At 48.6% G+C, this 57,671-nt stretch carries 47 protein-coding genes and 6 tRNA genes (1 of these 53 running past the window's edge); 13 read left to right on the top strand and 40 right to left on the bottom strand.

The genetic code is table 11. The features are described from left to right. Positions 1 to 782 precede the first annotated feature (782 nt). The 16 genes from KDM87_RS13290 to KDM87_RS13215 form a co-directional block, all read right to left on the bottom strand. Positions 783 to 858: transfer RNA gene (locus KDM87_RS13290), tRNA-Glu, on the bottom strand. A 58-nt stretch (positions 859 to 916) separates the two neighbouring features. After that, positions 917 to 992, bottom strand: a tRNA-Glu gene (locus KDM87_RS13285). 69 nt (positions 993 to 1,061) lie between these two features. Continuing rightward, positions 1,062 to 1,137: transfer RNA gene (locus KDM87_RS13280), tRNA-Glu, on the bottom strand. Positions 1,138 to 1,184: 47 nt separating this feature from the next. Beyond that, a tRNA-Ala gene (locus KDM87_RS13275) sits at positions 1,185 to 1,260 on the bottom strand. Positions 1,261 to 1,332: 72 nt separating this feature from the next. After that, complete coding sequence (gltX, locus tag KDM87_RS13270; RefSeq protein ID WP_212679514.1) at positions 1,333 to 2,733, bottom strand: glutamate--tRNA ligase; 1,401 nt, start codon at positions 2,731 to 2,733, stop codon at positions 1,333 to 1,335. A 154-nt stretch (positions 2,734 to 2,887) separates the two neighbouring features. After that, on the bottom strand, positions 2,888 to 3,751 hold the full coding sequence (locus KDM87_RS13265; RefSeq protein WP_230407765.1) for a formate dehydrogenase accessory sulfurtransferase FdhD: 864 nt from the start codon (positions 3,749 to 3,751) through the stop codon (positions 2,888 to 2,890). A gap of 138 nt (positions 3,752 to 3,889) precedes the next feature. Then, positions 3,890 to 4,249, bottom strand: coding sequence for a hypothetical protein (locus KDM87_RS13260; protein ID WP_230407764.1), 360 nt, complete (start codon positions 4,247 to 4,249; stop codon positions 3,890 to 3,892). Between the two features lie 17 nt (positions 4,250 to 4,266). Next, entirely contained in the window at positions 4,267 to 5,406 is a 1,140-nt protein-coding gene (locus tag KDM87_RS13255; protein ID WP_212679513.1) for a formate dehydrogenase subunit gamma, read from the bottom strand. Between the two features lie 14 nt (positions 5,407 to 5,420). Beyond that, positions 5,421 to 5,654 (bottom strand): hypothetical protein, encoded by a 234-nt coding sequence (locus KDM87_RS13250; RefSeq protein WP_212679512.1) that lies wholly within the window; start codon positions 5,652 to 5,654, stop codon positions 5,421 to 5,423. Positions 5,655 to 5,657: 3 nt separating this feature from the next. After that, positions 5,658 to 6,293 (bottom strand): formate dehydrogenase FDH3 subunit beta, encoded by a 636-nt coding sequence (gene fdh3B / locus KDM87_RS13245; protein ID WP_190480087.1) that lies wholly within the window; start codon positions 6,291 to 6,293, stop codon positions 5,658 to 5,660. A 17-nt stretch (positions 6,294 to 6,310) separates the two neighbouring features. Continuing rightward, positions 6,311 to 9,271, bottom strand: a complete 2,961-nt coding sequence (locus KDM87_RS13240; protein ID WP_212679511.1) for a formate dehydrogenase subunit alpha — start codon at positions 9,269 to 9,271, stop codon at positions 6,311 to 6,313. Positions 9,272 to 9,286: 15 nt separating this feature from the next. Next, positions 9,287 to 9,478, bottom strand: coding sequence for a hypothetical protein (locus KDM87_RS13235; RefSeq protein ID WP_212679510.1), 192 nt, complete (start codon positions 9,476 to 9,478; stop codon positions 9,287 to 9,289). Positions 9,479 to 9,749: 271 nt separating this feature from the next. Then, positions 9,750 to 10,358, bottom strand: a complete 609-nt coding sequence (locus KDM87_RS13230) for a TorD/DmsD family molecular chaperone (protein WP_212679509.1) — start codon at positions 10,356 to 10,358, stop codon at positions 9,750 to 9,752. Positions 10,359 to 10,385: 27 nt separating this feature from the next. Continuing rightward, a complete protein-coding gene (locus tag KDM87_RS13225) occupies positions 10,386 to 12,458 on the bottom strand; it encodes a 4Fe-4S binding protein (protein ID WP_212679508.1) in 2,073 nt (690 codons plus the stop codon). Next, complete coding sequence (locus tag KDM87_RS13220; protein ID WP_212679507.1) at positions 12,433 to 13,089, bottom strand: DUF3306 domain-containing protein; 657 nt, start codon at positions 13,087 to 13,089, stop codon at positions 12,433 to 12,435. The genes KDM87_RS13225 and KDM87_RS13220 overlap by 26 nt, the downstream gene beginning before the upstream one ends. A 1-nt stretch (position 13,090) precedes the next feature. Beyond that, complete coding sequence (locus tag KDM87_RS13215; RefSeq protein WP_212679506.1) at positions 13,091 to 13,618, bottom strand: DUF3305 domain-containing protein; 528 nt, start codon at positions 13,616 to 13,618, stop codon at positions 13,091 to 13,093. A gap of 59 nt (positions 13,619 to 13,677) precedes the next feature. Here KDM87_RS13215 and KDM87_RS13210 point away from each other — a divergent pair, with 59 nt between their 5' ends. The 3 genes from KDM87_RS13210 (at position 13,678) to KDM87_RS13200 (ending at position 14,875) form a co-directional block, all read left to right on the top strand. Continuing rightward, a complete protein-coding gene (locus tag KDM87_RS13210; protein WP_212679505.1) occupies positions 13,678 to 14,562 on the top strand; it encodes an RluA family pseudouridine synthase in 885 nt (294 codons plus the stop codon). Positions 14,563 to 14,634: 72 nt separating this feature from the next. Continuing rightward, positions 14,635 to 14,711, top strand: a tRNA-Pro gene (locus KDM87_RS13205). 87 nt (positions 14,712 to 14,798) lie between these two features. Then, positions 14,799 to 14,875, top strand: a tRNA-Pro gene (locus tag KDM87_RS13200). A 124-nt stretch (positions 14,876 to 14,999) separates the two neighbouring features. Here the strand turns inward: KDM87_RS13200 and ribD are convergent. Together ribD and apbC are read right to left on the bottom strand one after the other, a co-directional pair. Then, the gene (gene ribD, locus KDM87_RS13195; protein ID WP_212679504.1) at positions 15,000 to 16,112 is read right to left on the bottom strand and encodes a bifunctional diaminohydroxyphosphoribosylaminopyrimidine deaminase/5-amino-6-(5-phosphoribosylamino)uracil reductase RibD; all 1,113 of its coding nucleotides are present in this window, start codon (positions 16,110 to 16,112) and stop codon (positions 15,000 to 15,002) included. 18 nt (positions 16,113 to 16,130) lie between these two features. Further along, complete coding sequence (gene apbC / locus KDM87_RS13190; RefSeq protein WP_212679503.1) at positions 16,131 to 17,219, bottom strand: iron-sulfur cluster carrier protein ApbC; 1,089 nt, start codon at positions 17,217 to 17,219, stop codon at positions 16,131 to 16,133. A 245-nt stretch (positions 17,220 to 17,464) separates the two neighbouring features. Here apbC and KDM87_RS13185 point away from each other — a divergent pair, with 245 nt between their 5' ends. After that, positions 17,465 to 17,902 carry a thiol-disulfide oxidoreductase DCC family protein gene (locus KDM87_RS13185; protein ID WP_212679502.1) on the top strand — a complete coding sequence of 146 codons (438 nt, stop codon included), beginning with the start codon at positions 17,465 to 17,467 and terminating at the stop codon, positions 17,900 to 17,902. Positions 17,903 to 17,958: 56 nt separating this feature from the next. Here KDM87_RS13185 and KDM87_RS13180 read toward each other — a convergent pair whose 3' ends face one another. Together KDM87_RS13180 and KDM87_RS13175 are read right to left on the bottom strand one after the other, a co-directional pair. Then, positions 17,959 to 18,930: a glycosyltransferase family 2 protein gene (locus KDM87_RS13180; protein ID WP_212679501.1), complete on the bottom strand. Its 972-nt coding sequence runs from the start codon at positions 18,928 to 18,930 to the stop codon at positions 17,959 to 17,961. 67 nt (positions 18,931 to 18,997) lie between these two features. Continuing rightward, positions 18,998 to 20,239: a flippase gene (locus KDM87_RS13175; RefSeq protein ID WP_212679500.1), complete on the bottom strand. Its 1,242-nt coding sequence runs from the start codon at positions 20,237 to 20,239 to the stop codon at positions 18,998 to 19,000. A gap of 257 nt (positions 20,240 to 20,496) precedes the next feature. Here KDM87_RS13175 and KDM87_RS13170 point away from each other — a divergent pair, with 257 nt between their 5' ends. The 4 genes from KDM87_RS13170 (at position 20,497) to KDM87_RS13155 (ending at position 26,226) form a co-directional block, all read left to right on the top strand. Next, positions 20,497 to 21,537: a M29 family metallopeptidase gene (locus tag KDM87_RS13170; protein ID WP_212679499.1), complete on the top strand. Its 1,041-nt coding sequence runs from the start codon at positions 20,497 to 20,499 to the stop codon at positions 21,535 to 21,537. 202 nt (positions 21,538 to 21,739) lie between these two features. Beyond that, entirely contained in the window at positions 21,740 to 23,791 is a 2,052-nt protein-coding gene (metG, locus tag KDM87_RS13165) for a methionine--tRNA ligase (RefSeq protein ID WP_212679498.1), read from the top strand. 13 nt (positions 23,792 to 23,804) lie between these two features. Further along, on the top strand, positions 23,805 to 24,284 hold the full coding sequence (locus KDM87_RS13160) for a GNAT family N-acetyltransferase (RefSeq protein WP_212679497.1): 480 nt from the start codon (positions 23,805 to 23,807) through the stop codon (positions 24,282 to 24,284). A 100-nt stretch (positions 24,285 to 24,384) separates the two neighbouring features. Then, positions 24,385 to 26,226, top strand: coding sequence for an aminopeptidase P family protein (locus KDM87_RS13155; protein WP_212679496.1), 1,842 nt, complete (start codon positions 24,385 to 24,387; stop codon positions 26,224 to 26,226). Between the two features lie 62 nt (positions 26,227 to 26,288). On the opposite strand, the gene KDM87_RS13150 is transcribed toward KDM87_RS13155, so the two are convergent. Continuing rightward, complete coding sequence (locus tag KDM87_RS13150) at positions 26,289 to 27,209, bottom strand: LysR family transcriptional regulator (protein WP_212679495.1); 921 nt, start codon at positions 27,207 to 27,209, stop codon at positions 26,289 to 26,291. A gap of 101 nt (positions 27,210 to 27,310) precedes the next feature. Here KDM87_RS13150 and KDM87_RS13145 point away from each other — a divergent pair, with 101 nt between their 5' ends. Further along, complete coding sequence (locus KDM87_RS13145) at positions 27,311 to 28,390, top strand: YeiH family protein (RefSeq protein ID WP_212679494.1); 1,080 nt, start codon at positions 27,311 to 27,313, stop codon at positions 28,388 to 28,390. A 15-nt stretch (positions 28,391 to 28,405) separates the two neighbouring features. Here KDM87_RS13145 and KDM87_RS13140 read toward each other — a convergent pair whose 3' ends face one another. From KDM87_RS13140 to pstS, 9 genes are all read right to left on the bottom strand, one after another. Beyond that, complete coding sequence (locus KDM87_RS13140; protein WP_212679493.1) at positions 28,406 to 31,924, bottom strand: PAS domain S-box protein; 3,519 nt, start codon at positions 31,922 to 31,924, stop codon at positions 28,406 to 28,408. A 153-nt stretch (positions 31,925 to 32,077) separates the two neighbouring features. Then, a complete protein-coding gene (locus KDM87_RS13135) occupies positions 32,078 to 33,124 on the bottom strand; it encodes a two-component system response regulator (RefSeq protein ID WP_329604938.1) in 1,047 nt (348 codons plus the stop codon). Positions 33,125 to 33,287: 163 nt separating this feature from the next. After that, positions 33,288 to 34,583, bottom strand: a complete 1,296-nt coding sequence (phoR, locus tag KDM87_RS13130; protein ID WP_212679492.1) for a phosphate regulon sensor histidine kinase PhoR — start codon at positions 34,581 to 34,583, stop codon at positions 33,288 to 33,290. A gap of 204 nt (positions 34,584 to 34,787) precedes the next feature. Then, on the bottom strand, positions 34,788 to 35,474 hold the full coding sequence (gene phoB, locus KDM87_RS13125) for a phosphate regulon transcriptional regulator PhoB (RefSeq protein WP_212679491.1): 687 nt from the start codon (positions 35,472 to 35,474) through the stop codon (positions 34,788 to 34,790). A gap of 17 nt (positions 35,475 to 35,491) precedes the next feature. Further along, a complete protein-coding gene (gene phoU, locus KDM87_RS13120) occupies positions 35,492 to 36,202 on the bottom strand; it encodes a phosphate signaling complex protein PhoU (RefSeq protein ID WP_186885227.1) in 711 nt (236 codons plus the stop codon). Between the two features lie 38 nt (positions 36,203 to 36,240). Then, a complete protein-coding gene (pstB, locus tag KDM87_RS13115) occupies positions 36,241 to 37,020 on the bottom strand; it encodes a phosphate ABC transporter ATP-binding protein PstB (protein ID WP_212679490.1) in 780 nt (259 codons plus the stop codon). 13 nt (positions 37,021 to 37,033) lie between these two features. Further along, positions 37,034 to 37,906, bottom strand: a complete 873-nt coding sequence (pstA, locus tag KDM87_RS13110) for a phosphate ABC transporter permease PstA (protein ID WP_186885225.1) — start codon at positions 37,904 to 37,906, stop codon at positions 37,034 to 37,036. Beyond that, positions 37,906 to 38,925 carry a phosphate ABC transporter permease subunit PstC gene (gene pstC / locus KDM87_RS13105; RefSeq protein WP_212679562.1) on the bottom strand — a complete coding sequence of 340 codons (1,020 nt, stop codon included), beginning with the start codon at positions 38,923 to 38,925 and terminating at the stop codon, positions 37,906 to 37,908. The genes pstA and pstC overlap by 1 nt, the downstream gene beginning before the upstream one ends. 155 nt (positions 38,926 to 39,080) lie before the next feature. Beyond that, complete coding sequence (gene pstS, locus KDM87_RS13100) at positions 39,081 to 40,124, bottom strand: phosphate ABC transporter substrate-binding protein PstS (protein WP_212679489.1); 1,044 nt, start codon at positions 40,122 to 40,124, stop codon at positions 39,081 to 39,083. 199 nt (positions 40,125 to 40,323) lie between these two features. On the opposite strand from pstS, the gene ppk1 reads away from it, so the two are divergent. Further along, positions 40,324 to 42,534: a polyphosphate kinase 1 gene (gene ppk1 / locus KDM87_RS13095; RefSeq protein WP_230407763.1), complete on the top strand. Its 2,211-nt coding sequence runs from the start codon at positions 40,324 to 40,326 to the stop codon at positions 42,532 to 42,534. Beyond that, a complete protein-coding gene (locus tag KDM87_RS13090) occupies positions 42,534 to 43,013 on the top strand; it encodes a SixA phosphatase family protein (RefSeq protein WP_212679488.1) in 480 nt (159 codons plus the stop codon). The genes ppk1 and KDM87_RS13090 overlap by 1 nt, the downstream gene beginning before the upstream one ends. A 101-nt stretch (positions 43,014 to 43,114) precedes the next feature. Here the strand turns inward: KDM87_RS13090 and KDM87_RS13085 are convergent, their stop codons facing one another. The 6 genes from KDM87_RS13085 to KDM87_RS13060 all read right to left on the bottom strand — a co-directional run bounded on the left by KDM87_RS13085 (position 43,115) and on the right by KDM87_RS13060 (position 48,841). After that, the gene (locus KDM87_RS13085; RefSeq protein ID WP_230407784.1) at positions 43,115 to 43,963 is read right to left on the bottom strand and encodes a UDP-2,3-diacylglucosamine diphosphatase; all 849 of its coding nucleotides are present in this window, start codon (positions 43,961 to 43,963) and stop codon (positions 43,115 to 43,117) included. Between the two features lie 26 nt (positions 43,964 to 43,989). Continuing rightward, positions 43,990 to 44,751 carry a GNAT family N-acetyltransferase gene (locus tag KDM87_RS13080; RefSeq protein ID WP_212679486.1) on the bottom strand — a complete coding sequence of 254 codons (762 nt, stop codon included), beginning with the start codon at positions 44,749 to 44,751 and terminating at the stop codon, positions 43,990 to 43,992. Between the two features lie 193 nt (positions 44,752 to 44,944). Continuing rightward, the gene (locus tag KDM87_RS13075) at positions 44,945 to 45,373 is read right to left on the bottom strand and encodes a hypothetical protein (protein WP_212679485.1); all 429 of its coding nucleotides are present in this window, start codon (positions 45,371 to 45,373) and stop codon (positions 44,945 to 44,947) included. A gap of 253 nt (positions 45,374 to 45,626) precedes the next feature. Beyond that, positions 45,627 to 46,493 carry a hypothetical protein gene (locus KDM87_RS13070; protein WP_212679484.1) on the bottom strand — a complete coding sequence of 289 codons (867 nt, stop codon included), beginning with the start codon at positions 46,491 to 46,493 and terminating at the stop codon, positions 45,627 to 45,629. A 129-nt stretch (positions 46,494 to 46,622) separates the two neighbouring features. Continuing rightward, complete coding sequence (locus KDM87_RS13065) at positions 46,623 to 47,942, bottom strand: cytochrome c (protein WP_230407762.1); 1,320 nt, start codon at positions 47,940 to 47,942, stop codon at positions 46,623 to 46,625. A gap of 182 nt (positions 47,943 to 48,124) precedes the next feature. Then, positions 48,125 to 48,841 (bottom strand): c-type cytochrome, encoded by a 717-nt coding sequence (locus KDM87_RS13060; RefSeq protein ID WP_212679483.1) that lies wholly within the window; start codon positions 48,839 to 48,841, stop codon positions 48,125 to 48,127. A 483-nt stretch (positions 48,842 to 49,324) separates the two neighbouring features. Here KDM87_RS13060 and rpoD point away from each other — a divergent pair, with 483 nt between their 5' ends. Next, on the top strand, positions 49,325 to 52,207 hold the full coding sequence (gene rpoD / locus KDM87_RS13055) for an RNA polymerase sigma factor RpoD (protein WP_456243430.1): 2,883 nt from the start codon (positions 49,325 to 49,327) through the stop codon (positions 52,205 to 52,207). A gap of 72 nt (positions 52,208 to 52,279) precedes the next feature. On the opposite strand, the gene KDM87_RS13050 is transcribed toward rpoD, so the two are convergent. Both KDM87_RS13050 and pnuC read right to left on the bottom strand, forming a co-directional pair. Continuing rightward, entirely contained in the window at positions 52,280 to 52,816 is a 537-nt protein-coding gene (locus KDM87_RS13050) for an AAA family ATPase (RefSeq protein WP_212679482.1), read from the bottom strand. Next, the gene (gene pnuC / locus KDM87_RS13045) at positions 52,804 to 53,394 is read right to left on the bottom strand and encodes a nicotinamide riboside transporter PnuC (protein WP_212679481.1); all 591 of its coding nucleotides are present in this window, start codon (positions 53,392 to 53,394) and stop codon (positions 52,804 to 52,806) included. The genes KDM87_RS13050 and pnuC overlap by 13 nt, the downstream gene beginning before the upstream one ends. A gap of 175 nt (positions 53,395 to 53,569) precedes the next feature. Here pnuC and KDM87_RS17780 point away from each other — a divergent pair, with 175 nt between their 5' ends. Next, positions 53,570 to 54,058, top strand: a complete 489-nt coding sequence (locus KDM87_RS17780) for a pilin (protein ID WP_329604937.1) — start codon at positions 53,570 to 53,572, stop codon at positions 54,056 to 54,058. Positions 54,059 to 54,121: 63 nt separating this feature from the next. Here KDM87_RS17780 and KDM87_RS13035 read toward each other — a convergent pair whose 3' ends face one another. Together KDM87_RS13035 and KDM87_RS13030 are read right to left on the bottom strand one after the other, a co-directional pair. Further along, the gene (locus tag KDM87_RS13035) at positions 54,122 to 56,356 is read right to left on the bottom strand and encodes a TonB-dependent receptor plug domain-containing protein (RefSeq protein ID WP_212679480.1); all 2,235 of its coding nucleotides are present in this window, start codon (positions 56,354 to 56,356) and stop codon (positions 54,122 to 54,124) included. A 139-nt stretch (positions 56,357 to 56,495) separates the two neighbouring features. Next, positions 56,496 to 57,671, bottom strand: the 3' portion of a protein-coding gene (locus KDM87_RS13030) for a PAS domain-containing sensor histidine kinase (RefSeq protein WP_212679479.1). 771 nt of this gene lie beyond the right edge of the window; the window shows 1,176 of its 1,947 coding nt (coding positions 772-1,947); its start codon lies off the right edge, out of view — the gene reads right to left on this strand; it ends in the stop codon at positions 56,496 to 56,498.

The raw sequence follows: 57,671 nt of genomic DNA, 5'->3' as shown, positions 1-57,671 counted from the left end.
GATAATCATAGACGATCAGACCACAAATCAGAACACGAATTATCATTACCTAGCATTGATTTATAAAAAACACCGGGGATTTGCCATCTAGCCAGATGCACCAGGTTTATCTGCGCTGAGTTTTCAAATAAAAAGACTTAAGCTGACTTATATATCGTAGAGATTTAAATTGCAAAAAGACCCAGCAATATTACTGCTGGATCTTTTTTATTTAGTCGTCTGAACATCTTTGAGCAGACATCATGCCAATTCTAAAACGCTCAAAATGGGACCACCTTGGGCTAATAAGCAGCCCGTCCGCCTCAGAAAAAGCAACGTCATCATCAAACGGCGTCATGCCTTTCGCATAAAATATGGCAGCACTCTGGGTGGCGCCCTCGTGAATCAGCGATTTGTGCTCAACCAGCTCTTCTGGGATTAGCGAGCGATAGTCGTGCACGCTCAATATTCTCGTTGAATTAACAGAGATGGCGTGTGACGACTTTTTTGCTACGTTTAAATCGCGCGTATGCTAACTTCAATGTAGATTTTTCTTGAAGTGACAATGCGCATCGGAGGGGATGGGACGACTGCAACGGAACCAGCCGTTTGTTGTCGATTGTTGATGATTAGGCTAAGTCACAGCGAGGCATCGATGAAGTGTTGAAACTTCGTATAGCCGCACTTTTTATTCGAGCATAAAAAAACCGAGGTACACGAACGATGGATCTCGTCGATGTACCTCGGTTTATTTTTTATAGAAGCAATTAATTCCGCATTAAAATTAATCACTCATATCAACCTGGCGTCCCCAAGGGGATTCGAACCCCTGTACTCACCGTGAAAGGGTGATGTCCTAGGCCTCTAGACGATGGGGACATATTCTGTCCTTGTTACTGACCTGCACTTACCTGACAACAGCAAGTGGATTTAAAGCTGGCGTCCCCAAGGGGATTCGAACCCCTGTACTCACCGTGAAAGGGTGATGTCCTAGGCCTCTAGACGATGGGGACATATTCTGTCCTTGTTACTGACCTTGTACTGCTTTACTTGCTGCCCACAATAAACACGATTAAATTTATTGGCGTCCCCAAGGGGATTCGAACCCCTGTACTCACCGTGAAAGGGTGATGTCCTAGGCCTCTAGACGATGGGGACAGCAAGTATCTTCTGTTTCGCATACTGCCTGGTGGCAGTGCACTTTTTGGTGGAGGTAAGCGGGATCGAACCGCTGACCTCTTGCATGCCATGCAAGCGCTCTCCCAGCTGAGCTATACCCCCGACACAGAATAGAAGCGAGATTATAGGGGATGAACGCTTTATTGTAAAGCCCTCACCCACTCTCACTATCGATTAATCAGCAGCGATCACAGCAAGACGCTGCAAAACAACTTCGCGACCAAACAATTCGACAACGGCATCAATTGATGGCGTCTGCAACTGCCCGGTTAACAGCAAACGTAATGGCATCGCGAGTTGCGGCATCTTCAGCGCATGATCTGCCAGCACCTGTTTCAGCGCAGCAGACAACGCGGCTTTATTCCATTCGACTGTTTTGCAAGCTTCCGCGTATTGGCGCAATGCTGGCGTTACTGCAGTAGTCACATGCTGTGTCAACAAAGCAGCATCCGCCGCTGGCTGGCGATAAAACAGCATCGCTGCCTGCCCCAGCTCTACCGTGGTATTCGCGCGCTCTTTCAGCAAGGCGATCACGGCCGTTAAGGCTGGTGCATTAGCAAACACGGCGCCATCTTTTTCCATCTGCGGACGAATTAAATCAGCAAGACGCTGATTATCAGCGGCTTTGATGTAGTGGTTATTAATCCAGGCCAGTTTTTCAGGATTAAACTGCGCCGCCGAACCGGATAAATGGGTCAGATCAAACCAGCTGCACATTTGCTCCATAGAGAACAATTCGTCATCGCCGTGACTCCAGCCCAGGCGCGCCAGATAGTTCAGCATGGCCTCTGGAAGGTAACCCTTGTCGAAGTAATCCATCACGCTGACGGCATCGCGGCGCTTGGACAACTTTTGTCCATCCGTGCCCAGAATCATAGGAACATGCCCGTATTGCGGCAGCGTCGCACCGAGCGCATTCAGAATATTGATCTGACGCGGTGTGTTATTCACATGGTCATCGCCACGAATGACGTGGGTAATCTGCATATCCCAGTCATCCACTGCGACGCAGAAATTATAAGTTGGCGTGCCATCTGGACGTGCAATGACCAGATCGTCCAGCTCTTTATTGCTGATCGTGATCGTTCCCTTGACGACGTCATTCCAGCTGACTTCGCCATCCAGCGGATTTTTAAAACGGATCACTGGCTTACGGTCTGCCGGTATCGCTGGCAGCGTTTTACCGGCTTCCGGACGCCATGTACCGTCGTAACGCGGCTTATCGCCAGCTGCACGCTGACGCTCACGCATCGCCTCGACTTCTTCGGGTGAGGAATAGCAATAATAGGCTGTGCCATTGGCCAGCATTTCCGCCAGGACTGAACGATAGCGTTCCATGCGCTGCATCTGATAAAACGGACCTTCATCATGCTGCAGACCAAGCCAGTTCATGCCGTCCAGAATCGCCTGCACCGCTTCTGGCGTGGAGCGTTCAAGATCGGTATCTTCAATGCGCAAGACAAAAGTGCCGCCATGATGGCGCGCAAACGCCCAGCTGAACAAAGCGGTACGGGCACCGCCAACGTGAAGATAGCCAGTCGGGCTGGGAGCAAAACGGGTACGGACGACAGTCATGAGATGAATTGCACCACGTGCAGCGCCTGCCTGTGGCAGAAGCCGCACCAGTATGCGGGTAAAGTTAAAAGCAGCATTTTACCGTTTTCAGCGCAGCGAGGATACCGGCTGCGGCCATGCAGCGGTTCAAAAAATGAACCGAAGGTGTGAGGGCTCAGGCAGAAACTGAAGCGGGCGTTGTTTCAGCAAACAACTCTGGCTCGAACTCAAGACGCTGCGGATGCGTCAGCAAGAGAAAATGTCGTCCTGTGCAACGGGAAAACAGGCTCATGCCTATCTGCGATGCAACCTGGTGCCCCATCTCAGTGGTTCCGGAACGCGACAATAAAATGGGGATACCCATCTGCGCTCCTTTAATCACCATTTCAGATGTCAGGCGACCTGTGCTGTAAAAAATTTTGTCGCCGCCATCAACCCGATCCAGCCACATTTTTCCAGCGATCGCATCAACGGCATTGTGACGACCAACGTCTTCGACAAAATATAAAAGTTCGCCCTGATTTGAAAATAAGGCGCAACCATGCACCGAGCCGGCTTTTTTATACACCGACTGCTGAGTGCGGATCGTATCGATAATTTTGTATAGTGCCGACTGGCGGATACGGGCATCATCCGGTAACACAATCTGGTCAACCTCATCCATCAGGCCGCCAAACACCGTACCCTGACCACAACCCGTCGTCACGACACGTTTCGAGGTGCGCTCTTCAATATCGGTGACGCCGGTATGCGTGGTGACAGCCGCAGCAGACACTTCCCAATCCACCTGTACTGACGCGATATCGGTGATCTGGCGCAGCAGACGTTGATTGCGCAGGTAGCCCAGCACCAACGCTTCCGGATTGCCGCCCATGGTCATCAGCGTCACCAGTTCACGCTTATCAAGATAAACGGTTAATGGGCGTTCAGCGGGAATGGAGATCAGATTAACGCGACCACGCTCATCGGTGACCTGCACTTCTTTGGTCAGCGCGACTGAGGATCTGGACAGCTCTGGCATATACGGAGAGTCAGGCATGATGTTTTCCGGCCAGGAGGGCATAAATCGATGAAAATATACTCCCCCGGAGTATATTTGGCAGCCCAATATCTATAAGGAGATTAAGGGTAAAACGCCATTTTAAGGGGGGAGTATGTGTATTTTACGGGACAGAACTTACTTCTTGATTGCTACCGGCATCTTGCTTGCGGGTGCTGTCGCAGCAACCGCGGACGCAGCGACAGGAGCAGCGGCGACTTCCGGCACATACGGACCAGGATCAGTGCACGCAGGTGTTGCCACCACCGCTTTGGCGTCTTTTCCCTTCAGATAAGCCGCTGCCACTTTGTCTTGCGATTTGCATAGCTGATACGCAGCTACTTTATCTGACCAGGCTGTTTTTGCCTTGGCTTCAGCCGCCTTCGCTTTTGCTTCCGGTGTCGGTTCCGGCAATTTAGCGAAGCTGGCCGTTGCAAATAAGCTGCTCAACAACGCTACGCACACCGATGTCACCGACAATAAATTCTTAGATTTCATTTTCTTCTCCCACTCAACTAGGCGTTGACCACGGCTACTTTGGATTCCGCTGTCGCCGTCGCACTGCGCACACGCGGAATTTTTCCTTGCTCGATATCGGCATACCAGAGATCGTGATGCTCTTTCGCCCAGACGTCATCGACATAGCCGGTACGCATGGATTCATACGCACCTTCCATCCCTATCGTACCGAGATAGATGTGACCAATCACCATACCGGCTGCCAGCATCGCCGCAGCGATGTGCACAACGCTGGCAATCTGCATGTAAGCGCGGCTATATTCAAATCCTGGCACCAGTTTATCGAGCACAAAGCCAGATGCACTGACAATCAGACCGAGGCCAACCACGCCGCCCCAGAAAATAATTTTTTCACCGGCGTTGAAACGATGCGAACTCACATGGGCGCCGCTGAGCAAACCGCCCAGTTTCGCCATCCATTTAATATCCGATGCCGACGGTAAATTATCGCGGGCAAATTTAATAAAAAACAGAATGATGGACACCGTGAATATCGGGCCGACAAAGTTATGAATGTTCTTGCATAAAAATGCCAGCCAGCCGAACAGCGTCAAGCCAAAGAATGGCAACAATATGTGCTTACCAAACAGCATCACAATACCGGAGCTTGCCAGAGCAACGAAGCTCAACGCCATACTCCAGTGCAGCGTACGCTCAGTCGGTGTGAAACGCTCAATCAGGCGACCGGTGCGCGGGCCATCGAGACGAATCTGACCGCGAGTCAGATACATCGCAGCCACTGCGACTAACGCCGCCAGCAAAATGCCACCGCCGATCATCGTCAGCGGGCCATTTCTATATTGACGCCATGCCTCACCTGCTGTCGTCGCCCGTGCCTGACCGGGAAATTGCGTTTTCCCCTGTATCAGCACGCCAGCTTCCAGCGCTGGCAAGCTCGAATAATGTTTGGTGCCATCCGCCACCAGACGATATGTCGGCGCGAGATTGCCGGGTTGTGTTTGCGTGCGCTCTGCCTGATTTTGTTTCAGGATATCGACCGACTCAACACCTGGCAGTTTTTCTGCCGGTGCCGTCGCTGCCGCCGCATTTGCCGGTGCTGCAGCTTGCCCGGCATTCTGTGCAGATGCCAGTGTTGCTGTCAGTGCCAAGGTCAGCGAAAGAATCAAAGATCTCATGTCAACTCCTTGGTTTAATTGGTTTTGACATACTCGTTCTGGTATTGATTACGGGCACGGATCTGGTTTTCCCACGCCGTTTTATCGCCGGGAGTCCACTCTTTCACAACGAACTCGTTGTGCGCCCCCTTCCATGCCTTTTCATCGACCAGACCACGCTTGGTTGTAGTTGCCTGATCACGTTCGCCACAGGCGGACAAACTCATCAGCGCAAGCAAACCTGAAATTATCATCACTGTTTTTTTCATGATTTATTTCTCCGTGGCCGGCTGCAACTCAGGTTTCGCCTCTGGATTATTGCCCTTGCCATAAGCGGTGCCCCAACCCCAGACTTCACTGCCCTTACCACGCTTAACCACGCGGTTACGGAAGATGTCTGCGATCACATCGCCGTCGCCACCGAGCAGCGCCTTGGTCGAACACATCTCCGCGCATAAAGGCAACTTACCTTCAGCCAGGCGATTACGACCATATTTTTCAAACTCTTTTTCCGAACCATCTTCTTCTGGTCCGCCGGAGCAGAAAGTACATTTGTCCATTTTTCCGCGCAAACCAAAAGTTCCGTTTGATGGGAACTGCGGCGCACCGAACGGGCAGGCATAAGAACAATAGCCGCAACCAATGCAGATGTCTTTATTGTGTAAAACCACGCCTTCATCGGTGCGGTAAAAACAATCAACCGGACACACCGCCATACAAGGTGCGTCAGAGCAGTGCATACATGCGACGGAAATCGATTTTTCCTGTCCAATAACGCCATCGTTGACGGTCACCACGCGGCGGCGATTAACACCCCACGGTACTTCATGTTCGTTCTTACATGCTGTCACGCAGCTATTGCATTCGATACAGCGCTCTGCATCACAGATAAATTTCATTCTTGCCATTTTTTTCTCCTGTGAAATTACGCTGCAAACCGTTCGATATTACAAATCGTGGTCTTGGTTTCTTGCATCATCGTGACCGAATCGTAACCATAAGTCGTTGCAGTGTTCACTGCCTCACCGCGCACGATCGGCATCGCACCTTCCGGATAAAATTCTTTCATATCCTTGCCCTGCCACCAGCCTGAGAAGTGGAAAGGAATAAACGCCGTATCTTCAGCCACACGTGGCGTTACCAACGCTCTGACTTTGATGCGCGCACCGGTTGGCGTCGAAACAATCACATATTCGCCATTACGGATACCGCGGTCAGCCGCTGCTTTTGGATTGAGTTCAACAAAGTTTTCTTGTTGCAATTCAGCGAGCCACGGATTGGAACGTGTTTCCTCACCACCACCTTCGTATTCCACCAGACGTCCGGAGGTAAGGATGATAGGGAATTTTTCGTACAGTTTTGCTTCGACGTTTTTCTGCTGCACAGACTTGTACAGCGTCGGCATACGCCAGAACGCTTTCTTGTCATCGTGAGTCGGATATTTCGCAACCAGATCAGGACGCGTACCAAACAAAGGTTCGCGGTGCTGAGGCACAGGATCAGGGAAATTCCAGACGATCGCCCGTGCCTTCGCATTACCGAAAGGATGGCAGCCATGCACTTTCATGACCACGCGCTGAATACCGCCGGACAAGTCAGTTTTCCAGTTTTTGCCTTCTGCTGCTTTCTTTTCTGCCTCGGTCAGATCATCCCACCAGCCCAGTTTTTTCAGCAGGACGTGATCAAATTCCGGATAACCAGTAGTAATCTCAGCACCGAGAGAATGAGAGCCATCTTCTGCCAGCAAACTGACGCCTTCGCGCTCAACACCGAAGTTCGCACGGAAATTACCGCCACCATCCATGACGTGCTTGGAGGTATCGTACAAATTAGGAGAGCCCGGATGCTTGAGTTCTGGCGTGCCATAACAAGGCCACGGCAGACCGAAGTAATCACCCGTCATATCGTAACCACTGACCGGGTCTTTACCGCCTTTGCATTTGAGCGTTTTCACGTCAAACAAATGCATATTGCGCATATGCGCTTTTAAACGCTCAGGAGACTGACCGGTATAACCTATCGTCCAGGTTCCGCGATTGATCTCTTGCAGCATGGATTCTGGTTCTGGCTCCATCATGCCGCCTTTACCCGGCACCATTTTCAGCTTCGCCACCAGCTCTTTTGCAAACCCGAGTTTTTCTGCCAGTTGATACATGATCATGTGGTCAGTGCGGGACTCGAACAGTGGTTCAATGACTTTTTCGCGCCATTGAATCGAACGGTTCGATGCAGTGACCGAGCCCGATGTTTCAAACTGCGTTGCTGCCGGTAACAGATATACCTGACGCTTAGGATTGAGTTGCTGATCTTCCGTCTTCATCGCCGCCATCGCAGCCGTAGCCGATGGATAAGGATCAATCACGACCAGCATATCGAGCTTATCGAATGCCTTTTTCATTTCCAGGCCGCGCGTCTGAGAGTTCGGAGCGTGACCCCAGAATACCATCGCCTTGACGTTGTTCTCCTGATCGATCAGTTCATTCTTTTCAAGAACCGCATCAATCCAGCGCGATACCGTCGTGCCCGACTTTTCCATCATCGCCTGAGAAGCGAACTGCTTCTTGACCCATTCGTAATCGACGCCCCAGACGTTACACCAGTGTTTCCAGGCACCCGTTGCCAGACCGAAATAGCCCGGCAGTGAATCAGGGTTCGGGCCGACGTCTGTCGCGCCCTGCACGTTATCGTGACCACGGAAAATATTTGTACCGCCACCGGATTTACCGATGTTACCGAGCACCAGTTGCAACAGACAAGAAGCGCGTACGATCGCATTACCTATCGTATGCTGAGTCTGTCCCATACACCAGACCACTGTCGATGGGCGATTCATGGCCATCGTTTCAGCTGCCTTATAAACCTGATCTTCAGGTACGCCGCAAGCCTCTTCTACTTTTTCCGGCGTCCATTTCAGCGCTTCTTCTTTAATTTTCTCCATCCCGTAAACACGGTCATGAATGTACTGCTTATCTTCCCAGCCATTTTTGAAGATGTGATACATCATGCCGTATAAAAATGGAATATCTGAGCCGGAGCGAATACGGATATATTGATTCGATTTTGCCGCTGTACGTGTGTAACGCGGATCGACTACGATGACTTTGCAGCCGTTCTCTTTCGCATGCAGCAAATGCAGCATCGACACCGGATGCGCTTCCGCCGCGTTCGACCCGATATACAGCGCCGCTTTCGCATTCTGCATATCATTGTAACTATTGGTCATAGCACCATAGCCCCAGGTATTCGAAACACCTGCAACAGTGGTGGAGTGACAGATACGTGCCTGATGATCGGTATTATTTGTGCCGTAAAAAGACACAAACTTACGCAACAACATTGCCTGCTCGTTATTGTGTTTCGATGAACCGACAAAGAACGTCGAATCAGGACCAGACGTCTTTTTAATATCAAGCAACTTGTCAGCAATTTCAGTCAATGCCTGATCCCAACTGATACGCTGATACTTGCCGTTAACCAGCTTCATCGGGTATTTCAGACGATATTCACCATGACCATGCTCACGCAAGGCAGCACCTTTCGCGCAATGCGCGCCAAGGTTAATAGGTGAATCAAAGACCGGATTTTGTCTGACCCAGACGCCATTCTCAACAACCGCATCGACGGCACAGCCAACGGAACAGTGCGTGCAAACTGTGCGGCGCACTTCAATTTTTCCACCAGATGCAGCACCAGATACGGAAGCTTTTGCTTTTTTTATCAGCCCTAATTGCGATGCCGCAATACCAGCACCAACGCCAATACCAGAACGCTTCAAAAAGCCACGTCTATCCATGGTCGGCAGTGCACGTGCGAGCGACTCCGCAAGTCCGGATGAAAAACGTGTTTGTGCGCGCGACGCAGCGTCACCTTTACGAGTTAACAACATATCTTCACCTCAGAATTAAATAGTGGTGGTACGGTAGTATTTCTTCACGTGCTCGGTCAGGCGATAGCCTGTGCCTTCAGGCTCTGCTGGAGCTGCCAGCGTTTCGATTTTTTCCTGTACCACTGGCGCCGCTTTCAGCGCAAATAAGCCTGCGGCGGCCACACCTAAACCACCCAGCAAGCTACGGCGTTTAATTTTTTGATCCATGTTCGTCTCCGATGTCGACAACTAAACCTGGAGACTGATTGAAAGGCGATCAAGAATTGATCGCTGAAACCGGCATGATAAAAACACTCATACCTGTTTCGCAGCTTATTTCCTCTCTGAAAAGGAAGAAATCAAGTGCGCGCGTCTCCGAACTTCTAGCAGTCTACTCTATTCAAAAAAAAGATTCCTGACAGGAAAATCAATATTTAATACTATTTAACAATTGCAGAACAAAAACTTTTGATTACATCAAAAAAATAAGTAGTAACCCTTATTCCATGTCAAAAGATTGCATTTCCACGTCAAAGAAAATTTTTGCTAACTGCGCCAGGCTGGCATAAAAAGTAGCCTGCGGATGCGTAATAATTGCATCGCACATTGTTCCCACCCAGCTTTGCATATGTGTTGCAAAAAACTGTTTTTGTGTCGCCAGATTGGCTTGCAAAATGTCGTCTGACGCAATCAGGTAACGCATCACCTCGCACAGTGAGGCAATATGATCTTCAGACTCGACAATATGCTCGGCACGCTCCAGACCCAGATTTTGCAAATCGGTCCGCAACGCTGCCAACGGCTTTTCCATCAAAAAACCACTGAGGTAATACGAACCGTACAGCAACACTTCAGGCTTTCCTGTGCCGACAAAAAGCTGTTCATATTCATCCCTAACCAATTCTGCTTCGGACTTTCTTGCTGTCTCTATGAAATGCGTCCAGGCTTCACCCAACACACCCTCACCATTGGTTTCAGCACTACTCAGTACCAAGAGTAAATCCTTTGATGGCGGTACATATAACAAAGTGGCAAGTAGGCCGTACAAATCCGCCCGCGCCGTTTCCTCACCCTGATCGGCAGTTTCAAATTTAATCTGTGTTTCCATTTTCTGTATTTCCGGTAATGTCTGAGCTTAGTGCGGGCGCTTTAAATCTGCAGAACTCATCATGTCGACCACGCGACAATCCGGGCACATACGAATGCGATCAAGATGTCCCGCAAATGCGCTATGCGCCCCAAGTTTCTGCACCATGGTTTCTATCATCTGCGCTGTCGCAAATGGCTTGCTGCAGCGTATGCAGTGAAATGGCTGCGCTTCGTTTAACACACGAACCTGTTTGGCAGCATCGCTCAGCAATAACCTTGGGGTCAGTGTAATTGCATTCTCCGGGCAAGTATCCTCACACAAACCACACTGCACACAATTGCGCTCGATAAAACGGATCTGCGGAGAATTAGCGTTATCCATCAACGCCGAGCTCGGGCAAGCGCCCACGCATGACATGCACAAAGTACAGGCGTCCTTATTGATCGCGACTGATCCATACAAAGATCCGCCCGGCAAAGCCACTTCGCTCACCGCTTCCGGCGCATGTCTGAGCAGATGATCGAGCGCAAAGTCCATACTGACCCGCTTATCCTGTGCGACATTAAACAATGCTGGCGGTGGCACTTGCGCTGGCTTTAGTGCATACAAAAACGACGACAATTCTGAGGAAGAACTTGTTTCCAACAAATGAATATGCTGCCCCTGATAACCGAGCCCGGACAAAATCGCCTGTGAAATCTGTATCTGTTTTTGCAGAGCAAGGCGATATTCCGGCGCCTCTTCATCCGTCATCAGAATCACGACGGAAGTGGCACCATAACAAATCGCTGACAACCAGATTTCAATGCCCGTCGATGCCGTATGATGCAGCGCCATCGGAATCACACGGGCTGGCAAGCCGCGCCCACCCGCCTGCGCAGACTGGCCTGCCTGCTGAATTAAATCAGCACCAGCTTCTTTGCTATGAAAAAGGATTGCCGGTGCATGACCACCCGCTTTGGCATACGCTGCCAGCATGGTCTTGATATGCAAGCCAGTATCGGGTGCACGCATATAGGCGTAGCTCATTGCACCGGTAGGGCAAACCGTGGTGCAGGCACCGCATCCGGCACACAAATTAGGATTGACGGCTACCTTGTCACCCGCAGCCGATATTGCATCCGTAGAGCAAACATCCAGACAGGCATTACATCCCAGCTTGCCACTGCGGCTATGCGCGCAGAGTTTTTCTTTATAGACAAAAAACTTTGGCTTCTCAAACTCACCGATCAACTGCGACAATTTCAACACTGCATCAAACTGTGCTGCCACGTCATTACCCGGGGAAAAATACCCTTGCGGCTTATCCGACATAGACAACAAGGGTTGGCGCGATAAATCCAGCACCAGATCACATGCGGTATCCCTGGCAACCGCCATACGTTCAAAATCAATCGCGCCAATGACACCGCAAGCTTTGACGCAATCGCGATGATTGCCGCACTTATCCAGATCGATCTGGTAACTGAAGTCAATCGCTTCTTCCGGACAAACCTCAATACACGCGTTACAACGGGTGCAGGTTTCCAGGTCAATCGGATTGCTTTGCTGCCAGCTCACTTCAAAGTGCCCGAGAAAGCCACGCAACTTGATCGCACTGCCGAACCAGACCGGGAACGTCCGGTCTGCCAGTCGCTCACCATGTGCCGCGCCCTCTGAAAGTAACACACTCACCGCCATTTGCGCAGACAAGCGATGCGCCCACGGCAAAGCAACATCTGCTGAACCAATAATCAACAGATTGCCCTGCGACTCATAATTGACTGTAGGTACGGGTTCGGGGGCTGGCAAACTGGCCGCGGCCAACAAGGCAGCCATTTTCGGCAGACTTTGCTTACTTTCCGCAGACCATCCGGCGCTTTCACGCAAATTGACAAATTTTATCGGCGCAACGCTGTTTTGCGCCAACTCAGAAAACAAAGCACGCTCCTGAGTACAGCCGACGATCACATCATCGACACCGTCCACTGCGCTTAAAAAATTCCCAACTTCCCGGCGGCATAACATGTCACTGACTTGTACATGTTCCGCACCGATTGCCTGTGCCAATTGCGCCGCAGCGGTAGCGTTTAAAGGCAGGGTTTTATTACAACTACAAATTTTTATTTGCGGATTCATTCTGATCGCTCTCATCATTTTTTATTGCATTATTGTGCGGCATGAATTCGGTACTCTGCGCCTCCAGCGGTGTCTGCTCTGACAAAGGCAACTCAGCCAATGCAGGCTGAGTTGCAAGATCTGTCGCCAAAATATTGCTTCCTGCTCCGCGCTCAGCGCTCACGACTTCGTCCATCACCGGATCAGGATCGAGCAAACGCTGCAGACCTTGTTCCAGATGTGCCAGCGGATTCAGCAGGGTCTTGGCATGCAACAAAGACTCCAGCATTCCAGGCGGCAACGGGTCGGCTTTACCGTAATCGTCAATGTAAATATCGAGCCCATCCATGACATTAAAGTGCGGATTGGAAAACAGTTTTTTCATCGCTGAACGACGCACAGACTCGTCAACGTCTTTCGCCATAAAGCGTGAAAAATCGGATTCATCACGCAACGTCGCCACGTCAGCCATATCAGGCACCTTATCCGGCGCTCTTTCTGCGACTTGCTCCGGTGTTTTTCCTGCATCGCTTGCGTCGGCAGCGGTCGTGGCAGTCCATTGTTCTGGGGGCGCATCAGATGTGACAGCCGGTAGCATTTCCTTTTCAGTACTGCGCTTACTCCAGCGGCTGAAAAAATCGCTGGCTGCCATATCAGTGAGTCTTTCTGTTCACAGATGCTTCAGCTATCGCCATTTTCTGCACACCTTCGCCACCCTCGAAGGATGGACGTTTGCGAGGCTTCTTGCCTTCGTAGCGGAAATACTGCTGCGTGTATTCAGCAAGCCAGGCGGCAACATCTGTTGATAAAGGCAGAATGTCGACTTGTTCACCGCCATCGATCTGGCGTGCTGCCTCATCATAGGAAAGTGAAACCGATTTAGGTACAGCCAACTCAACGCCATCAACCTCTTCCATGCGCCACATGACGAACCAGCAGGGCGTCTCAGAGCTGAGATTCAGAAAATAACCGGGTGTTTCGTCAACATGCAAGGTCGCAGAAAAGCCGGGAAACAGCCAACGCTGCTCACCGTCACCACTCATCAACTGATGTATTTTGGCATCAGGGGTATCCGCCAGAATTTCCAGTGGTTTCCATTGAAATGGCTGCCACCGATTATTCATCGGCACACGCTGCATGATCACACTCAGCGTAAAAGGTAGCTCGGTATTTTTTTCCATCGTGCTGGTATTATAGAGAAACAGAGTTAAGTTTCGAGAACAAGAATCCACCACCTCCCATGCAAGCTCCCCTCCCCGTGCGCGATGGCATCGCGCCAAGTTATTTATGGTTACCCGAAGGCCAGTGGAGCAATATGATCAGCTTCCTGACCTCGCATTTCCCGGATGTCGGAGAAGCGACCTGGCTTTCTCGCATGGAAAGAAATGAAGTAGTAGATGCGCATGGTAACCCATTACAAAAGAACAGTTTAGCCAAGCGTGGAATGTGTATTTTTTACTATCGCGAAATCGACAGCGAAACCATTATTCCATTTGAAGCGCACATCCTGCATCAGGATGATCACTTACTGGTCGTCGACAAACCGCATTTTTTACCGGTTACTCCCGGTGGGCGCTTTTTGCGGGAAACACTGCTGGTGCGGCTGAAAAAGAAAACAGGCTTACAGCATCTGACCCCCATTCACCGGCTCGACCGGGAAACCGCTGGCATCATCCTGTTTTCTCATAACCCGGAAACGCGGGGACATTATCAGTCACTATTTCAGAAACGCAGCATCACAAAGACCTACCATGCGCTGGCGCAAGCTTTACCTGCCCTGACATTTCCTCTGATCCACCGAAGTTGCATGAAAGAGGGTGAACGCTTTTTCACGATGCGTGAAAGCGAAGGCGAAATCAACTCGGAAACCTTGATCGACATTGAGGAGCAGCGCGGCGACATCAACCTTTACCGGCTGATGCCGGTCACCGGAAAGAAACACCAGCTAAGGGTCCATATGGCGAGCCTGGGGGCACCGATCTGCAATGACAGTTTTTATCCGGTAGCACAAGCTTGCAAAGGCGACGACTTCAGCGCACCTTTGCAATTACTGGCAAAGAGCATCGCTTTTGATGATCCACTGACCGGCGAACGCCGGGAATTCTCAAGCCATCGCGAACTTTAAGTATGCAACGAATAGTCGCTCAGGGACAAATCTATTGACATCAAAGCGTCATAAGGCTAATATGTCGGTCTTCGGAGTGTGGCGCAGTCCGGTAGCGCACCTGGTTTGGGACCAGGGGGTCCAAGGTTCGAATCCTTGTACTCCGACCAGAATTTTAAAAATCAACTTTTTGATTTTTCATCTTGATGTGACAGAAAGTCAGAGTCAGCAAAAAGATAAATACAGTTTAGTTTTTTCGGAGTGTGGCGCAGTCCGGTAGCGCACCTGGTTTGGGACCAGGGGGTCCAAGGTTCGAATCCTTGTACTCCGACCAGTTTAAAAGGATCGTTGATTTTCAACGATCCTTTTTTCTTTTTGCATCGGCTTACTCTCGCTTATAACGACCGACATTAATGACCGGGCGCACCGGCCCAATATTTCATTTGCAAGCAAACGCGTTATTTGCGGAATCTGGCCAACAACCTAACATCGCCACCAACTTTCGCAACATCATGAAACATCAGTTGCGATGCCTGATCAACATGTGTCAATACTGGCAGAGCAAACATTCCAGCGCCCTCACCGAGTAATTTAGGTGCCAGATAGACCAGTAACTCATCAACGCACCCAGCCGCAATCAACGCGCCGTTGAGTGTCGCACCAGCCTCCACGTGCAATTCATTGATTTGTCGTCGCCCCAACTCAAGCATCAATGAGGACAGACTAATCCGCCCGCTAGAATCAGGCAAACAAAGCACCTCAGCTCCCAATGCCTCCAGCGCCAGACGCTTTGGCAGTTCGTCGACTGCACAAATTACCAGCGCACTACCACCCTGCAATATTTTTGCAGATACGGGGATTCTTAAATGCGAATCCAGCACGATGCGTAAGGGCTGACGCGGCGTATCAATGCCGCGCACATTCAACAAGGGGTCATCTGCCAACACCGTACCTATACCCGTCAGTATCGCATCTGCCCGAGCACGCCAGACATGGCCATCTTGCCTGGCTTGCGCTCCGGTAATCCACTGACTCTGACCGTTTGGCAATGCAGTTTTCCCATCAAGGCTGGCTGCCGCCTTCATGCGCACCCACGGCTTGCCAGTTTCCACGCGCGTAAAAAAACCAATATTCATCTCGCGGGCACGATTTGCTAAGTCAGCATGGGTCGCGCACTCTACGTCAATGCCGGCAGCCTGCAATATCGCCAGCCCGCGTCCAGCCACTTGCGGATTGGCGTCACCAATCGCGGCAACGACCCTCGCCAGTCCTGCATCGACCAGTGCGTTTGCACATGGCGGTGTACGCCCAAAGTGACTGCAAGGTTCCAGCGTGACATACGCGGTTGCACCGCGAACATCCATCCCATTGGCAGCCGCATCGCGCAAGGCCTGCACTTCTGCATGCGCCTGCCCCACTGGTTGCGTCCAGCCACGTCCGATCGCGACACCGTCGCGCACAATAACGCAGCCAACTTTAGGATTCGGCGAAGTCTCTATCGTGGCACGTGAAGCAAGATCCAGTGCCACTTCCAGCCAATGCCTATCAGTTTGTTTATCTACGTAAGACATCCATATCCACCAATGTAATCAGGTGTGCTGAATGCTGATATTCGGAAATTTACTGGTCATGTCTTTTGCCTTTTCAGCGACTTTCACTGCCAGCTTGCGGGCTATTTCTTTGTAAATCTGCGCGATTTTTCCATCCGGATCAGCAACCACGGTTGGCTTGCCAGAATCAGCCTGTTCGCGTATCGCCATCGTCAATGGCAAACCGCCCAGAAAATCGACGCCGTAATCCGCACACATTTTTTGCCCGCCACCTTCACCAAAAATCGCTTCAGCATGTCCACAATTAGAGCAGATATGCGTACTCATATTTTCGATAATACCCAGAATAGGAATGCCGACTTTTTCAAACATCTTCAAACCTTTACGCGCATCGAGCAACGCAATGTCCTGCGGTGTCGTCACAATCACAGCACCGGTCACCGGTACTTTCTGCGACAAGGTCAGTTGCACGTCACCAGTACCTGGTGGCATATCGACAATCAGATAATCCAGATCACGCCAGTTGGTCTGTTCCAGCAATTGCTGCAAGGCCTGCGTGACGATAGGGCCACGCCAGACCATAGGCTCGTCCGGATCGATCATAAAACCGATGGATGACACTTGCAGCCCGTGATTTTCAAGCGGCTCCATCGTTTTGCCGTCCACAGTCTCAGGGCGACCATTAATCCCCATCATCATCGGTTGCGACGGCCCGTAAATGTCCGCATCCAGAATACCGACCGCTGCACCTTCTGCAGCCAGCGCCAATGCGAGGTTGACTGCCGTTGTCGATTTGCCGACACCGCCTTTTCCCGACGCTACCGCAATAATATTTTTCACATTTGGCATCAGTTTGATGCCGCGCTGAACCGCATGCGCAACAATTTTCGATGTCACGTTAACGCTGACATTACCGACACCTGGCAACGCGCGCACAGCAGCAATAACACTCTTACGGATCAGGTCAAACTGACTTTTTGCCGGATAACCCAACTCCACATCCAGACTCACATCGTCACCATCGAGCTTGATGTTTTTCGCGGACTTGCTCTTGATCAGATCAAGCTGAGTATTAGGATCAATAACTTTTAATAAAGCATTTTTAATATCGTCAACGGTCAGTGTCATGTAATTCTCCATTCAATGTCCGCAAGTCTAGCGCAAAACGTGAAAAGACTGCGGATAGCCCTGCGCAAAGACTGAGTTTAAACCCGCAAGTCAAATGCAAATATGTTTATAAAAATCTGGAAAAAACTCAACAAAAAGGAAAAGTGGCAACCGATATTGCGGACGAAAACCTATGCCTGCAGACATCGCAAATCACAGGTATGCTAAGCGCATTCCACGCGCCACTTTGTTTTCAAAAGAAACTGATGAACAATTATCCGCTGACCTTGTTGTACGATGAATCCTGCCCGTTGTGCAAACTTGAAATCGATAATCTGAAGGCACGTAACGATAAGAATTTATTGCGATTTATCGACATCTCTGGCGAACAATTTGACACCAGCCCTTACGGCATACCGCAGGCAGAACTGATGCGCGTCATCCACGCAATCAAACCAGATAACAGCGTCGTGACGGGCGTCGCCGTTTTCCGACTGGCTTATGAAGCCATAGGACTGGGCTGGATCACAGCACCAACCGGATGGCCGCTGCTGAAGCCCTTGTTTGACTGGCTTTATATTCGCGTCGCTGACAACCGCTATCGCCTGTCAAGCCGCGTTACCGGATACTTATTCGAAGTAGCAGCAAAACGCGCAGAAAAACGCAGCAGTAAATGCAAAGATGATCAGTGTTCTGTGAAATAGCGTAAGCGCTGGCAACGCAAATCCAAGATTGGGAACACTGGTTTGCATCTACCTCATTACCGAGGTGAGCGACTGAGAACCGGCGAGAATACTGCAACCGCGTATAGCAATACGCCCCCCCAGAACGTCGGACCAACAATTGTTTGCTGCATCAGCCCACGAACACGCTGCCAGCGTGACAGATAATCAAACCCGGTCAGATAGATCAGCGTCGATGAAAATTTTGCAGGAACAACTGGAAATTGCGCGCTGAACAGTTTTGCCTGGCGTATCGCGTCCTGTAAATTTTTACGTGCCAGCTGTAATTTTCTGCGCGGAGAAAACAGCTTTTCCCAAAAACTGCTAACGCTGGCGCCGACCTGATTGTTATCATGCTGGCGATAAAACATGGTCGCCTGACCAACATGGCCGATATGCCCGAAAACACCGGCCACCAGCATCAACCACCAGTCATGCATCACAGCGCCATCAGGCACCGGCGACGCCATTTCCAACAAACGACGATTCAACATCATGGTGCATCCGGGCGCAACGTTATACAGAAACATGGACTCTGGTCGGACGTAGCCGACCGGATCAATTTTCTGATATGCAAAAAAAGAGGAAGAAATCACATTGAGCTGATGATCCGTAACCGCCAGATCGGTGAACACCAGCAGCGGCACTTCCGCCCCGAACTCACGTTCCAGCTCCTGCATTTTCTGCAAACTCAGGGCGATTTTATTGTTTTGCCAGACATCATCCTGATCAGCCAGCATGACGTAACTGGCCTCGGTCTGCTCCAGCGCATGATTAAAATTGTGAATAACACCGCGTTTCTGATTGATGTGCAATTGCACCTGAGGATGTGTGCAGCAGATATTTTTCACAATCTCTGCGGTCGCATCTGTTGAAACATTATCGGAGACAATCAGCTTACCGAGCGAAGCACCAACAGCAGACATGTCATTGGCAAAAATCGAATCAATCTGGGCGGAGATGTATTTTTCTCCGTTATATGAAGCTAAAGCAATATCTATCGTCGGCATGGGGTGGCGCAGGAAAAAGTGAGGTCAACAAGTAGAGGTACAGACTACGGTGAAGGAATACTTAAAATCACCATAAAACAATACCCTTTTTTCTTGCTGCTATAATCATTGCGACGGTAATCAGCATTTCCGTTAAATACAGACTGATGATCAAACCTGTCGATTGATAACGATACGTCAGATAGCAGGCATACAGTGCATGCAGCGGTCCGGCGACCAGATAGATTTTACTCAAAATTCTGCTCTCACCAACAGCGAGAAAACGCCATTGCGAAATGATCGTCGCAAAACCAATCACCAGCGGCAGGAAAGCCAGCGCTTTCAGATACATCGCTGCCGGCGCAAAACTTGCGCCAAGGTAGCGGAATGCAATGACATCAGCAAAACAAAACAGGACGAGACCTCCCGCTAACTGCACACCTAACAGCAGGTAGGAACCACGCCGGATCAGCGAGCGTGACTCATTTCTTTTATCAGACTCCTGATGTAACGCAGCGATACGGGGAAATAAGGCAGCAGCTATAGGCTGAATAAAACCTTGTGCGGCGACGCGGATTTTATCGGTCGCAGCAAAATACGCGACCTGATCGGCACCCGCAAATAGCTTCAATAAAATGATATTGATCGTCGTGTAAAAACTGGTGGAAATATTCGACAAAAAGACTGGCCATCCCTCTTTTAGCATCCCCCAGATGCTGCTCACACTGATACTGGCACGCACCAGTATCTTAGTTTGCCTTGCGTAGTAAAAGGACATCGCAGCAGCAACAACTCCCGGGATGTTTTGCAGCACCGCCGCCATCACCAGATCATCTGTCGTTTTAACCAGAACAAAAACCAGCGGCAAAGGCAGCAGGCGCGAGGCGGCTGTAATCAGCGCGAGTGCCCGCATTCTCTCTAAACCCTGAAATAACCAGGTCGGAAAAAGTGCATTGCCCAAAACGCCAATAAAGCATGCAAGAAACAACACAGCGTGCTGCTGCACATCAGCAAAAACGGCAATCAGCAACAGACAAGCCAAGCCACCTGCAGCAGACAAAATCAGTTTCACTGCCAGCGTATTGGCAACAACACCAGAAACAGAGTACTTATTACCACTATTGATCGCGATCAGTCTGGTTGCTGTAATCCCGAAACCATAATCGGTAATCAAAATAAAATACTGTATCACCGCCTGGGCAAATCCCAGAGCCGCAAAGTCCGGCACACTCAACACCCGCGTCAGATAAGGGAGCGTCACCAGTGGTGCCAGATAAATCAGGCCCTGTACAAAAACGAGGTAAAGAATATTTTTTGTTATCGATGTCATTATTAAGCTTAGCGTCACCGGGCTATCACCGATCTCTCGGTATATGAGAGACGTGATCATACCTTGTCACAGTGCCTGCAATATTGCTCACGGAAAAAAAACTGCCATTTTTTTCTGTCACTGAAAAACTTTACGTCGATTTGTCCCAAAACAAAGGAAAAAACGGCTCACGCTCGGGCAGCTTGTTAAAATACGGTCTTCCTTCGCACTTATTCCACCAGGCGCATGAATACGTACCTGGCAGTCGCTACCAACCTATGTCTATACCTTCCGCCCCATCACCTAATTTGACTATCGCCGTCGATACCGCTGCCAGCCATTTAAAAAATATACTGTTCACTGCATTTGAGCATAGCGCTGAAAAAATGGCCGTCATCGTCTATGACCAGAACTCACCGCTCGCAACGATACTGGCAACGGCTTACCGCACTTGCCTGCCAACGGCCACCTTCATCAACTTTGATGCAGTTGCACCGGCATTCATTTTACAAACACTGGAGCAATTGCAAGCATCAGATCTGGTCATACTGATCCAATCGACGAATTTCCGGCTTGAAGCTTATCGCTTGCGTGTGGAGTTGTTTAAAAAAGGACTGAAAGTCATAGAACACCCGCATCTTGGTCGTATGGATGGCATGGAAGTCGATTACTACATTGACTCTCTGGCCTACGATGCCGGGTATTACCGGGTTGTCGGGCCCGCGCTCAAAGAAAAAATTGATAAAGCCAGCAGCGGCGTTGTCGACAGTGGTGGCGAGCAACTTATTTTTGGTGGTAAGTTCGAATCCGCCAAAATGAATATCGGCGACTACCGTGAAATGAAAAACGTCGGCGGTCAGTTTCCTATCGGTGAAGTATTTACTGAATCCGTTGATCTCGAAGCGGTGAACGGACGTGTGCGGATTTTTGTGTTTGGCGACACCACGTTTACGGTCAACCGTCCGGAAAAGCCGATTACGCTGATTGTCAGTAAAGGCCAGGTCGTCGACACGCTCGATTCCACCCCGGAATTTGACCGTGTATTAGCCAATATCCGGGCCGACGATGGCGTAATCTGGGTCAGAGAGTTAGGTCTGGGAATGAATCCGGCATTTTCCAAAGACCGTACCGTGCGTGACATTGGCACCTATGAGCGTATGTGCGGCATTCATTTGTCATTAGGATCAAAACACGGCAGTTATGCGAAACCGCATATCAAGCGCGGCGAAGGTCGGCATCATGTTGACGTCTTTGCCGTCACTGAATCAGTCAGGCTCGATGATGAGGAAGTCTATCGCGATGGTGCATGGGTTGTCTGACGCAGGCTATACTCGATTGACAACAAAAATCCGGCCAGCGCAGGGGCAGTTATCTGAATGAGGGCGACGTAACTGGGCAAGGCAAGGTAAAAGACCGCGAAAATGCCTGTTCGCTCAGCACTCATTCTGGCAAACACACTTTCAGCCTGAGTTTCGCTGGTAGAATAATGCCCTTGTCCGTAAATAAAAAAGTGCATCAACCATGACTCGCAAGCTCTTCGTTACCACCGCCCTTCCTTACGCAAATGCGCCATTCCACCTCGGTCATATCATGGAATACATCCAGGCTGATATCTGGGTAAGGCATCAGCGAATGTCGGGTAACGAAGTGCATTTCGTCGGTGCTGACGATGCGCACGGTGCACCGATCATGATTGCAGCAGAAAAAGCTGGCATTTCTCCACAAGAGTTTGTTGGAAAAATTGCGGCTGGTCGCAAGCAATATCTGGATGGTTTTCACATTCAGTTTGATAACTGGCACTCGACCGATGGCCCTGAAAATCATGCCTTGTCGCAGGATATTTATCGCAAACTCAAGGCAGCCGGTTTCATCACCAGCAAAACCATCGAGCAATTCTATGATCCGGTCAAAAACATGTTCCTGCCGGATCGCTACATCAAAGGCGAATGTCCTAAGTGTGGCGCCAAAGATCAGTACGGCGATTCCTGCGAAGTCTGCAGTGCTGTTTATGCGCCGACCGAGCTGAAAAACCCGTATTCGACACTCACTGGTGCGACGCCAGTAATGAAATCGTCCGAACATTTCTTCTTCCAGTTATCGAACCAAAAATGTGTCGATTTTCTGCGTGGCTGGGCTTTGCAAGACAATCGCCTGCAATCGGAGGTCGCCAATAAATGTAAAGAATGGCTGGAAGGCGACGGTGGTTTAGGTGATTGGGATATCAGCCGTGATGCGCCCTATTTTGGCATTGAAATTCCGGATCAGCCGGGCAAATATTTCTATGTCTGGCTGGATGCACCTGTCGGTTATCTGGCATCGCTGAAAAATTATTTCAATAAAACCGGCCGTGATTTCGATGCGTTCATGGCCGACCCGACCACCGAACAAATTCATTTCATTGGCAAAGACATTACTTATTTCCACACCCTGTTCTGGCCTGCGATGCTGAAATTTTCTGGCTACAAAACGCCGGATAATGTGTATGCCCACGGTTTCGTCACGGTTTCCGGCGAAAAAATGTCGAAGTCACGCGGCACAGGTATTTCGCCTTTGCGCTACCTCGAAATCGGCATGAATCCTGAATGGCTGCGTTACTACTTCGCCGCCAAACTGAATGCCAAGGTAGAAGATCTGGATTTGAATCCGGATGATTTCGTGGCGCGCGTGAATTCTGATCTGATCGGTAAATACATCAATATCGCCAGCCGCGCTGCAGGCTTTATCACCAAGCGTTTTGATGGTGTTGTCACCAGCGACTGGGCAACAGCAGATGATGCGTTTATTCGCCATCTGCGCGATGCTGCACCGGAAATCAAGGCGCTGTTTGAATCGCGCGAATATGGTAAGGCGCTGCGTGCTGCGATGGAACAAGCCGATCTGGTCAACGCGTATGTCGATGCGAACAAGCCGTGGGAACTGGCAAAAAAACCAGAGAACGATGCAAAATTACAGGAAGTCTGCAGCCGCTTGCTGGAGGCTTTCCGCATTCTGACGATCTTCCTGAAACCGGTTCTGCCACAACTGGCGACACAGGTAGAGACGCAATTGAATATCGCTCCGCTGCAATGGGCGGACGTGAATACCCCGATTCCGCATCTGCATAAAATTCATCCGTATGCGCATCTGATGCAACGTGTGGACATTAAAATTTTTGATCAGTTATTTGATGCGCCGGTTGTCGATGCAGCGCCTGCTGCAGAAGAAAAAACCAGCGACATCGAAGCAATTGCCGAAGAAATCAAAATTGATGACTTCGCCAAAGTTGATCTGCGTATCGCTAAAATCGTCAATTGCGAGCACGTCGATGGCTCTGATAAATTACTGCGTCTGACGCTGGATGTCGGCGAAGGCCGCACCCGTAATGTGTTTTCCGGCATCAAATCAGCTTATCAGCCAGAACAACTGATAGGAAAATTCACTGTCATGGTGGCCAATCTTGCGCCTAGAAAAATGAAATTCGGGATGTCTGAAGGCATGGTACTGGCGGCCTCTGCGGCCGACGAAAAAGCCAATCCAGGTCTGTACATTCTTGAAGCTTGGCCAGGTGCTCAACCAGGCATGCGGGTCCGTTAATTTTTCTGCCAGCATGAATATTGCCCTACGCGAAGCAGTTCCGGAAGATGCGCAACTGATTGCGCATCTGACCCGCAGTTGCTGGGCAAATAAAGTCGCAGCCAGCTCCGCCGGACATCATGAAAATGCAGAAGATGTTATTGCCGACTTATGCCATGGCGGCGGCTTTTTGCTGTTAATTGATCACATACCAGTTGGCTCCGTGCGCTGGAGCGCTCTCGACACAGATACCAATGTGTGGGAAATCCGGCGTATGGGGATACTTCCGGCGTTTCGCAATCAATCGCTGTCGCAACATCTATTGGAAGCGGTCATTCATGCCGCGCAGAATGCCGGCATCACGGAACTCCGGCTAGGGGTCAGAACCGATCAGCCCCGCTTGTTAGATTTATACACCGCGTACGAATTTGAACTGGCACCGGAGCTCGACTACGCCCACGCTAATCCCCACGAACCAGCACCTTATGTCATGCGTCGCTTTCTGAAGAGCTGATCTGTCAGTTGATCTTCTTCTGATCGCATTGCACGATGCAGGCAAAGAACTTTTACCAACATCTGATGTCTTGATACTCTCCCTATCCGGAAATAACTTCATGAACAGCATAATCGGCACAAGCAACACCAACGCAGCGTCCGCAATGATTTCCCCTATTCCAGCCCGGCTGCAACAACTTCGTACAGCCATGAAAGCGCATGATCTCGACGCCTACATCATTCCTTCCGCTGATCCGCACTTATCTGAATATTTGCCTGAACACTGGCAAGGGCGCACTTATCTGTCAGGCTTTACTGGCTCCGTCGGCACACTGGTGGTGACGGCTGATTTCGCTGGTTTGTGGGTGGATAGTCGCTACTGGAGTCAGGCTGAAAAAGAACTGGCGCCAACAGGCATACAGATGATGAAAATCGCTTCTGCTGCCGCGACCTTACATATCGACTGGCTGGCACAACATCTGGCGAGCGGGAAAACCGTCGGTGCCGATGGCTTTGTACTCGGTCTGGCCACCGCCCGCGCGCTGACTTCTGCGCTTCAAGCAAAATCTATCAAGCTCGATACCAGCAAAGATCTGCTGCAAGATATCTGGCCCGATCGTCCTGATTTGCCACTCTCTCAGGTCTACGAACACAAAGCACCATTTACCGTCATCAGCCGTAAAGATAAGTTGACGCTGGTACGCGAACAAATGCGATCAAAGGCTGCTGACTGGCATTTTGTCTCCACGGTTGATGATATTGCCTGGATATTCAATTTGCGTGGCGCTGATGTCAGTTACAACCCGGTGTTTGTCGCACATGCGCTGATCAGTGCAGACAAAGCGACGCTGTTTGTTTCCAAAGGAAAAATTAACCCTGATCTCGCTGCTATTCTGGCGCTGGATAACATAGAAGTTGCGGATTACTCAGATGCACAAAGTTCCCTGCGTCATTTACCGGCAACAGACAGCATATTGATAGACCCTCGCCGCATTACTTACGGCTTTCGTGATGCGATTCCTGCTTCAGTGCGCGTCGTCGAGGCGATCAATCCATCCGTGTTTGCCAAGTCACGAAAAACAGCGGAAGAAGCCCAATTCGTGCGGGAAGCGATGGAACAGGACGGTGCTGCCTTGTGTGAATTTTTCAGTTCGCTCGAAGCCAGCCTGGGCAAACAAACGATCACAGAAATCACGATTGATGAGCAAATCTGCGCAGCACGTGCTCGTCAACCACATTTCATCTCGCCCAGCTTTGGCACGATTGCCGGATTTAATGGCAATGGCGCGATGCCACATTATCGCGCCACACCTGAATCACACGCCATCATTGAAGGCGATGGCCTGCTACTGATAGACTCTGGCGGGCAATATCTGAACGGCACCACGGATATCACCCGGGTAATGCCGATAGGAACAGTGTCAGAAGCGCAAAAACGTGATTTCACACTGGTGCTCAAAGGCATGATCAATCTGTCGCAGATGCAGTTCCCGCGTGGTACGCCATCACCTATGCTGGACACCGTGGCGCGTGCACCGATATGGCGGGAAGGCATCAATTATGGTCATGGAACCGGTCACGGTGTTGGTTACTTCCTGAATGTGCATGAAGGCCCTCAGTCGATCTCTGGCGCACTCGCGGAAGCCCATACTGCAATGGAAGCAGGCATGATTACGTCTAATGAACCTGGCATCTATCGTCCCAATCAATGGGGTGTGCGTATCGAAAATCTGTTACTGACCGTGCCTGCAGTGACAACAGAGTTCGGTGACTATCTGAAATTTGAAACACTGACTTTGTGCCCTATCGATACGCGCTGTATTCTGGTTAGTTTGTTACGTGATGACGAAATCGACTGGCTGAATACCTACCATGCGACAGTTCTTACGAGACTGGCACCAAGAGTCACAGGCGCAGCGCTGAGCTGGTTGCAGGAACGCACAAAAGCCATCAGCAAATAACAAAACCGCCATCAGCACGAATGATTAAACGAAGCCACATCGAATTATGATGTGGCTTCATTTTATTCGGGCCGCCATCCGCGACAAAACTGCAAAAAATCCTGTATATGCCGGGACAATAATTTATGCGGGCTATATATCAGATAAAAATGACGCTTCAGTGGCGGAAGTTTTGTTTCCAGTTCATGCAATTTCCCCAGCGCCAGCAAATCCGCAACAACCACACGTGACAGACAAGCGATACCAAGACCGGCAGCGGCAGCATGCATAATCGCTTCAGAGGTTCCGAATTCGCCCGCCAGTGTTAAGTTTTTCAGATGCGGCAACAACACCTGCTCGACATTTTCCCGCGTACCGGAGCCGCGCTCCCGCAACAACCAGGATGCAGAACGCAACTCTCTGGCGCTGATGCTGCCATTCTTTTGTGCTGCATACGGATGCTCCGGCGAACAGACAACGACCATTTCGTCCTCAAACCACGGTTCGACCAATAAATCTGTTCGATGGCAAGGCCCCTCAATGAAACCAAAATCGACTTCGTAGTTCGCGACAGCGCTGACGATGTCCGCTGTATTCGCAATCGTCATCTGCGGATGAGACATGGTGTGCTGAGCAAATGCGGTCTGTGTATCTGCTGAGGGTCTGGCAGCCAGCAACGCTGGCAGGCAATAACTGCCTATGGTTGTACTGGCACCGATCCGTATGCACGACCAATTGGCATCCCCCGATGAGAACTGCAGTTCTATCGAATTTGCGGCATCGATTATCAGACGCGCCTGCGGCATTAATAAACGGCCATTGTCGTTTAACAGCAAACGCTTACCGACACGATCAAATAACTGCGTGCTGAGCAGATGCTCCAGCTCATTCAGTGCGGCACTGGCAGCCGATTGTGAGAGTGCAACGACATTTGCCGCAGCCATCGTGCTGCCTTGCTCTGTCACTGAAACGAATACTTGCAATTGACGCAGGCTGATCTTCATAAATTAACCTATTTTTTAGTTTAATTATACAAAATTAATTCGTTTTATTGGTTTAATAAAAATCGATATTCTGCGTGCATCCCCCCCAAAAAAAACAGATCATGATGACTCACACTGATTCAAGCAATGCACACACAGAAAATACCCTGCATCGATATGTTCCCGGCTTACTGTTGTGCGCAACGCTGGCGACAATCGCGATGTTGCTCAGCAAGTTCGCCTGGATGCAAAACCATGGATTAAGTAATCTGACTACCGCAATATTGCTGGGTATGATCGCAGGCAATAGCCATGCCGTATTTCAGCATCGAGGTCTTGAGCGTGGCATGCTGATTTCCAAACAAACATTGTTGCGCGCCGGGATTATTCTGTACGGCTTACGCCTGAGTTTCAGGGACATTCAACAACTTGGCGGTACCGCATTCGCTATTGACGCAATCGTTCTTGGTACAACGTTTGCCATTGCTTTATTTCTCGGAAAAAAAGTCTTTGCGCTGGAAGACAAATTAACGGTCTTGATTGGGGCAGGTAGTTCGGTCTGCGGTGCGGCCGCAATCATGGCAACAAGCCCGGTGATTAAAGGAAAATCAGATGATGCCAGTATTGCGATCTCTGGCGTGATGATATTCGGCACCCTCAGCATGTTGATGTATCCACTTGTTTTTGAATGGAACAGGCATGTCCAGTTTATTCCGCTTTCTACATCTGGCTTTGGTATTTACGTAGGTTCAACCATGCATGAAGTTGCGCAAGTGATTGTTGCCGGCAAGGCTGTGAGTGACTCGGCGGGTGATGCTGCTGTCATCACAAAAATGCTCAGGGTCATGATGCTGGCACCATTTCTACTTCTGCTGCCATTCGTATTACGCTTACTTAAAAAACACAATACGAAGGCAACGTCACAAACTGATAGCAGCGAAAGCAGAATCGAAATTCCCTGGTTTGCGTTCATGTTTATCGCCGTCGCGGCAATCAACTCTGTATTGGTGATTCCAACTGAAATCAGAGCCGTGCTGACGAACGCAGATAATTTTATTCTCTGTATGTCTATGGTTGCTTTGGGCTTAAGCACAAAAATCAGTACCTTGCGACAAGCTGGAATAAAACCAGTATTGCTCGCTATGAGCTTGTGGCTGTGGCTGATCTTTGGTGGAGCTGCGATCAACTATGTGTGTAAATAATGTTCCGCTTTTGCTTCAGTTAGTCGCCAAAAACTTTTTCAAGGCAGCATTCATCTGATCCAGTTGAGTAAACAATTCCACTTGCTTTGCCGCTGCCAGACTCAAATCATTCGTCTTACCTAAATGCTCTAATTCCCTCGCCAGCGACTCGGCCGGCACCGCGCAAAAATTCCCGACCAGCCCTTTCATGGTGTGTGCTGAGCGGTACAGCAATTCGCTGTCTTGTCGCGCCACCGCATCGGCAATTTCTGCCTTGTACTGGTCGCAAGCTTCAAGAAAAGAATTGCCGATGATGTTAACGATCTCTGTGTCGGCATTCAGTAAAGCTGCCTCATAATCAAATGATGTATTTTCTGTCGGCATATCTGTCTTTGAAGGTGGGTTATTCATGTCAGTCTTCGTGCTTTGCTGTGCCCGCTTTGCGATCCCGTTAGTATTCTGCGCCAATTTTTTCAGCAATTCTCTTAATAATTCCGCCTTGATGGGTTTGGATAAATAATAATCCATCCCCGCTTCATGACATCTTTCCCAGTCGCCTGGCATGGCGTTGGCCGTCATGGCAATAATAGGGGTATGTCTGCCATCGCCATGCGAGTGTTCTGTTTCGCGGAGACGTTGCGTTGCCTCGACACCGCCCATTTTCGGCATCTGCATATCCATCAGAATGGCATCAAACGCTTGTTGTGATAACTGTGACAGCGCATCCAGACCATTTTCTGCCACAGTAGCAATATGACCCCATTTATTCAGCAGCGCGAGAATCAGTTTCTGATTCACCGGATTATCCTCAGCAACCAAAACGCGTAAAGGCAAGGAATATTGTGTGCTATCCAATTGCTCCTGAACACCTGGCATCTTTTTTGTATGCTCACCCTTCACGGCGGTACTGATGGCATCGTAAAGCTCAGACTGGCTCACCGGCTTTAAAACGTAGTTTGTCATGCCCAGCTCCTGGCAATCGAGGAAACCCTCACGCGAGCCTGCGGATGAAAGCAGCACTGTTTTAGACTTTAATTCTTCATATTCTGAAGCAAGCCGTGTCAGAAACTCAAAGCCGCTCATACCGGGCATACAGACATCAAGCAGAATTACATCTACATGTTGTCCATCAGATTGCATCTGCGATAGGAACCGCAAAGCCTCGTCGGCGGATGCAGCAGTAACCGTTTTTATCTTCCATTTTCTCAGCGTATCGGAAAAAAATAAGCGGTTAACAGCATTGTCATCAACAATCAGTGCAGTCATACCTGCAAAATCCATCACGCGTTTTGCAGCACTATTTTTTTCGTTTTTTGCCAAGCCGATCGTAAAGTAAAACGTGCTTCCATTTCCCGGTTCACTATTGAGTGCGAGCAAACCATTCATACACTGAACCAGACGGGAAGAGATTGTCAGACCGAGACCAGTTCCGCCATATTTACGGGTTGTTGACGTGTCCGCCTGACTGAATGCATCAAAAATACTGCTTTGTTTATCTTTCGGAATACCAATGCCGTGATCCGTGACAGCAAAATAAATATCGAGTCGTGTCGTGCTTTCATGTGCCAGTTGGACGTCGACAATCACCTCACCTTTTTCACTGAATTTAATCGCGTTACCGACGAGATTCGTCATGATCTGACGTAGGCGACCAGGATCACCGATCACGATTTCCGGAATAGCGGCATCTATTTTGTAAACCAGTTCTATGCCTTTTTCCGACGCTCTGAGCGACAGTGCCCTCAAACAGGACGCAATTAATTCCCGTAAAGAAAATTCGATTTTTTCCAGCTCTATCTTTCCAGACTCAATTTTCGAAAAATCCAGAATATCATTGATGATACTCATTAACGATTGGGAAGATAATTTAACCAGTTCAAGATATTCACGTTGTTCGCCGCTGAGATGAGTGTCCAGTGCCAACTCCGTCATTCCGATGATGCCATTCATCGGCGTCCTGATCTCATGGCTCATTGTCGCCAGAAACTCGCCTTTTGCTTTATTCGCTGCCTCTGCATCATTTTTTGCCTGTAGCAAATCAGCCTCAAATCTGAGTCGCTCTGTGATATCCCTGCACGATCCATAGATGCTGCCGTCCGGCAAAAGCGCGGCGTTCAATTCAACAGGAACGGTATCTCCATCTTTTTTCAGCAAGGTGATCTCGGCACGGAGATGCTTCTCCTCCAAGATATGACATAAAAAATTACGCATCGCCAGCTCCCGGTCTGCTAACGGCAATAAGTTATACATACTGCTGCCAAGCAGCCCGACCCGGGAGTAACCCAGCATATTCGAGGCGAGATCATTCACATAAACCAATTGCTGACTCGTGTTTGCAACAAACACCGCATCAGCAGCGTTGTCGAGCAACATCCTTTGTCTTGCCTCACTGTCCCGAAGTGCACGGTCTGTTGCTAAACGCTCTGAAATATCTTGAAAGACAGCAACGGAACCAACGACCTTGCCATGATCAATAATTGGCGACGCAACTATCGACACAGGAAAAAGACTGCCGGACTGATGCTGAAAGTATTCGAGATCAGAACGAAATACTTCGCCGGACATGATAGTCTGATGTATCGGGCAATCCTGATTCTGCACATGTGCGCCATCCGGACGTATAGAGTGCACCAGATCGTGAAGTATTTTCCCTTTCAAATCAAGCAGACTTCGCCCCAGAATTCGTTCTGCCTCTGGGTTAAGAAACGTGCATACCCCTTGTGCATCGAGTGTGTATAGACCTTGCCCAAGGTTATCCATCATGTTTTGCATCAGCGACTGATTGGACTCTATCTTTTCACGTAAGCGCCACTGTTCCGTAATATCAGTGCGGATGGAAATATATTGATATGGTCGCTGATGATTATCCAAAAAAGGAACGATGGTCGCATGTGTCCAATACAAGCTGCCATCCTTTGCCTTATTCCGGATTTCCCCGTGCCACACATGGCCGCTGGTAATCGTGTTCCACATATTCTGGAAAAAAGCCAGCGTGTGTAATCCGGAATTAACGATACGATGGTTTTGCCCTATCAGTTCAGCGGCGTCGTACTTACTGATCTCGCAAAATTTTTCGTTGACATAAATGATCGTACCATTGGGATCTGTCACGCTGACAATGGCATGCTGATCTAACGCAAACTGCTGTTTTTGTAGCGCCGTCAACGCTGACTTCAGCTTATCTGAACTGATATCCTCATCAGAACTTTTTCCAGATGAAAAAAACAATTGATCGGTCTTCGCTTTCAAGGTCGGCGGAATTTGATTACCGCCCTCCCACTGCTGCAAGCTGGCATTTGCGTGCGACAACGCGTCTGAACTTGGCCGGAGATGCTGCTTGTACTCAGCCAATTCACTATCTGATCGCTGGTAGTCCAGATCGACCTCGGCAAAAAAATCCCGCATGCCGCGTAGTATCTGTCTCGCGCTGTCGCTCATCACAGGCGCGTGCAGTTGCGACAATTGCTGCAGCTCTGACAGCACAGCTTCTAGCTGCTCCACGCTGTCTATCCCAAGCGAGTTACTGCTTTGAAGCAAAGATAATATATGTCGCATCAAATACTCTTTGCTGTCGCGGTATTGATCATGATCTGACTATCTATCGGCAGGGTTTCGATTGAAGGGAAAGAACAGCGTGTTTCATCCGAAAATTGATGTCTATTGTTGGACACAGGCGCACTAAACCAATATGGAAAAACTCATTTATTCTTAATACTGATCATCCTTGTACAGATTTTTGACCGCTAATATCCTATCCAATCCGGCAAAGAAGGCATCGACGCATACGGGGTCAAAGTGCAGACCAGATCCATCACGTAAATAGGCAAGTGCATTTTCTTTATTCCATGCTTTTTTATATGGGCGTTCAGATGTCAGCGCGTCAAAAACGTCGGCGACAGCGACAATTCTGGCAAACAGAGGGATTTTTTCACCGGCTAACCCATTCGGATAACCACTACCATCGAACTTTTCATGGTGAGCCAACGCGATCTCCGCACCAGTCGTCAACAGGTTGGACGAGCTACCCGCCAGGATCTCATAGCCAAGCAGGGTATGCTGCTTCATCACAGAAAACTCCTCCGGTGTCAGCTTGCCGGGCTTTAATAAAATGTTGTCCGGGATGCCCACTTTACCGACATCATGCATCGGTGCCGCCTCCAGAATTAAGCGTTGATCCTGTGACGATAAACCTAATTGATCTGCAATAATCTTCGAGTAGTTGGCCATGCGGAGAATATGGGCGCCGGTTTCCGGATCTCTTGACTCGGCGGCTTTTGATAAGCGAAAAACAGTTTCTCTTTCCCGCTCTAAAATTTCAGCAGTTGCCTTTTTTACTGATTCATCAAGCCACATCGCCTTATCCTCGAGAAAACGCTGGCTCTTACGCAGAGCCAGCATATTTCGGGTTCTTGCGAGAAACTCAATTTTATCGATAGGCTTGATCAGAAAATCGTTCACCCCGGCATCAAGTGCCTGGTAACGTAATTCAAGTTCGTTATTGGCGGTGATCATCAGGACGGGGATGTCATGGCATCCATCCATCTCACGAAAACGCCGGATAAATTCAATACCATTCATTGCCGGCATCATGTAGTCGACCATAATCAGGTCAGGTACATGGTTGGCGCACCATGCGAGCGCTGCTTCCGGCTCACTGAAACTGACCGACTTACATTTATCTATTTTCTTTAATAGCAAACACAGCAATGTAACGTTGATTTGTGCGTCATCCAGCACCAATACGTTCATTTCCATTAAACATCCCCCCAGAGTACATCTGGTCAGCAAAACATCTGCAAAACTTTTGTCAGCAGCAATAGTTTTGAGTTTAACTTATCTGTATTCAGGACAAAGGGGGAATAACAAAATTTATCCTTTCACCGGATAAATAATGCCATAGACAAACGCAAGCAGACCGCTACTCTTCAATAGCGATATTTGCGGGGAATTGCACGGTGAATTTGCTACCAACGCCAGGGGTAGAGTCGATAAGCAGTTGCGCCTTGTGCCGCAACAGTACATGTTTAACAATAGCCAACCCCAAGCCGGTTCCTTGTGTTTCACGCGAGCGACTTTTATCGACCCGGTAAAAACGCTCTGTCAGGCGGGAAATGTGCTCAGGACTAATACCTATGCCGTTATCCGTGACAGAAAATTTTGCCCCCTGAGGAGTGTTAATCCAACTGATATGAATTTTTCCTTCTTCTGGCGTATAGCGGATAGCATTTGTCACGAGATTCGTCAGCGCACTGCGTATTTCATCCTTACTGCCACGGATATCAGGGCCATCGATTTCCAGTGTAATCTGATGGCGTCCAGCGGAAAGCGCTTCAGCCTCTTGGAAAATCTGCTCGAGTAAGCCGCGCATATCAACGGTTTCAACACGTAACAAGTGATCCATGGATTCCAAGCGTGTCAATGTCAGCATATCCTCCACCAGGCGCTGCATACGCTCGCCCTGCTCCGTCATCAGCTTCAGATGCGAATGGCGGATTGTGATATCGAGATCTGGTTGTAAAGAAGCAATTTCCAAAAAACCATTTATGACCGTCAGAGGAGTGCGTAACTCATGGGAAGCATTCGCGATAAAGTCGCGACGCATCATATCTATACGCTCAGATTCTGTAATGTCATGCGTTACCAGAATCTGACGCCGGTTTTCAAACGGAATGATATGTGCAATCAGCTTACGGTCACGAAATGACAGTGTCAGTGGCGTTTCATAGCGGCCCAGAATAATGTAGTCCATAAACTCAGGTGTGCGCACTAGGTTGGTGACGCGCATTCCTTTGTCTTTTGCCAGACTCAGCCCCAAATGACTCTCAGCGGCGGGATTACACCATTCAAGAAATAAGACATCGTCCATGATCACAACGCCATCAGGTAACAATGTCATTGCCTGACGAAAACGCGCCAGCCATTCAGTCAGCTCTGCCTGATTTTTTTCATCGCCCCTGCGCGATTTATAAAGCCGGGAAAAAATATCCGTCCATGCGCCCCAGCCGTCCGGCAAGCGTGAACTGGTGGGATTGTCCAGCCAATCCGCCAGTCTTTGCAGATAAAAAAGCTGTAACAGAACCAGCCCCGACATCGCAATAAAACCAAGCAACAATCCGGTTACTGCCCCCCACAGATACGCGGCGATACCGGTAGCAATGACAATAAGCAAGGCTCGAATAGAGCTGGAAACCCAGAAAACAACGCGTGGAGACATGAAAATCCCTGATATTTTTTTAATTTTGGGTAGAAATGATGGCACACAATACCGGATTGATTGAGAAACAATATTCAACGCCGATCAAAACAAGTACCGATACTGATAACACTGCTTTCAAATATAAAAAAACAACCACATTCATACTATGTTAAATGTGGTTGTTTTTCATATTTCAGTCTGGTTGCCCATCACAAGAGCCAATTACTTTTCTGACAGCATGTAACCAACGCTACGCACTGTTTTAATCAACGACTCTGCAGATTTCAAGACTTTACGCAGACGCAGAACGTGTACGTCAACGGTACGTTCCTCAATCACGACATGATCACCCCAGACCTTATCAAGCAATTGGCTACGCGAAAAAACACGCTCAGGGTGTGCCATGAAAAACTTCAGTAATTTATATTCTGCATGACCAATATCGACCTTCTGATCGTCAATTTTGACGGTACAGCTAATCGGATCAAGTATGACATTACCCGCCGCCAGTGCAGTTTGTGCGTGCTCAGGACTCTTGCGACGGAGTAAAGCCTTCATCCGTGCAGTCAATTCACGTGGAGAAAATGGCTTTGTGATGTAATCATCTGCACCATGATCCAAACCAGCAATTTTATCTTCCTCCATACTTTTCGCGGTCAGCATAATGACAGGAATCTCATTGAACTGGCGGTCAGAGCGGATTTTGGAAAGTAATCGCAAACCGCTCTGGTCAGGCAGCATCCAGTCGAGCAGAATCAACTGCGGAGTACGACGTTGAATAAAATCCCACGCCTCGGCAGTATTATTGACGGCGAAAGTATTCCAACCTGCTGCACGTAGGGTAAAACTGACTAATTCAACAATCGCTGGTTCGTCTTCGACAATTAATATTGTGGTATCAGCAGCCATTATCTGTATTTGATTTTTTAGTGTTTCTGATCTTGTTTGACAGCGACATAATCCGAATGACGGATATCTTTGCCTTCAACAATGTAAACCGTATATTCGGCAATATTTTTCGCGTGATCAGCTATTCGTTCTATCGCTTTTGCGACCCATAAGGTATCGAGCGCTGAAGAAATAGTGCTCGGATCTTCCATCATAAAGGTAATCAGATTGCGCATGATGGAGCGGAAATCATTGTCAATAATTTCGTCCTGGGCAATCAACTGCACTGCTCTCTCGCCATCGAGCCGGGCAAAAACATCCAATGCCTGGTGCAGCATATCGGCGACGCTGGCAGCCAATACACGAACGGTGTCATGGCCGTTAAACATAGGAATGCTGCGCCGATTGAGTTGGCCTTCTTTCGCAATGCGGGCAATTTTTGTTGATTCATCACCGATACGCTCAAGGTCGGTAATCACTTTGCCAGTAGCGACAACGGTGCGCAAATCATTCGCGGCTGGCTGACGTTTCACAATCAACTGGCTGCACATATCATCAAGCGCAACCTCTAACCGGTTCACTTCCAGATCAGACTGAATGACGATCTCAGCCTGTTCTGCGTTGCCTGTGCGAAAACAGGACATCGCATCATGGAAATGGCTTTCTACCAAACCGCCCATCAACAAGACCTTGGAACGTATCGTTTCCAGATCACTGTCGTATTGTTTTGAAGAGTGTTCGCCTGTCACAGGTTTCTCCTGAATTCTTGTAATCGCGATAAATATAATTAACCGAAACGACCGGTAATGTAGTCTTGTGTTTCTTTTTTGACCGGATTCATGAAAATATGATCCGTCTCGCCAAACTCGACCAACTCACCAAGATACATGTAAGCGGTATAGTCGGAACAACGCGCCGCCTGTTGCATGTTATGCGTAACGATGGCGATCGTGTATTCCTCTTTCAATTCATTAATCAGCTCTTCGATTTTTACAGTTGAAATCGGATCCAGCGCAGAAGTTGGCTCATCCAGCAAAAGCACATCTGGCTTCACCGACACACCACGAGCGATACAGAGACGCTGTTGCTGACCACCCGACAGACTTAAGCCACTTTTATTCAGCTTATCTTTGACTTCAGTCCAGATCGCTGCTTTTTTCAGTGCCCATTCAACGCGCTCATCCATCTCGCCCTTAGAAAGATTTTCATACAGGCGCACACCGAATGCGATGTTGTCATAAACGGACATTGGAAAAGGCGTTGGCTTCTGAAATACCATACCAACTTTGGCACGCAGTAAATTAATATCCTGATCAGGATCGAGAATATTTTTACCGTTATATATGATCTTACCTTCTGCACGTTGGCCAGGATATAAATCGTACATACGGTTTAAGGTACGTAACAAGGTTGATTTACCACAACCTGATGGACCAATAAAAGCAGTGACTTTTTTGTCGAAAATATTCAATTTGATATCGCGCAGGCTACGGGTAGTACCGTAGAAAAAATTCAGCCCGTCGATCTCGATCGCTTTTTTCTGTGTATTTGCTGGAGTAGTAGTCATATCGATGCTCGAATTAATGCTGTGTTTTTTGGTTAAACAAGGTACGCGACAAAATATTCAGAAGCAGAACGCTGAAGGTAATCAGCAACGCACCGCCCCATGCCAGTTCACGCCAATTATCGTAAGGGCTCATCGCATACGAATAAATGACGACCGGAAGATTTGCCATCGGACTATTCATGTTGGCACTGAAAAACTGGTTGTTCAATGCAGTGAAAAGCAAAGGTGCAGTCTCGCCAGAAATCCTTGCCACAGCGAGTAATATGCCCGTCACTACACCGGCTTTAACTGCGCGCAATCTCACCAATAACGCAACTTTCCAGCGGGGTGCACCCAATGCAAATGCGGCTTCGCGCAGACTTGCGGGAACCAGTCCCAACATATTATCGGTAGTACGGACAACAACCGGAATCGCAATCAATGAAATTGCCACGCTGCCTGCCCAACCGGAAAAATGTTTGACGTTAGCCACATAAATGGCATACACAAACAAGCCGATCACGATAGAAGGCGCTGACAGCATAATGTCTGTCACGAACCGCGTGATACCGCCGAACCAACTCTTATCACCATATTCAGCAAGATAAATACCAGCCAGAATCCCGACCGGAGTAGAAATCAATGTTGCGGAACCAACCATCAGAAAACTACCGACGATCGCATTCATCAAACCACCGCCATCGCTGCCAGGAGCCGGCGTTGATTCAACAAACATGGCAAGATTAATCGCAGAAAACCCTTTGATTAACAAGGTAAAGAGTATCCACATCAGGAAAAACACGCCAAATACCATCGCAATCGAGGATAAGGCGATACCAAGCCGGTGTACCAGCAAGCGGCGACGATACACTGGATTTTGCGCTGCCTGAGCTTTAGAAATATCCATTATTTTGTACCTTCTTTTCTGCTCAAACCGAGCAACATCAATTTAGCGGCAGATAACACTATGAAGGTGATTACAAACAAAATTAAACCTAACAGGAATAAAGATGAAGTATGCAAAACTGTTTCAGCTTCTGCGAATTCATTCGCAAGCGTGGAGGCAATACTATTCCCCGCAGCAAATAAGGACCAAGACAGTTTATGTGCGTTACCAATCAGAAAGGTCACCGCCATCGTCTCACCCAATGCACGTCCCAAGCCCAACATAACACCACCGACAACGCCGATTTTTGTGTACGGTAAAACGATTTTTCTGACAACTTCCCACTTAGTACATCCCAGACCATACGCCGACTCTTTCAGCACAGGTGGCACGACTTCAAATACATCCCGCATCACGGAAGAAATGAATGGAATAATCATAATCGCCAAAATCACACCTGCCGATAAAATGCCCAGCCCTATCATAGGACCGGAAAATAAAATGCCTATTACTGGTAACTTACCCAGCGTAGAAGCGAGAGCCGGTTGGATATATTCAGAAAATAAAGGAGCAAAAACAAACAAACCCCACATGCCGTAAATAATACTTGGCACGCCGGCCAGAAGCTCGATGGAAGTTCCAAGCGGACGCTTCAGCCAAGCCGGACAAATTTCAGTCAGAAACAGCGCAATGCCAAAGCTGACAGGAAAAGCAATCAGCAAAGCAATCACAGAAGTAGCGAGCGTTCCAACGATCGCGATCAGACCGCCGTATTTATCATTCACCGGGTCCCACTCTATTGTGGTGATGAATGCAAAACCAAATTCTTGCATCGCAGGAATCGCGCGCAGGAATAAAGAGGCAATAATACCGAGTAGCACAACTAAAACGAGTGCTGCGAAACTCAGAGTCAACTTGTGAAAGAAAAAATCTTGCCAGCGTTGACGACGCATCACTGCCGCCATTCTTGCGGCACTCAGCTGTGCTGGCTGAGTTTTCTCAGCGTTCGATATATTCTGGCTTGATGATGGTGCTGTCATATTGACGGAAAACGTTGGTGTAGGCATAGGTGTCTTTCCACCGAAAGGCGACTCAGGACACACCTGAATCGCCTCACTTAAAATAGTTCAGCTAATTCATCAATCGAATCAGCGAACCGTAATTACTTCATCTTTTACTTCATTTACTACTTCAATTACCAGATCGCCTTTGCAGACGCGTCTTTGATTTTTGCTTTCCAGCTTTCTTCAATCAACTTAACAACCGGCGCTGGCAAAGAAACATATTCCAACTCAGCAGCCATTGCGCCGCCATTTTTAAATGACCAGTCGAAGAATTTCAGAACTTCTTTACCCTTTGCAGAGTCAGCCTGAGTTTTGTGCATCAGAATGAAAGATGCACCAGTGATAGGCCATGTGATTTTACCTGGTTGATTTGTCAATACCAGATACATGCCAGGCGCCTTATTCCAATCAGCACCAGCAGCCGCTGCTTTGAAGTTTTCATCATCAGGTTCAGCAAACTGTCCATCCGCATTTTTCAATGTGGTGTAAGTCATTTTGTTCTTTTTAACGTAGGCATACTCAACATAACCGATTGAGTTTTTAATACGTTGAACGTTGGCAGCAACGCCTTCATTACCTTTACCGCCCAAGCCTACGGGCCATTTAACCGCAGTAGAAGAACCCACTGCTGTTTTAAACTCTGCATTCACTTTACTCAGGAAGTCTGTCCACAAGAATGTAGTACCAGAGCCATCAGAGCGATGAACAACAGTAATATCTTCCGCTGGCAATTTCACGCCAGGGTTAATCGCGACGATTTCCGCTGCATTCCATTTTGTAATCTTCCCCATGTAGATGCCTGCGAGAAGGTCGCCAGTCATCTTCAATTTACCTGGAGCGATACCTTCGATATTCACGACAGGAACAACACCACCGATGATTGCAGGAAACTGCATTAAACCCTCAGCATCCAACTCTTCAACTTTCAAAGGCATATCAGAAGCACCGAAATCAACAGTTTTCGCCTTGATTTGCTTGATACCGCCACCGGAACCGATGGACTGATAATTCAGACCATTGCCAGTAGCTTTTTTGTAAGCTTCAGCCCATTTTGCGTAAATTGGGTAAGGAAATGTAGCGCCAGCACCAGTAATATCAGCTGCGTGAGCAACAGAGAATGTAGCAGCCACACCAACTGCTGCGACCAGGGATTTAATGACACGATTGATTTGCATGTTCACCTCTAAGGTTAAATAACAGGTATTCGTTACTACGAGACGGACTTTACAATCGAATTATGACAAGATAATGACTTACCAAAACAACCTTGAAATATTTAATTTCATAGTAATTTTTTGTCATAAACTTGTCACACCATATCACTAGAATAGTGAGTTACATATATATGACAGTCTTTATGACACGCAAACACATATGCCGAATCAAGATGTAATGAACTCCGCAACTGACAGTGACGCCAAAGTGGATGGCTCAGGTGACACACCTAAAGATGCTACCCAGAGTGCCAAGCAGACCCGAGGCGTCAGTTCGAGTAAAGCAAGTTCCGCAGAACCTTCCAGAGCCGCCATTTTTCTTGACCGGGAAATGTCGCAGATCGCATTTAACTGGCGAGTGCTGGCTCAGGCTGAAGACAAAAGCATTCCACTGCTTGAGCGGCTTAAGTATTTATGTATTGTTGGCAGTAACTTAGATGAATTCTTTGAAGTCAGGGTTGCCAGTCTATTGGCGCAGAATACAATTGACGGAGAGCTGGTTCAGCATCCTGCTTTTCTGTCAACACTGAAACGTATCAGCTCTGAATGTCACCAGTTAACTGAACGTCAATATGAACTGCTGAATCAGGAAATTCTGCCGCAGTTATCCAAAAAAGGGGTGCATCTGCTGCGCCACTCTGAGCGGAATGACGCACAAAGAGCCTGGGTCAAATCTTATTTTGAACGAGAGGTGCGCCCTTTACTGACGCCAATCGGTTTGGATCCCGCACATCCGTTCCCCCAAGTCGTCAATAAGAGTCTGAATTTCATCGTATCACTGGCGGGAAAAGACGCGTTTGGTCGCGGTACTGCAATCGCGATTGTTAAAGCCCCCCGGGTTTTACCTCGCATCATTAAACTTCCAGATGAATTATCGGTAGACGGCCAGTCTTTTTGCTTACTTTCATCTGTAATTCACTCCCACATTGCAGATTTATTTAATGGCAGAGATGTCATCAACTATTCGCAATTCCGCGTTACCCGCGACAGCGATTTGTGGGTTGATGAGGAAGAGGTAAAAAACCTGCGCCAGGCATTACAAGGCGAATTACAAACAAGACAATTCGGGGCCGCGGTAAGGCTGGAAGTTGCAAAGAACTGCCCTGAAGATTTGTCGCGCTTCTTATTGGAACAATTTTCACTCGACCAGGATCGTTTGTACCCGGTAGATGGCCCCGTCAATATGGTGCGCCTCAGCGAGATTGTCGACCATGTTAAACAGCCGAGCCTGCGCTTCCCGCCATTTTCTGCAAAAGCTATCGGCAAATATTCACATACCGATATCTTCACCTTGTTACGCAAGCAGGATATTCTGCTGCACCATCCGTTTCAGCCGTTCCAGACCGTGATCGACTTTATCCGCTCGGCGTCGTTGGATCCAAACGTGGTTGCGATCAAGCAAACCATTTATCGCACCGGCATGAACTCAGACCTGATGGAGTCACTGATTACCGCCGCCCGTTTAGGTAAGGAAGTCACCGTCATCGTCGAGTTAATGGCGCGTTTTGACGAAGAAGCCAACATCAACTGGGCCGATAAACTACAACGTGCCGGGGCACAGGTGGTATATGGCGTAGTGGGATTGAAGACACACGCAAAACTGGCATTGGTCATCCGACGTGAAGAAGCGGGTGTTCTCAGACATTATGCCCACTTAGGGACAGGCAATTACCATCCGTCCACTACCCGTTTTTATACGGATTTTGGCCTACTCACCGCGCATCCCGGTATCGCGGCGGAAGTGAACGAAGTCTTTATTCACCTGACAGGTCTGACCAAGCCTAAAAAACTAGAATACCTGTGGCTGGCGCCATTTGCATTGCAACCGCAAATCATCAAAGCGATTCGTAACGAAGCGCGTATTGCACGCGAAGGCCGCCCAGGTCGCATCATTGCGAAAATGAACGCGCTACTGGATGAATCGGTGATTCGTGCGCTGTATGCCGCATCTGCGGATGGCGTGAAAATTGATCTGATTATCCGTGGTGCATGTGCCTTGCGTCCCGGCGTACCCGGCCTATCAGAAAACATACGCGTCCGCTCGGTCATTGGTCGTTTTCTCGAACATAGCCGGATTTATTATTTCCGCAACGACCTCGCACATGACGTGCATCTTGCCAGTGCCGATTGGATGAATCGCAATTTGTTCCGACGGATTGAAGTTGCGTTTCCAGTATTGGAAAAATCCCTCAAGAAACGCATCATTTCTGAAGGGCTGGATCCCTATTTGAAAGACAATGTCAACGCCTGGGTACTTGGCTCTGATGGTCAATATGAACGCAAAAAAGCGCGTAGCAAACAGGTCAGCTTCTGTGCACAACAATATCTGATGCAACAACTTGGATCATTGTCAGCTTCGGAAGACGAATAATGGACTTAATACTCTGGCGCCATGCGGAAGCTGAACCGGCAACCGAAGAAATAGCAGATGAATTCAGAAAGCTGACAGGCAAAGGAGTTAAACAGGCTGGCAAAATAGCGTACTGGCTCGATAGTACGCTGCCTGAAACATGCCGGATTTTTGTCAGCCCAACGATACGTACCAGAGATACTGCCGACGCCCTTGTAGCTTGCGGCAGAAAAATTAAAGTTATTCCTGAACTGGGGCCGCAGGCATCGGCGCAAGACATATTGCGGATTGCCAACTGGCCGAATAACCGCGAGCCGGTTGTCATCGTCGGTCATCAGCCATGCCTGGGACAAGTCGTCGGACACTTATTAGGCCACGCCTCGCAGGGATACAGCGTACGAAAGGGAAATGTGTGGTGGCTGTCGCAGAAACAACGCGAAGAGGAAGAGCTGACAACCTATCTTAAAGCGGTGATGTCACCTGATCTGGTTGTCAGATAACGGCAATTACGAAGAAAATAATATTTCCGGTCATTTCCAGTAAAACCGGTGATCGCGGCTATAAAGCCCGGTAACGATCAGCAAGACCGGGCTTTCAAAAATCAAACCGTGACGCTCGTTGCACTGACATCAAGTTGAATATCAGCGATATTGTCAGCCATATCATTATCAGTCGGATGCATTACGTCATGCCAGGTAATCAGGCGTAACTCACCTTTTGCATCTTCGACTAACGCCGATAAGCTCTCAACCCAATCACCATCATTGCAATACAGGATACCGCCGATATCGCGTATTTCCGGTTTGTGAATATGCCCGCAAATAATGCCGTCAACGCCGTTTCTACGCGCCTCTTCGGCCAGCGCATCTTCAAACTGGGTGATGTAACTTACCGCATTCTTTACCTTTAATTTCAGGTATTGCGACAACGACCAATATGGCAATCCGGCTCTGGCACGCCAATTATTAAACACCTGATTGAATTTCAAAATCACTGTGTACAAACTATCGCCAACATAGGCTAGCCATTTTGCGCAGGCGATCACACCATCAAATCTGTCACCATGCAAGACCAGCATGCGCTTGCCGTTTGCGGTTGTATGCACCAACTCGTCGCGCACTTTGATACCGCCAAAATCCAGGTCAATGAACTGGCGGATCGATTCGTCATGATTCCCGGGAACGAAAATCACATTTGTCCCCTTGCGCGCTTTTTTCAATACTGTCTGCACGACATTATTGTGCGTCTGATCCCAATACCAGCGTCGTTTGAGCTGCCAGCCATCAATAATGTCACCAACCAGATAGAGTGTTTCTGATTCGGTCGCTTTTAAAAATTCCAACAGCTTTGCCGCCTGACAGCCGCTGGTTCCCAAATGCAGATCTGAAATCCATATTGTCCGGAAATGCGTGATATCGCGCTTTTTCGTATGATGTAATTTCTTATTCAGGAACTGGTCAGCGGGCTTCAATCTGCTTACTCCTCAGTGCCGTAATGACGTGCATAGCGATTATCCAGATTGGACAATGGCAGCATCACAAACAAATCCGCACTATGAAAATCAGGATCCCAGGCTGGGTCTCCACACACCCACGCACCAGCTCGCAAATACCCTTTGAGCAAAGGAGGAATTCTGGCGACAACATTGCTGGTATCGATTTCGTCTAAAGGAAAAGGGACATGTGGTGACACTCGATATTCCAGCGGACAGAAATCTCCAGCAGATAAGCTACGGTAAATTGCTGCAGCATTCTGGCCACCATCCGTCAGACTGATACTTGCACAACCAATCAGATGAGAACAACGTTCACGACGCATGTAAGCGGCCAGACCAGCCCACAGCAGCATAATGACGGCACCACTGCGATAATCAGGATGGATGCACGCACGTCCAGCTTCGGCAACACTGCCGCGAATATTCTGCAAGCGGGATAAATCAAACTCTGTTTCTGAGTAATAACGTCCCATCTCGCGTGCAGCATTTGGGCCAAGAATTCTGTATGTACCGACGACTTTCAGCGTCTTGCTGTCACGAACAATCAGGTGATCACAATAGGTGTCGAACTCATCTTTATCCAGTCCCTCAGGATTTGACAGTGCCGACAGGCCCATACTTTCTATGAACACCTTATAACGCAAACGTTGAACTTCTTTGACCTCTTCTGTGGTCGTCGCCAAACTCAGATTGAGTTTAGAAAAACTGGGATTAGCATCCGCTGGTATCGTGAGTAATCGCATTCCTCGTCCTTGTGTAGTCTCAAGATGTCATTCATCCGACGAACGAAGAATAGAGGACGATTACTTCAGCAAGATGACAGTTAGATGTCGGTTTTATGACAGACAAAAATACAACGGCGCTGAAGATGTACAAATCATCTTCAGCACCGTAATAAGTCAGAACGACAGGAAAATCGTCTGCCTGAAGCAGAAATTACTTCTCTTTTTTAGGGCGTCCAGCCTTCAGCGGAGATAAATCGTTAATCAGCTTTCTGAGATTGGGAATATCTGTGTTGTTGAGCAAAACCAGGCCTATTCTCAATAACTGGCTCTTCTTAACGTCGATTCCCGCTTTCAGGCAAGCTTTTTTCACGTGTCCAAGCACGGCATATTCTGCCTCCGGCATGGTAAAGCTGTCGCGAACCAATTTTGGTTTTTTCAACTTTTCTTCAACCTGCGGGAGCGATTTCGCGGTTGATGTTTTTTTTGCAGGTGGTGTTACTACCGCGTCCGCTTTAGGGACTGTTTTTACACCCACCGTTTTCTTTACTGTTGATGCAGCAGCGACTTTTTGTACCGGGACTTTCTTAGTAACAGACGTTCGCGCAGTACTTACTACTTTTTTAGGTGTAACCGTTGCCATTTCAGCCCCCAATTAAAAACTCAGAAATAATATAAACAATATATCGTTAAACAACAAAGGTAAAGAATAACTTCAAGACATGACAAGGGCATTACCAATACGCAACAAAGTAAACAGCCTCCCTATTCTTTCTACTTTTTACTCGATCACCATAATCAACTGTGTAAATCAATTCTGTACATATCGAGCCGATTTTTATTTATTGAGAATGCAGATTCAGGCTGAAGAACAGACACCATCTGGAGTTGTTTGACTATTTCTTCGTAGCGCTATCGGGCATAATCACCTCGGGCATGGCCTTCCGCCATTCCGTCGGCGTACACAACTCCCATCTGACATTCGGCGCATAAAACAAAGCCGCCTGAGTTCTGGACAGATGATAAAACGATGGTTGCTGGACCACCTTCACCACACCGTTACTGACAAAATACTCCAGAGAAAACCGTGGATAAGCCATCACTAATCCACCGCTCACAAATGACACGTCTTCTGGCTTGATAATCTCAGCAACCTCAGCTTCACTTGCGCCAGTCAGCACATTCTTTAAACGTAACAAGGTTTTTTGGAAATGATCCCGGTCAACCGAAGAATCCCAGGCCGAACTCAGCTTTCTAAAAATACTCAAAGGGTTCGTTCCCATATCAACCAAAGAACTGACCTGCGACAACGTAGGATCATTCACTACTTCTACAATGCTACGCAGACCAGACTTACCAGTGAAGTGCAGATCAACGTCGCTTACCGGGACACTGGCTTGCAACAAGGTTTCTGCCCAGATGTCAGCGTCCTTGGCCCAATGATGCTGCACCGCAGTTGCATAACCTCGACAACTGTAAAATGCCATTGCATCTTGTTTTGATACTTGTGCAGTCAGTTTATTTTCTACAAAAATCAAACCGCCGATATCACCTTCGGTGAACGCCATGTAGGCAATGGTATGGCCTTTTGTATCATTGGCCTCAAAGCGTTCGCGCAGAAATTCTGCAGGAATCGCGCTGACAATCTGGCGCGCATTCAGCGTTGTATCGAGCCTGATTTCCTTACTGCCAGCACTGGAACGCATTACGCCGACCTGATCAGCGGTTTCCGCGTGCAGACTGTGGCTGAAGCTAGTCGCCACTATTACCACTATTGCAAGGGTAAGCAATGAAAGCCGCATACTCATTTTTCAGTCATGGTTACCGACCAAGATACAAGATTCATTTTTTACATCACCAGATATTAAGATAGATAAGGTGCTTGGGATACTTCAATCCATCGGCACAGTTCTGTAATGATTGACCTCTGCCGCAGTCACGAATGCCGCTTTGTTCCCCCAACTGTTTCTGATGTAGCTGAGTAAGATAGCGACCTCGCTGTCACTTAATATGGGGCCAAACGGTGGCATGCTATAAGGCCGGGGATTTAATTGGGTGGCAGGAGCAAAACCTCCTGCAAGTATGATCCGCAATGGAGTCGCAATCGAACTCATCTGCAAACCGGGATTCGCTTTAAGCGCTGGATAAACTGAAGCAACACTTTCGCCCTCAGTTCCGTGACAATCCATACAATGAGTTCTGTACAGCACAGCACCTTGTTGCATCATTTGCTTTTTCGTTTGCTCACTACTGTCAGACACCGTCAATGCCTGATCAAGCGCACTGATTGTATCCGCCTTCGTTACGGGGATCGCCTGTAAATAGGTGCTTATTGCGCTGATATCAGCATCGGTCAGATATTGCAGGCTATCAAAAACCACTTCTGCCATCGGCCCGCTCATGACAGATTTGCGGTTAACACCCGTTTTGAGCAGAGTCGCGGCCTCATTTTGCGTCCAGTTCAGTAAGTGTGCTTCATTGGTATGCAACAAGGACGGCGCATACCATTGAATCTGCGGCAACTCACCACCTGAAAGATCATTGACTCCCTCATTCGCACCGAAAATATTACGCTGGCTATGACACGCACTGCAATGTCCCAAACCTTGAACCAGATAAGCGCCGCGATTCCACTCAGGAGATTTTGTTTTGTCTTCTGCAAATACCGCAGGTTTGAAATACATGGCACGCCAGAACACCAGTAAACTCCGCTGATTATAAGGAAAGCGTAATTCATGATCCTGATTTTTCTGAGAAATCGCTGGTATCGTCTTCAAAAAGGCAAACATCGCCTCTGCATCCGCTCTGCTTATCTGTGTGTAATTAGGATATGGAAAAGCAGGATATAAAAGCCGCCCGTCCTTTGCCTTACCGAAATGCAAGGCACGCCAGAAATCGTCGGAAGTCCAGTTTCCAATACCGGTGACACGATCCGGGGTAATGTTTGGTGAAACAAAATTGCCATATTCCGAACGCAATATCCTGCCGCCGGCATAGGCAGGACCACCCTTGACCGTATGGCACCCAAAACAGTTACCCGCCCTCGTCAGATACTCACCGCGACGAATGAGTAGCGTCGTGTCGGTCGGCATACCAACAGACAACAAAGACACATCCTCGTCAACCCTGTAACCAACAAAGTAAGCGTACACGCTGATACCAGTCAGCAGCATCAGCACGGCAACAACAAAACGGATAAACATTTTCTTCATACAGAGATATTCTCCAGAACAACTCGCATCGCATTCATCATCTTTCGAACCGCTTGTCGCGTCTTGTGAAATTCAAAGCGCTGACACTTTGCTTGCGCCATTTCAATGATGTGTCAAATGGCATGACCGATAGCTAGCAAAATCCACCAGCCCAGATAACCAGGTTCTGTTATCTATTTAATTTACTTAGCTTCAGAAACGCTGCCGCATTGCAAAGGCAAGCGAAACCGCGGGATATCCTTTGCACTGATAGCAATGCCGTTGTCCGGCACCGCTTTTGCGGCCAGCCAGGCGGACACGGCAGCAATATCCGCAGGTGTCAGTTTTTGCGCGACTTGTCGCATACAGTCAGGCGCATGCGCGTGCCGACTGCCGGTCTGCCAGGCACCAAGCTGCGCAACAATATAGTCTTTAGGTAAGCCCAGTAAGCCCGGAATAAAGGGTGCAACTCCGGTCATTTTTTCGCCGTGACAAGAGATACATGCCGGTAATTTTTTCTGCTGATCCCCTTCCATCACCAGCTCACGCCCACGTGCCATTACTGCCAGACTAGCCTCAGTTGGCTGTGGAGACGCGTAAGGGGGATGCTGATCAGCAAAAAAAGCCGCAATTTCCTGAAGGTAGACATCACTCAAGTTACTGAGCAGAGAATTCATCAGTGGATACCGGCGTTGACCATCCCTGAAGTTTTTCAGCTGATGTAATAAATATCCTTCTGGTTTTCCGGCGAGGCGAGGGTAATAACCATCGCTTGCCGCCCTGCCCTGCGCCCCATGACATGAGGTGCACGCTTTCAAACGCTGCGCCAGCATATCGGGAATATTCTGCGCCAGCGAAGGCAAAGCAAATATTCCCCCCAACAGCAAAATACAGTTTAAAAAATTACGATGATTAAGCATGGTACGTCTCAGAATAAATTAGTCATCTTTTTTATAAAAGCCGCATGCCTGCGATATCTCATTTCAGCTCAAGCACTGCGCAGCTTTCCCTCTTCACCTATTATCGGTATTAATTAAAAAATATGCATAATTTTTCTATTCTGATTTTAAGCATCTGCCCGCAAAGCCTTTAAACATAAAGCTCTCCCATGAGGTGCGAATTAAACGCTACAATGCGCACCTCATTTTTATTTTCAGGAAACGCATACAAAACTTGTCAAGCGGTGCCAAGCCGAGGATAATCTCGCCCTCGCGTGTCTTTCCGAGAACCAGTTTGAGCAAAAAAAATGATTGAATCGCTTTCACCAGCGTAGCCCGCTTTTACCAGCGGGCTTTTTCATCCGTGATGCCGTTGATTAACAGTGCAGATGATCAACAGCCTATCACCATTGCCATCGCCATACACTATTGACAAGACTTTGTTGTCACAATCGACTTTGTTACATGAAAACCAGCTTAACTGACTCAACTATTCCCGCTCAAAAAACTGGCGCCACGCTCACTCTGGGTAAAAAGACCCTGCAGTTGAATCGTGCTGCGGCGGCTGCGCCATCCAACGCAGAAACGCCCGCAACGCCAACCGCGGAAAAAATGGAAGAACCTCAAATTAGCGCACCGGCAGCACCCGTCATGGTCGTGACAAAACGCCGTTCACGCATGCAACCTGTCATGGCTGAAGCAATCATCGCACCGGCAAAAGCGTTGACAGCGGAAGACATCGAGGCAATGAGCAATATGCCATTGGATGAAACCGAACTGGTCGCCGCCGATAGTTCCAGCATCGCGGCAGAAACACTGCCGCCCACTGAAAATACAGAAGCACATACTGAACAAACAGCTGAAGTGCCTGCAAAGCCAGAAGTAAAAACAGAAATTCGCGCGGATTTAAAAGCAGGATTGCAAACTTTATCCGGCGCGGACATTGCAAAGCCGCGTGCCGCAGTTATCCGCAAAACAGAACCTAAAGTCGCCAAGAAACTGCTTCTGTCAGATCAGCCTGGCGCGAAACCTGCGCCGACGACGGTAAAACGCGAAGCACGCATAGGCTCAGGTAAATTTGCACCGGCAGCACCCGTCACAACACTGAAACCTGTCGCGCCAGTTGCTGCGCCAGCCAGTGCTTCGTTGCGCTCTGCCAGCATTGCCGACAAGCCTGCGTTTGCAGACACTCCGCGAGTACCAACGCTGACCACACATGTGACACCAGCGTCAACTGCCCCAGTTCAGGCAAAGGCCACGACGATCGTTTCAACTCCGGCTAAGTCAGAGCCGGTAGCGAATATCGCAGCCGCGTTCAGCAATATCGATACGTCAAATTATGTTTTATCCGGTAGTAAGGAACCTGCAAAACGTGGTCGAAAACCATCGGAATTTCAATTTGAAAACGACGAGATACAAGCGCTGAATGCCGCTGAATCTGCAGAACTGAAACGGGCAGCCAGAGCAAAAAGCAAAAAATCAGGCGGCGCGCTCAATGAAGAACAACTGGAACATTACCGCAAGCAATTAACAAAGTTAATCCGCCTCGGCAAAGACCGTTCGTATCTGACCCATGCTGAAATTAACGATCACCTGCCAGAAGAAGTCGCTGATCCGGAAATGATTCAGGACGTGATCAGCACACTCAATGACATGGGTATTGCGGTATACGATAAAGCGCCCGATGCTGAAATGATGCTGCTGACCGATAATGTCACGATTGTCGTCAGCGATGACGAGGCTGAATCAGTTGCTGCGGCTGCACTGGCGACTGTTGACTCTGATTTCGGTCGTACGACAGATCCTGTGCGCATGTATATGCGTGAAATGGGTGGTGTCGAGCTTCTGACCAGAACTGGTGAAATCGAAATCGCCAAACGTATAGAAGACGGTCTGAAAGACATGGTGCAGGCGATCTCTGCATGTCCAGGTACGATCAGGGAAATTCTGCTGATTGCAGAAAAAATTGAAAAAGATGAAGTACGGATTGACGACATCATTGATGGTTTGCTCAATCCTGAAGAAAATGATGTATCGGCATTATTATTAAGCGAAGGTGACGACACCGATGAGGAAGATGATGACGATGACGCTGTCAGCGATAACGTCGGCGGCATCAGCGATGAACAATTACAGCAGTTAAAAGCAGGATCGCTGCAAAAGTTTGCGGTTGTCGCCAAGCGTTTTGATGACATGCAAGCAGCACGGGCCAAAGATGGCTATGGCTCAAACGCCTATGCGGCCGCACAACAAGCGATTTCCCGCGAACTGCAAGGTATGCGTTTCACGGTAAAGACCGCAGAAAAACTCTGCGACACGCTGCGCAAACAGATGAAGGATTTGCGCAACACTGAAAAGCAAATGTTGGAACTGTTGGTGAATAAATGCGGTATGCCACGCGCCTATTTCGTGGATATGCTGCGCACGCATGCAACCAATACGGCATGGCTGGAACATGAAATGCAATCGGCTCAGCCTTATGCTGCGACCTTGTCACGCCAGATTCACGCAGCTCGGGAATTACAACAGAAATTCATCCAGCTGGAAGAGCGTGTTGAGCTGCCATTAAGTGCATTGCGCGACATCAATAAGCAAATGATCGCGGGTGAAAAACGCTCAAGCGAAGCAAAGCGCGCGATGACAGAAGCGAACTTGCGTCTGGTAATTTCTATCGCAAAAAAATATGTGAACCGTGGCTTACAATTCCTGGATCTGATTCAGGAAGGTAATATCGGCCTGCTGAAAGCAGTAGATAAATTCGAATACCGTCGCGGCTATAAATTTTCGACTTACGCGACTTGGTGGATACGTCAGGCGATTGCCCGCGCTATCGCGGATCAGGCACGTACGATACGCGTACCGGTACACATGATAGAAACCATCAACAAGATGAACCGCGTCAAGCGCCAACTCTTGCAGGCAAGTGGTCTTGAGCCAGAGCCAGCCGCGATTGCCGAAAAAATGGGCTTACCGGAAGTGAAAGTGCGCGAGATTCTGAAGATCGCGAAAGAGCCTGTTTCTCTGGATGTGCCTATCGGTGACGATGGTGACTCGCAGCTCGGTGATTTCATTGAAGACAGTATGACAATGTCGCCGATGGCTGCCGCGATGCAGGCCTCGGTTCAGCAAAAACTGAAAGAAGCGCTCGATTCGTTAAGCCCGCGCGAAGCGAAAGTGTTGCGCATGCGTTTCGGTCTTGAAACCGCGAGTGAATTTACGCTGGAAGAAGTTGGCAAGCAATTTGAAGTGACGCGCGAACGGATACGCCAGATCGAAGCAAAAGCAATGAAGAAACTACGTCACCCGGGTAAAGCTGATCACCTGAAAGGCCTGATGGAGAATCAGTAAGCAGAATCAAGGATTCGAGCGCTGAGAACATCAATATCGTAATAAAAATGCCGCTAGTATGAGCGGCATTTTTTATGTCATCAGAAACGTTAAGGCAAACTCTACCTGTTCTACTCGCTGTGTAAGAGTTCCCTCTATCAGCAAATGAGGAATTTCACGCTCTTCAAGCTCCGCCAATACGCGCTCATGAATTGCCTGACGAACTGCTGGCGACTCTCTTTGCAGGCCGTCGGCAATCCATGGCAGATCAGGTGCCGTCACCACCGTGAAGTCATAATGATGCTGATCTGCCAGCAGCAGCAAATCATCATCAGCTGAAGAAAAATAATATTCGCTATAAATTGCAGTCATCAACGGTGTGGTGTCGCAAAATAACCATCCATTCGCCTTCAGCGCCATTGCATCCTCACGCTCTAGCTGCGTGCGTGCAATCATCACTTGCTCACTTTCACGTGGAACGCGCTGTTGCGTTTCGACGAATTCACGCAAATACTCAGGCACCCATACGGTCTTATAGCGCTGCGCCAGCGCCTCTGCAAGCGCAGATTTACCAGATGATTCCGCACCTAAAATAGCGATACGCTGAACATTCGATTTTACTGCTGACATGTTTTACTCCAGGCGCGCAGCCCCATGATCGCCATGATGACAAACACCGCATACAAGGCCGCTGTCAGCATCAGGTTTTTATATACATACAAACCAACATACAGGACGTCGACGACAATCCAGATAAGCCAGTTTTCAATTTTTTTTCTGGACAGCAAAACCTGCCCAAGCAAGCTGCCAGCAGTCAAAAAGCCATCCGCCAGAGGAACATCGGTATCGGTATAACGTTTTAAAAACCATGCCAACGCTGCAAACCCCAAACCCCAAACAATGACGGAAAACACCCGCTCGCGTAAGCCCAGTACAGATACCGGCAACCGGCTGTTTCCATCAATGCCGCGCCACCACAGAAACCAGCCCCACACAGAAACGATAATAAAGACCCATTGCAGTCCCATATCACCATATAAGCGCGCATCAAAAAACACGCTGGCATACAGCCCGGAAGACAATATCGAGAATAACCAAGCCCAATGTATCTGGCGAATGTTCAGCGTAACGGTTACCAGCGACAAAATAAACGACAGCAATTCGAGCAAGGTCGTCGTAAAACCGAAAAACTGAACGGTATCATTCATAAGCAGGCGCAAAAATCAGTGCAATTAAAGAGTGCACGCATTATCAACGATAGGAAAAATTGTGTCATGCAGATCAGTTAAAAACAGGAAAAAACCGATGCCGCACATGAATTCGTTACGCGATCCTGCGTTTTTCCTTTATATTGCTGAAAATTCCCCGTCGGCTTCGTGCAATATGAAAAAACAATCTGGCTTCACTCTATTAGAAATTCTGGCAGTTATTGCGATCATCGGCATACTTGCTGCGATGGCTGCCCCATCGTATTTATACAAAGTCATCCGCGAGCAAATCGAAGCGGCGATGCCGTTGGCTGATGTGGCAAAGAAGCCGGTAGAAATGGCCTGGCTCGCAGGGCAGAAATTCCCGGCCGACAATGCTGCTGCTGGGTTACCCTCCTCCGATAAAATCGTCAATAATTTCGTCAGCTCCGTCAGCGTGGAAGAAGGTGTCGTTCATATTACCTTTGGTAATCGCGCCAGTAATTCGATAAAAGGCAAGGTGCTTTCTTTACGCCCGGCCGTCGTTGAAGACGCGCATGTTGTACCGGTAACCTGGGTCTGCGCGAACGCGGAGGCACCGGACAAAATGACAATCAAAGGCGCAGATAAAACAACCTTGCCTGTCCAGTACCTGCCCTTCATTTGCCGCAGTAAGGCAAAATAAAAAACACCGACTGATAACGTCGGCGTTTTTCTCCACAAAAGCAAATTCAAATCGTTAGCGCTCTCAGAATTTATGCTCCAGCATCGCCCTGACCGCCACTGTGGTTGGCGTGTAACGAATTTGCTGAGATGTTCCATTCAACTGATTGATCACTGTATTGGATGAAACATTATCCTGATGCAGCAAATTCGCTACTGAAATTCTTAAGTTGGTCTTAGGATCAAATTTCCACAGCGCATACAAATCCAACACTCGTTTAGGAACAGAATACGTGGTTTGTTCAGCAGATATCCGTACTAAACCACCACTCTGATAACTAGCGTTACCGCCAATAGTCAGAGGCACTTTCGATAATTTGTAATCCATCCCGATGTTTGCACTGACTGGTGTTTGTGAATCCAGGCGATTATTCGGTCCCGGTACCGTTTTCAGATCGGACCAATTCAGCGAGAGATTGGCACGAAAATCGATCGCTGGCGCATCGCTGATTAAAGAGCGTAATGGGAACTTGCCATCCAGCTCTATCCCTTTTGTCGTAGCCTGACCATCATTGGCTGGCGAAGTAAACCAGATGCCATTAATCTGATCCAATTTTGTACGGATAATATCGTCAATCTTTCTCATGTAAACGCTGGCGCTCAGCGTTCCACCATCAGCAAGATAATGTTCAAATGCCGCATCAATACCCCATGCCAGCTCAGGTTTCAGATTTGGATTACCGATGCTGTCCGGGTTAGTCTCGCTGTTATTATTCGACTGGTAGCGACGAGGAATTAACTGCCCGCTGCTTGGTGCCTTGTAAGTACGCGTCAGACCAAGACGTACCTGATCATTTTTACTGCCCGGAATCTTCCAGAGCGTCTGTAATATCGGACTTAGCACACTCGATTTATTGGTGACTTCATCGTAGCCCGTACCCTGATTGCGCGTTTCAATTGCCTCCCAACGCAAACCAGCATAGACGGACCATTGCTTAGTCACATTCCATTCATCCTGTGCAAACAAAGCGACGCGCGTCACATCTGCGTCATAAGTTTCATTGAGCGGCAAGGCAATCAGATTGCTGCCTGGAGCAACGATATCCGACTGCAGACGATGCTCATTGCGCTTGCTGTAAGCACCATCCCAACCAAAAACAAAGGCGTGGTCTTCTACGAAAGGCGCTGAATACTTACCCGTCGAGGTAAAGCCTTTATCTGATGCATCAGATGTGCTTTTTCTGTCCAATATCTGATTCTTTTCCTTACCGTACCCAAGTAAGCCAACATCTGAATTACGGCGATTAAAATTCAGGCCGAATTTGACTTCTAATTTGGCGCTGTCTGTCAGTTTATGTATCCAGTTAAGATCACTACGCACCATCGCGAAATCAGATTCTATGCGCTGTAAATCACTGAAATAGGTCGGTAATTTTTCGAGTAATGGCTGACTTGCCTCACTGGTATAGCCAGTAAAGCGATTGGCATTCACAAAGCTCTGACTGGTCAGCGTATCTCCATTCGCCAACGAGATATTCACTCGCGGTGACAGGCCTATGCCATTAAATGTTCCCCAACCCAGCTGATCGGTTCTGGTTTGCTTATTCGGCTTGCCGCTGACATCTGCCCCTGATTCAACTATCGTCGATGGTCGTTCATATTGACCATGATTGAAGTTACCGGAAACAGAATAAGAGTATCGCCCCGCTTTATCTGAAATTTGCAGGTTCACATTCTCTCCGAACCTGCCGCCGTCTTCAGAGGCACCAACCTTAACCTCGCGCTGCGCGGTCTGCACTGCGCGCTTCAGCACGATATTGATGGCACCGGCAATCGCCTGTGTACTGAGTTCAGCCGTCGCAGCGCGAATAATCTCTATGCGTTCAATCAGATCCGGCGAGATCGAATCCAGCGAAAAGCCCGGTGGACTCGGCTCACCGTTTAGCATAATCTGCGTGTAACCTGATCCCAAGCCACGCATACGGATCTCACCACCACGCCCCTGCACGCCGCCCATGGTAATTCCCGGCAGGCGCTTCAATACGTCACCGACCGTAGTATCGCCATAACGAACGATGTCTTCCTGTGTCACAACGATCTTGGTCGCAGTGTCCTGGCGACGTTCATCATAATTTTTGGCGCCCTGCACTTCCACCTTCTGCATGGGTGTATCCAGTGCTTTTACTGGCGCTTTTTTGGGCAGCTTAGAGGAGTCAGACTCAGAAGAAGCATTTTTACTCTCCTGAGCAATGGCGACGGTATTGAATCCAAGCAGAATAGAGACCGCAATGACACTTAATGGAAAACCAGGTGTACGCATAGAAATAAGGGAATGAAAAGATGAAGCGATTAATAAAAATGGCTTCCCTCAGACCGATAGCAATAAATAAAGTTCACCACTAAGAAAAATCGTCAGCCGCAACCTTGACTGACGGACTTATAAGAATGGAAAACGGACTCTATTGAATTGCGATGACGTCACTTTCAAGTGATATGTGAGGAGCGACCAAAGGCAACAATAAAGTAAAACTAGTACCGGCACCGGGTGTGCTTTGCAGGCGAATTTCGCCCCCTAAGACGTCCGTCACGAGATTATAGACAATGTGCATACCCAGCCCTGACCCGCCTTGTCCTAATCTGGTAGTAAAAAACGGATCAAAAACTCGCTTCTGGTCTGCTTCGGCAATACCCACGCCATTATCTGCAAAGACAATCTCAACCTGTTTTTCACTCAGCAAGCGACTATTCACCGACATTTCGCCATCATCTCTGCCGTCAAACGCGTGTATCAATGCGTTTGTCACGAAATTAGTCAGAATCTGTCCCAATGGTCCCGGATAACTATCCATTTCTATTTTTTCAGCAAAATTTGTTTTTAAAATGTACGGCCCCTTTTTATACATGGGAGACAGCGTCGCGATGATCTCATTGAGTACCGTGGCAAGGTCAAAAACCCTGCGCTGACTACTGGACTGATCAACGGCAACCTGCTTGAAACTGGCAATCAGGTCGCGCGCAATACTTAAATTCCGCATCAATAATTCAGTTCCATGCGTCGCCACCTCAATGTACTGATTCAGTGCCGAGCGCTTCAATTGTCCATTAGTCAGCGTCTGTGAAAACTCCGTGGTCTGATCTTGCAAAGTACTGGCGACCGTCACACTATTCCCTAAGGGTGTATTCAGCTCATGCGCAATGCCTGCGACTAACGAGCCTAATGCCGCCATTTTTTCAGAGCGTATCAATTTTTCCTGCGCTCGACGCAATGACTCCACGACAGAAGCCAATTCCGCATTAGCATCCTCCAGATTCTGAGTCCTCTGCCTGACACGTATTTCTAACTCTGCTGACATCTCCCGAATTTCTTTTTCCACCTGATATTGCCGCGTCACATCCATTAAAGAAAAAATAAATACAGTCTTTGCATTCATATCCAGCAGGCGTGCCGACATCAGACAAATGACGTCAACGCCAACACTATTTCTCACCACAACTTCGATCTGATTTATCTCTTTATGATTCAACAAAGACTGGATAGCGGCATCAGGCTGCTCAGGAGTCACCCAAAATTCACGCATCTGCACATCTGTGATGACATGACGACGATCAAATTTAAACTGCGTCGACCATGCATC

It is taken from the genome of Cognatundibacterium rivi, from assembly GCF_018139565.1.
In the GTDB taxonomy this organism is placed as follows: Bacteria; Pseudomonadota; Gammaproteobacteria; order Burkholderiales; family Burkholderiaceae_D; genus Undibacterium; species Undibacterium rivi.
The sequence above is the reverse complement of the archived record's forward strand: the minus strand, read 5'-3'. Positions and strand labels throughout refer to the sequence as shown.

Bases quoted from the DNA above. Each gene is read 5' to 3' on its own strand.
- KDM87_RS13235 (WP_212679510.1), bottom strand. From the start codon at position 9,478: ATGGATCAAAAAATTAAACGCCGTAGCTTGCTGGGTGGTTTAGGTGTG.
- ppk1 (WP_230407763.1), top strand. From the start codon at position 40,324: ATGCCGAATCAAGATGTAATGAACTCCGCAACTGACAGTGACGCCAAA.
- KDM87_RS13145 (WP_212679494.1), top strand. From the start codon at position 27,311: ATGATGACTCACACTGATTCAAGCAATGCACACACAGAAAATACCCTG.
- KDM87_RS13250 (WP_212679512.1), bottom strand. From the start codon at position 5,654: ATGAAAAAAACAGTGATGATAATTTCAGGTTTGCTTGCGCTGATGAGT.
- KDM87_RS13155 (WP_212679496.1), top strand. From the start codon at position 24,385: ATGAACAGCATAATCGGCACAAGCAACACCAACGCAGCGTCCGCAATG.
- pstS (WP_212679489.1), bottom strand. From the start codon at position 40,124: ATGCAAATCAATCGTGTCATTAAATCCCTGGTCGCAGCAGTTGGTGTG.
- KDM87_RS13185 (WP_212679502.1), top strand. From the start codon at position 17,465: ATGAACAATTATCCGCTGACCTTGTTGTACGATGAATCCTGCCCGTTG.
- apbC (WP_212679503.1), bottom strand. From the start codon at position 17,219: ATGACACTGACCGTTGACGATATTAAAAATGCTTTATTAAAAGTTATT.
- KDM87_RS13180 (WP_212679501.1), bottom strand. From the start codon at position 18,930: ATGCCGACGATAGATATTGCTTTAGCTTCATATAACGGAGAAAAATAC.
- KDM87_RS13060 (WP_212679483.1), bottom strand. From the start codon at position 48,841: ATGCTTAATCATCGTAATTTTTTAAACTGTATTTTGCTGTTGGGGGGA.
- KDM87_RS13080 (WP_212679486.1), bottom strand. From the start codon at position 44,751: ATGCGATTACTCACGATACCAGCGGATGCTAATCCCAGTTTTTCTAAA.
- phoB (WP_212679491.1), bottom strand. From the start codon at position 35,474: ATGGCTGCTGATACCACAATATTAATTGTCGAAGACGAACCAGCGATT.
- KDM87_RS13090 (WP_212679488.1), top strand. From the start codon at position 42,534: ATGGACTTAATACTCTGGCGCCATGCGGAAGCTGAACCGGCAACCGAA.
- KDM87_RS13255 (WP_212679513.1), bottom strand. From the start codon at position 5,406: ATGAGATCTTTGATTCTTTCGCTGACCTTGGCACTGACAGCAACACTG.
- fdh3B (WP_190480087.1), bottom strand. From the start codon at position 6,293: ATGGCAAGAATGAAATTTATCTGTGATGCAGAGCGCTGTATCGAATGC.
- KDM87_RS13135 (WP_329604938.1), bottom strand. From the start codon at position 33,124: ATGGAAATGAACGTATTGGTGCTGGATGACGCACAAATCAACGTTACA.
- KDM87_RS13065 (WP_230407762.1), bottom strand. From the start codon at position 47,942: ATGAAGAAAATGTTTATCCGTTTTGTTGTTGCCGTGCTGATGCTGCTG.
- KDM87_RS13175 (WP_212679500.1), bottom strand. From the start codon at position 20,239: ATGACATCGATAACAAAAAATATTCTTTACCTCGTTTTTGTACAGGGC.
- gltX (WP_212679514.1), bottom strand. From the start codon at position 2,733: ATGACTGTCGTCCGTACCCGTTTTGCTCCCAGCCCGACTGGCTATCTT.
- KDM87_RS13265 (WP_230407765.1), bottom strand. From the start codon at position 3,751: ATGCCTGACTCTCCGTATATGCCAGAGCTGTCCAGATCCTCAGTCGCG.
- metG (WP_212679498.1), top strand. From the start codon at position 21,740: ATGACTCGCAAGCTCTTCGTTACCACCGCCCTTCCTTACGCAAATGCG.
- KDM87_RS13170 (WP_212679499.1), top strand. From the start codon at position 20,497: ATGTCTATACCTTCCGCCCCATCACCTAATTTGACTATCGCCGTCGAT.
- KDM87_RS13225 (WP_212679508.1), bottom strand. From the start codon at position 12,458: ATGAATCCGCAAATAAAAATTTGTAGTTGTAATAAAACCCTGCCTTTA.
- KDM87_RS13220 (WP_212679507.1), bottom strand. From the start codon at position 13,089: ATGGCAGCCAGCGATTTTTTCAGCCGCTGGAGTAAGCGCAGTACTGAA.
- rpoD (WP_456243430.1), top strand. From the start codon at position 49,325: ATGAAAACCAGCTTAACTGACTCAACTATTCCCGCTCAAAAAACTGGC.
- pnuC (WP_212679481.1), bottom strand. From the start codon at position 53,394: ATGAATGATACCGTTCAGTTTTTCGGTTTTACGACGACCTTGCTCGAA.
- KDM87_RS13150 (WP_212679495.1), bottom strand. From the start codon at position 27,209: ATGAAGATCAGCCTGCGTCAATTGCAAGTATTCGTTTCAGTGACAGAG.
- pstB (WP_212679490.1), bottom strand. From the start codon at position 37,020: ATGACTACTACTCCAGCAAATACACAGAAAAAAGCGATCGAGATCGAC.
- pstC (WP_212679562.1), bottom strand. From the start codon at position 38,925: ATGACAGCACCATCATCAAGCCAGAATATATCGAACGCTGAGAAAACT.
- KDM87_RS17780 (WP_329604937.1), top strand. From the start codon at position 53,570: ATGAAAAAACAATCTGGCTTCACTCTATTAGAAATTCTGGCAGTTATT.
- ribD (WP_212679504.1), bottom strand. From the start codon at position 16,112: ATGTCTTACGTAGATAAACAAACTGATAGGCATTGGCTGGAAGTGGCA.
- pstA (WP_186885225.1), bottom strand. From the start codon at position 37,906: ATGGATATTTCTAAAGCTCAGGCAGCGCAAAATCCAGTGTATCGTCGC.
- KDM87_RS13240 (WP_212679511.1), bottom strand. From the start codon at position 9,271: ATGTTGTTAACTCGTAAAGGTGACGCTGCGTCGCGCGCACAAACACGT.
- KDM87_RS13260 (WP_230407764.1), bottom strand. From the start codon at position 4,249: ATGAAATCTAAGAATTTATTGTCGGTGACATCGGTGTGCGTAGCGTTG.
- KDM87_RS13035 (WP_212679480.1), bottom strand. From the start codon at position 56,356: ATGCGTACACCTGGTTTTCCATTAAGTGTCATTGCGGTCTCTATTCTG.
- KDM87_RS13160 (WP_212679497.1), top strand. From the start codon at position 23,805: ATGAATATTGCCCTACGCGAAGCAGTTCCGGAAGATGCGCAACTGATT.
- KDM87_RS13075 (WP_212679485.1), bottom strand. From the start codon at position 45,373: ATGGCAACGGTTACACCTAAAAAAGTAGTAAGTACTGCGCGAACGTCT.
- KDM87_RS13215 (WP_212679506.1), bottom strand. From the start codon at position 13,618: ATGGAAAAAAATACCGAGCTACCTTTTACGCTGAGTGTGATCATGCAG.
- KDM87_RS13210 (WP_212679505.1), top strand. From the start codon at position 13,678: ATGCAAGCTCCCCTCCCCGTGCGCGATGGCATCGCGCCAAGTTATTTA.
- KDM87_RS13050 (WP_212679482.1), bottom strand. From the start codon at position 52,816: ATGTCAGCAGTAAAATCGAATGTTCAGCGTATCGCTATTTTAGGTGCG.
- phoR (WP_212679492.1), bottom strand. From the start codon at position 34,583: ATGTCTCCACGCGTTGTTTTCTGGGTTTCCAGCTCTATTCGAGCCTTG.
- KDM87_RS13230 (WP_212679509.1), bottom strand. From the start codon at position 10,358: ATGGAAACACAGATTAAATTTGAAACTGCCGATCAGGGTGAGGAAACG.
- KDM87_RS13140 (WP_212679493.1), bottom strand. From the start codon at position 31,924: ATGCGACATATATTATCTTTGCTTCAAAGCAGTAACTCGCTTGGGATA.